The organism is Enterobacter sp. WI-ESBL-E8, assembly GCF_053364895.1.
In genome coordinates this window covers 4,447,747-4,505,049 of the sequence record NZ_JBRWXJ010000001.1, presented here as the reverse complement: position 1 = coordinate 4,505,049, position 57,303 = coordinate 4,447,747, and the positions used below count along the sequence as shown (strand labels likewise).

55 protein-coding genes (1 of these 55 only partly in view) are annotated in these 57,303 nt (G+C 55.0%); 29 read left to right on the top strand and 26 right to left on the bottom strand.

Annotated features, from left to right (window positions below; all coding sequences use genetic code 11):
* From aaeX to ACWHWP_RS21420, 5 genes are all read left to right on the top strand, one after another.
* Positions 1-135, top strand: partial view of a p-hydroxybenzoic acid efflux pump operon protein AaeX gene (gene aaeX, locus ACWHWP_RS21440; protein ID WP_003860416.1) — the 3' portion only. The gene continues 69 nt to the left of window position 1, outside the view; 135 of the gene's 204 nt are visible here — the last part of the coding sequence; the start codon falls outside the window, past its left edge; the stop codon is at positions 133-135.
* Positions 136-142: 7 nt separating this feature from the next.
* Positions 143-1,075: a p-hydroxybenzoic acid efflux pump subunit AaeA gene (aaeA, locus tag ACWHWP_RS21435; RefSeq protein ID WP_059312144.1), complete on the top strand. Its 933-nt coding sequence runs from the start codon at positions 143-145 to the stop codon at positions 1,073-1,075.
* Between the two features lie 5 nt (positions 1,076-1,080).
* Positions 1,081-3,048 (top strand): p-hydroxybenzoic acid efflux pump subunit AaeB, encoded by a 1,968-nt coding sequence (aaeB, locus tag ACWHWP_RS21430; RefSeq protein ID WP_063957243.1) that lies wholly within the window; start codon positions 1,081-1,083, stop codon positions 3,046-3,048.
* A gap of 91 nt (positions 3,049-3,139) precedes the next feature.
* Positions 3,140-4,594, top strand: coding sequence for an NAD-dependent succinate-semialdehyde dehydrogenase (locus tag ACWHWP_RS21425; protein WP_063431361.1), 1,455 nt, complete (start codon positions 3,140-3,142; stop codon positions 4,592-4,594).
* Between the two features lie 45 nt (positions 4,595-4,639).
* A complete protein-coding gene (locus ACWHWP_RS21420) occupies positions 4,640-4,912 on the top strand; it encodes a barstar family protein (RefSeq protein WP_063431363.1) in 273 nt (90 codons plus the stop codon).
* A 68-nt stretch (positions 4,913-4,980) separates the two neighbouring features.
* Here the strand turns inward: ACWHWP_RS21420 and yhcN (ACWHWP_RS21415) are convergent, their stop codons facing one another.
* The 3 genes from yhcN (ACWHWP_RS21415) to argR all read right to left on the bottom strand — a co-directional run bounded on the left by yhcN (ACWHWP_RS21415) (position 4,981) and on the right by argR (position 6,467).
* On the bottom strand, positions 4,981-5,247 hold the full coding sequence (yhcN, locus tag ACWHWP_RS21415; protein ID WP_032659672.1) for a peroxide/acid stress response protein YhcN: 267 nt from the start codon (positions 5,245-5,247) through the stop codon (positions 4,981-4,983).
* A 110-nt stretch (positions 5,248-5,357) separates the two neighbouring features.
* On the bottom strand, positions 5,358-5,621 hold the full coding sequence (gene yhcN, locus ACWHWP_RS21410) for a peroxide/acid stress response protein YhcN (RefSeq protein WP_063957241.1): 264 nt from the start codon (positions 5,619-5,621) through the stop codon (positions 5,358-5,360).
* Between the two features lie 375 nt (positions 5,622-5,996).
* Positions 5,997-6,467, bottom strand: coding sequence for a transcriptional regulator ArgR (gene argR / locus ACWHWP_RS21405; RefSeq protein WP_059312147.1), 471 nt, complete (start codon positions 6,465-6,467; stop codon positions 5,997-5,999).
* A gap of 397 nt (positions 6,468-6,864) precedes the next feature.
* Here argR and mdh point away from each other — a divergent pair, with 397 nt between their 5' ends.
* Positions 6,865-7,803, top strand: coding sequence for a malate dehydrogenase (gene mdh, locus ACWHWP_RS21400; RefSeq protein WP_023309387.1), 939 nt, complete (start codon positions 6,865-6,867; stop codon positions 7,801-7,803).
* A 56-nt stretch (positions 7,804-7,859) separates the two neighbouring features.
* Here the strand turns inward: mdh and degS are convergent, their stop codons facing one another.
* The 3 genes from degS to zapG all read right to left on the bottom strand — a co-directional run bounded on the left by degS (position 7,860) and on the right by zapG (position 10,957).
* Complete coding sequence (gene degS / locus ACWHWP_RS21395) at positions 7,860-8,927, bottom strand: outer membrane-stress sensor serine endopeptidase DegS (protein ID WP_059312148.1); 1,068 nt, start codon at positions 8,925-8,927, stop codon at positions 7,860-7,862.
* A 92-nt stretch (positions 8,928-9,019) separates the two neighbouring features.
* On the bottom strand, positions 9,020-10,387 hold the full coding sequence (degQ, locus tag ACWHWP_RS21390) for a serine endoprotease DegQ (protein ID WP_059312149.1): 1,368 nt from the start codon (positions 10,385-10,387) through the stop codon (positions 9,020-9,022).
* Positions 10,388-10,558: 171 nt separating this feature from the next.
* Positions 10,559-10,957, bottom strand: coding sequence for a Z-ring associated protein ZapG (zapG, locus tag ACWHWP_RS21385; RefSeq protein ID WP_008502832.1), 399 nt, complete (start codon positions 10,955-10,957; stop codon positions 10,559-10,561).
* A gap of 189 nt (positions 10,958-11,146) precedes the next feature.
* Here zapG and zapE point away from each other — a divergent pair, with 189 nt between their 5' ends.
* From zapE to ACWHWP_RS21340, 9 genes are all read left to right on the top strand, one after another.
* Positions 11,147-12,271, top strand: coding sequence for a cell division protein ZapE (gene zapE, locus ACWHWP_RS21380; protein ID WP_063957238.1), 1,125 nt, complete (start codon positions 11,147-11,149; stop codon positions 12,269-12,271).
* Between the two features lie 288 nt (positions 12,272-12,559).
* On the top strand, positions 12,560-12,988 hold the full coding sequence (gene rplM / locus ACWHWP_RS21375) for a 50S ribosomal protein L13 (protein WP_006178824.1): 429 nt from the start codon (positions 12,560-12,562) through the stop codon (positions 12,986-12,988).
* 15 nt (positions 12,989-13,003) lie between these two features.
* Entirely contained in the window at positions 13,004-13,396 is a 393-nt protein-coding gene (gene rpsI / locus ACWHWP_RS21370) for a 30S ribosomal protein S9 (RefSeq protein ID WP_003860436.1), read from the top strand.
* Positions 13,397-13,705: 309 nt separating this feature from the next.
* Positions 13,706-14,344, top strand: a complete 639-nt coding sequence (gene sspA, locus ACWHWP_RS21365; protein ID WP_014071978.1) for a stringent starvation protein SspA — start codon at positions 13,706-13,708, stop codon at positions 14,342-14,344.
* A 5-nt stretch (positions 14,345-14,349) separates the two neighbouring features.
* Complete coding sequence (gene sspB, locus ACWHWP_RS21360) at positions 14,350-14,847, top strand: ClpXP protease specificity-enhancing factor (RefSeq protein WP_059312151.1); 498 nt, start codon at positions 14,350-14,352, stop codon at positions 14,845-14,847.
* A gap of 428 nt (positions 14,848-15,275) precedes the next feature.
* Positions 15,276-15,947, top strand: coding sequence for a DUF1120 domain-containing protein (locus ACWHWP_RS21355; RefSeq protein WP_447856340.1), 672 nt, complete (start codon positions 15,276-15,278; stop codon positions 15,945-15,947).
* Positions 15,948-16,057: 110 nt separating this feature from the next.
* Positions 16,058-16,765 (top strand): fimbria/pilus chaperone family protein, encoded by a 708-nt coding sequence (locus ACWHWP_RS21350; RefSeq protein WP_063431365.1) that lies wholly within the window; start codon positions 16,058-16,060, stop codon positions 16,763-16,765.
* A gap of 6 nt (positions 16,766-16,771) precedes the next feature.
* On the top strand, positions 16,772-19,198 hold the full coding sequence (locus ACWHWP_RS21345; RefSeq protein WP_447856339.1) for a fimbrial biogenesis outer membrane usher protein: 2,427 nt from the start codon (positions 16,772-16,774) through the stop codon (positions 19,196-19,198).
* Positions 19,195-19,746, top strand: coding sequence for a hypothetical protein (locus ACWHWP_RS21340; RefSeq protein WP_059312155.1), 552 nt, complete (start codon positions 19,195-19,197; stop codon positions 19,744-19,746). Before ACWHWP_RS21345 ends, ACWHWP_RS21340 begins: the two co-directional genes overlap by 4 nt.
* Before the next feature lie 33 nt (positions 19,747-19,779).
* Here the strand turns inward: ACWHWP_RS21340 and gltD are convergent, their stop codons facing one another.
* Positions 19,780-21,198 carry a glutamate synthase subunit GltD gene (gene gltD, locus ACWHWP_RS21335; protein WP_059312156.1) on the bottom strand — a complete coding sequence of 473 codons (1,419 nt, stop codon included), beginning with the start codon at positions 21,196-21,198 and terminating at the stop codon, positions 19,780-19,782.
* A gap of 9 nt (positions 21,199-21,207) precedes the next feature.
* Positions 21,208-25,668 carry a glutamate synthase large subunit gene (gltB, locus tag ACWHWP_RS21330; RefSeq protein WP_059312157.1) on the bottom strand — a complete coding sequence of 1,487 codons (4,461 nt, stop codon included), beginning with the start codon at positions 25,666-25,668 and terminating at the stop codon, positions 21,208-21,210.
* A 687-nt stretch (positions 25,669-26,355) separates the two neighbouring features.
* Here gltB and ACWHWP_RS21325 point away from each other — a divergent pair.
* A complete protein-coding gene (locus ACWHWP_RS21325; protein WP_123138612.1) occupies positions 26,356-27,297 on the top strand; it encodes a TIGR01212 family radical SAM protein in 942 nt (313 codons plus the stop codon).
* On the opposite strand, the gene ACWHWP_RS21320 is transcribed toward ACWHWP_RS21325, so the two are convergent.
* The gene (locus ACWHWP_RS21320) at positions 27,277-28,779 is read right to left on the bottom strand and encodes a helicase HerA-like C-terminal domain-containing protein (protein WP_447856337.1); all 1,503 of its coding nucleotides are present in this window, start codon (positions 28,777-28,779) and stop codon (positions 27,277-27,279) included. The genes ACWHWP_RS21325 and ACWHWP_RS21320 overlap by 21 nt on opposite strands.
* Positions 28,780-28,916: 137 nt before the next feature.
* Here ACWHWP_RS21320 and ACWHWP_RS21315 point away from each other — a divergent pair, with 137 nt between their 5' ends.
* A complete protein-coding gene (locus ACWHWP_RS21315) occupies positions 28,917-30,563 on the top strand; it encodes a glycerone kinase (protein WP_447856336.1) in 1,647 nt (548 codons plus the stop codon).
* A 92-nt stretch (positions 30,564-30,655) separates the two neighbouring features.
* On the opposite strand, the gene ahr is transcribed toward ACWHWP_RS21315, so the two are convergent.
* The 5 genes from ahr to pepA form a co-directional block, all read right to left on the bottom strand.
* A complete protein-coding gene (gene ahr, locus ACWHWP_RS21310; RefSeq protein ID WP_032650403.1) occupies positions 30,656-31,675 on the bottom strand; it encodes an NADPH-dependent aldehyde reductase Ahr in 1,020 nt (339 codons plus the stop codon).
* An 83-nt stretch (positions 31,676-31,758) separates the two neighbouring features.
* Positions 31,759-32,262 (bottom strand): GNAT family N-acetyltransferase, encoded by a 504-nt coding sequence (locus tag ACWHWP_RS21305; protein WP_059312161.1) that lies wholly within the window; start codon positions 32,260-32,262, stop codon positions 31,759-31,761.
* 123 nt (positions 32,263-32,385) lie between these two features.
* A complete protein-coding gene (locus tag ACWHWP_RS21300; RefSeq protein ID WP_063957227.1) occupies positions 32,386-35,241 on the bottom strand; it encodes a valine--tRNA ligase in 2,856 nt (951 codons plus the stop codon).
* A complete protein-coding gene (holC, locus tag ACWHWP_RS21295) occupies positions 35,241-35,684 on the bottom strand; it encodes a DNA polymerase III subunit chi (protein ID WP_008502815.1) in 444 nt (147 codons plus the stop codon). The genes ACWHWP_RS21300 and holC overlap by 1 nt, the downstream gene beginning before the upstream one ends.
* Positions 35,685-35,801: 117 nt before the next feature.
* A complete protein-coding gene (gene pepA, locus ACWHWP_RS21290) occupies positions 35,802-37,313 on the bottom strand; it encodes a leucyl aminopeptidase (protein ID WP_023309366.1) in 1,512 nt (503 codons plus the stop codon).
* Between the two features lie 266 nt (positions 37,314-37,579).
* Between pepA and lptF the strand changes: the two genes are divergently transcribed.
* The 5 genes from lptF (at position 37,580) to mtgA (ending at position 43,839) form a co-directional block, all read left to right on the top strand.
* A complete protein-coding gene (gene lptF / locus ACWHWP_RS21285) occupies positions 37,580-38,680 on the top strand; it encodes an LPS export ABC transporter permease LptF (protein ID WP_047347688.1) in 1,101 nt (366 codons plus the stop codon).
* Positions 38,680-39,762, top strand: coding sequence for an LPS export ABC transporter permease LptG (lptG, locus tag ACWHWP_RS21280; protein ID WP_059312163.1), 1,083 nt, complete (start codon positions 38,680-38,682; stop codon positions 39,760-39,762). The genes lptF and lptG overlap by 1 nt, the downstream gene beginning before the upstream one ends.
* Positions 39,763-39,897: 135 nt before the next feature.
* Positions 39,898-42,231, top strand: coding sequence for an aerobic respiration two-component sensor histidine kinase ArcB (gene arcB / locus ACWHWP_RS21275; protein ID WP_047347690.1), 2,334 nt, complete (start codon positions 39,898-39,900; stop codon positions 42,229-42,231).
* A 232-nt stretch (positions 42,232-42,463) separates the two neighbouring features.
* Positions 42,464-43,117 (top strand): isoprenoid biosynthesis glyoxalase ElbB, encoded by a 654-nt coding sequence (gene elbB / locus ACWHWP_RS21270; RefSeq protein WP_059312213.1) that lies wholly within the window; start codon positions 42,464-42,466, stop codon positions 43,115-43,117.
* Entirely contained in the window at positions 43,114-43,839 is a 726-nt protein-coding gene (gene mtgA / locus ACWHWP_RS21265) for a monofunctional biosynthetic peptidoglycan transglycosylase (RefSeq protein ID WP_059312164.1), read from the top strand. The genes elbB and mtgA overlap by 4 nt, the downstream gene beginning before the upstream one ends.
* Before the next feature lie 39 nt (positions 43,840-43,878).
* Here mtgA and npr read toward each other — a convergent pair whose 3' ends face one another.
* The 11 genes from npr to ACWHWP_RS21210 form a co-directional block, all read right to left on the bottom strand.
* Positions 43,879-44,151: a PTS phosphocarrier protein NPr gene (gene npr / locus ACWHWP_RS21260; protein ID WP_003861872.1), complete on the bottom strand. Its 273-nt coding sequence runs from the start codon at positions 44,149-44,151 to the stop codon at positions 43,879-43,881.
* Positions 44,148-45,002 (bottom strand): RNase adapter RapZ, encoded by an 855-nt coding sequence (gene rapZ / locus ACWHWP_RS21255; protein WP_047347692.1) that lies wholly within the window; start codon positions 45,000-45,002, stop codon positions 44,148-44,150. The genes npr and rapZ overlap by 4 nt, the downstream gene beginning before the upstream one ends.
* Positions 45,003-45,047: 45 nt before the next feature.
* Positions 45,048-45,539: a PTS IIA-like nitrogen regulatory protein PtsN gene (gene ptsN, locus ACWHWP_RS21250; RefSeq protein ID WP_008501443.1), complete on the bottom strand. Its 492-nt coding sequence runs from the start codon at positions 45,537-45,539 to the stop codon at positions 45,048-45,050.
* A gap of 82 nt (positions 45,540-45,621) precedes the next feature.
* A complete protein-coding gene (gene hpf / locus ACWHWP_RS21245) occupies positions 45,622-45,909 on the bottom strand; it encodes a ribosome hibernation promoting factor (RefSeq protein WP_013098943.1) in 288 nt (95 codons plus the stop codon).
* A 22-nt stretch (positions 45,910-45,931) separates the two neighbouring features.
* On the bottom strand, positions 45,932-47,365 hold the full coding sequence (gene rpoN / locus ACWHWP_RS21240; RefSeq protein ID WP_059312165.1) for an RNA polymerase factor sigma-54: 1,434 nt from the start codon (positions 47,363-47,365) through the stop codon (positions 45,932-45,934).
* A 47-nt stretch (positions 47,366-47,412) separates the two neighbouring features.
* A complete protein-coding gene (gene lptB / locus ACWHWP_RS21235) occupies positions 47,413-48,138 on the bottom strand; it encodes an LPS export ABC transporter ATP-binding protein (protein WP_025756692.1) in 726 nt (241 codons plus the stop codon).
* 6 nt (positions 48,139-48,144) lie between these two features.
* Positions 48,145-48,699: a lipopolysaccharide ABC transporter substrate-binding protein LptA gene (lptA, locus tag ACWHWP_RS21230; RefSeq protein ID WP_024906352.1), complete on the bottom strand. Its 555-nt coding sequence runs from the start codon at positions 48,697-48,699 to the stop codon at positions 48,145-48,147.
* Complete coding sequence (gene lptC / locus ACWHWP_RS21225; RefSeq protein ID WP_047347694.1) at positions 48,668-49,243, bottom strand: LPS export ABC transporter periplasmic protein LptC; 576 nt, start codon at positions 49,241-49,243, stop codon at positions 48,668-48,670. Before lptC ends, lptA begins: the two co-directional genes overlap by 32 nt.
* Positions 49,240-49,806 carry a 3-deoxy-manno-octulosonate-8-phosphatase KdsC gene (kdsC, locus tag ACWHWP_RS21220; protein ID WP_059312166.1) on the bottom strand — a complete coding sequence of 189 codons (567 nt, stop codon included), beginning with the start codon at positions 49,804-49,806 and terminating at the stop codon, positions 49,240-49,242. The genes lptC and kdsC overlap by 4 nt, the downstream gene beginning before the upstream one ends.
* Positions 49,807-49,820: 14 nt before the next feature.
* Positions 49,821-50,807, bottom strand: a complete 987-nt coding sequence (kdsD, locus tag ACWHWP_RS21215) for an arabinose-5-phosphate isomerase KdsD (protein WP_059312167.1) — start codon at positions 50,805-50,807, stop codon at positions 49,821-49,823.
* Between the two features lie 13 nt (positions 50,808-50,820).
* Entirely contained in the window at positions 50,821-51,798 is a 978-nt protein-coding gene (locus tag ACWHWP_RS21210; protein ID WP_447856331.1) for a calcium/sodium antiporter, read from the bottom strand.
* A gap of 227 nt (positions 51,799-52,025) precedes the next feature.
* Between ACWHWP_RS21210 and mlaF the strand changes: the two genes are divergently transcribed.
* The 7 genes from mlaF to murA all read left to right on the top strand — a co-directional run bounded on the left by mlaF (position 52,026) and on the right by murA (position 56,819).
* Positions 52,026-52,838 (top strand): phospholipid ABC transporter ATP-binding protein MlaF, encoded by an 813-nt coding sequence (gene mlaF / locus ACWHWP_RS21205; RefSeq protein WP_047347697.1) that lies wholly within the window; start codon positions 52,026-52,028, stop codon positions 52,836-52,838.
* Between the two features lie 7 nt (positions 52,839-52,845).
* Positions 52,846-53,628, top strand: a complete 783-nt coding sequence (gene mlaE / locus ACWHWP_RS21200) for a lipid asymmetry maintenance ABC transporter permease subunit MlaE (RefSeq protein ID WP_047347698.1) — start codon at positions 52,846-52,848, stop codon at positions 53,626-53,628.
* A 4-nt stretch (positions 53,629-53,632) separates the two neighbouring features.
* Positions 53,633-54,181 carry an outer membrane lipid asymmetry maintenance protein MlaD gene (mlaD, locus tag ACWHWP_RS21195; RefSeq protein WP_047347699.1) on the top strand — a complete coding sequence of 183 codons (549 nt, stop codon included), beginning with the start codon at positions 53,633-53,635 and terminating at the stop codon, positions 54,179-54,181.
* Between the two features lie 18 nt (positions 54,182-54,199).
* Positions 54,200-54,835 (top strand): phospholipid-binding protein MlaC, encoded by a 636-nt coding sequence (gene mlaC / locus ACWHWP_RS21190; protein WP_047347700.1) that lies wholly within the window; start codon positions 54,200-54,202, stop codon positions 54,833-54,835.
* Positions 54,835-55,128, top strand: a complete 294-nt coding sequence (gene mlaB / locus ACWHWP_RS21185) for a lipid asymmetry maintenance protein MlaB (RefSeq protein ID WP_447856328.1) — start codon at positions 54,835-54,837, stop codon at positions 55,126-55,128. Before mlaC ends, mlaB begins: the two co-directional genes overlap by 1 nt.
* A gap of 126 nt (positions 55,129-55,254) precedes the next feature.
* A complete protein-coding gene (ibaG, locus tag ACWHWP_RS21180; protein WP_008501458.1) occupies positions 55,255-55,509 on the top strand; it encodes a BolA family iron metabolism protein IbaG in 255 nt (84 codons plus the stop codon).
* Between the two features lie 50 nt (positions 55,510-55,559).
* Positions 55,560-56,819 carry a UDP-N-acetylglucosamine 1-carboxyvinyltransferase gene (murA, locus tag ACWHWP_RS21175; RefSeq protein ID WP_025756701.1) on the top strand — a complete coding sequence of 420 codons (1,260 nt, stop codon included), beginning with the start codon at positions 55,560-55,562 and terminating at the stop codon, positions 56,817-56,819.
* 61 nt (positions 56,820-56,880) lie between these two features.
* Here the strand turns inward: murA and sfsB are convergent, their stop codons facing one another.
* Positions 56,881-57,168, bottom strand: coding sequence for a DNA-binding transcriptional regulator SfsB (sfsB, locus tag ACWHWP_RS21170; RefSeq protein WP_447856326.1), 288 nt, complete (start codon positions 57,166-57,168; stop codon positions 56,881-56,883).
* Between the last annotated feature and the right edge of the window lie 135 nt (positions 57,169-57,303).

Sequence of the window (57,303 nt, the reverse complement as noted above, 5' to 3'; positions counted from 1 at the left end):
TCACTGGCGATCTTCTGGCTGGTGCGCAAGGTGCTGGTCCCTACCGGGATCTACGATTTCGTCTGGCATCCTGCATTGTTCAATACCGCGCTGTATTGCTGCCTGTTTTACCTGATATCGCGCATGTTTGTCTGAGGTTGATGTGAAAACGCTAACAAGAAAAATCTCCCGCACTGCCATTACGATGGCGCTGGTAATCCTCGCCTTCATCGCTATTTTCCGCGCCTGGGTCTATTACACAGAATCGCCGTGGACGCGTGATGCGCGCTTCAGCGCCGACGTCGTGGCGATAGCGCCCGACGTAGCCGGCCTTATCACGGCGGTTAACGTTCACGATAACCAACTGGTGAAAAAAGATCAGGTCCTGTTCACCATTGACCAGCCTCGTTACCAGAAAGCGCTGGAAGAGGCGGAAGCGGATGTCGCCTATTACCAGGCGCTGGCAGCTGAGAAGCGCCGTGAGGCAGGCCGCCGTAACCAGCTGGGCGTGCAGGCAATGTCCCGTGAAGAGATTGACCAGTCCAACAACGTGCTGCAAACCGTGCTACACCAGCTGGCGAAAGCGCAAGCGACGCGCGACCTGGCGAAGCTCGATCTCGAGCGCACGGTGATCCGCGCGCCGTCCGATGGCTGGGTCACCAACCTTAACGTCTATGCCGGGGAATTTATCACCCGCGGCTCAACCGCCGTGGCGCTGGTTAAGCAGAACTCCTTCTACGTGCTCGCCTATATGGAAGAGACCAAGCTGGAAGGCGTGCGCCCAGGTTACCGGGCGGAAATCACGCCGCTTGGCAGCAACCGCGTCTTTAAAGGCACCGTCGACAGCGTCGCCGCGGGGGTGACCAACTCCAGCAGCTCTAACGATGCTAAAGGGATGGCAACGGTGGATTCCAACCTGGAGTGGGTGCGTCTGGCCCAGCGCGTGCCGGTGCGTATCCACCTGGACGAGCAGCAGGGAAATCTGTGGCCTGCGGGGACCACCGCCACGGTGGTGATTACCGGTGAAAAAGACAGGGATGCCAGCCAGGACTCGATCTTCCGTAAAATCGCCCATCGCCTGCGCGAGTTTGGTTAATCGCTATGGGGATCTTTTCCATCGCCAGCCAGCACATTCGCTTCGCCGTGAAGCTGGCCTGTGCCATCGTGCTGGCGCTGTTTGTCGGTTTTCATTTCCAGCTTGAAACCCCTCGCTGGGCGGTGCTGACGGCTGCGATTGTCGCGGCGGGTCCAGCTTTTGCCGCGGGTGGGGAGCCCTATTCGGGCGCCATCCGCTATCGCGGGATGCTGCGTATCATCGGGACGTTCATCGGCTGTTTCGCGGCGCTCACCATTATTATTCTGATGATCCGCACGCCGCTGCTGATGCTGATGGTCTGCTGTATCTGGGCGGGTTTCTGCACCTGGATTTCGTCTCTGGTGAAAGTGGAGAACTCCTACGCCTGGGGCCTGGCGGGCTATACCGCGCTGATTATTGTTATCACTATTCAGTCCGAACCGCTGCTCGCTCCGCAGTTTGCGGTTGAACGCTGCAGTGAGATTGTCATTGGTATTGTCTGCGCCATTGTCGCTGACCTGCTTTTCTCCCCGCGCTCCATCAAGCAGGAAGTAGACCGTGAACTCGACGCGCTGATCGTTGCCCAGTACCAGCTGATGCAGCTGTGTATTAAGCATGGCGACAGCGAAGAGGTGGATAAAGCCTGGAGCGGGCTGGTACGCCGCACGCAGGCGCTTGAAGGGATGCGCAGCAATCTCAATATGGAGTCTTCGCGCTGGGCCCGCGCTAACCGTCGTCTTAAAGCGCTCAATACCGTCTCTCTGACGCTGATTACCCAGGCATGCGAAACCTACCTTATTCAGAACACGCGCCCTGAAGCGGTGACCGATACGTTCCGCGAGCTGTTTGCCGAGCCGGTGGAAACGGTGCAGGACGTGCACAAGCAGCTTAAGCGCATGCGCCGGGTCATCGCCTGGACCGGGGAGCGCGACACGCCCGTGACGATCTACACCTGGGTCGGCGCCGCGACGCGCTACCTGTTGCTGAAACGCGGCGTGATCGGTAACACCAAAATCAGCGCGGCGGAAGAAGAGGTCCTTCAGGGAGAAGTGGTGATCAAGGCGGAATCTGCCGAGCGTCATCATGCGATGGTCAACTTCTGGCGTACAACGCTTGCCTGCATGCTCGGCACGCTGTTCTGGCTCTGGACGGGCTGGACGTCCGGCAGCGGCGCAATGGTGATGATTGCCGTTGTGACCGCACTGGCGATGCGTCTGCCTAACCCGCGTATGGTCGCTATTGATTTCCTGTACGGCACGATTGCCGCGTTGCCGATAGGCGCACTCTATTTCCTGGTGATCATTCCCTCTACGCAACAGAGCATGTTGCTGCTCTGTATTAGCCTGGCGGTGATGGCGTTCTTTATCGGCATTGAAGTGCAAAAGCGGCGTCTGGGATCGCTGGGGGCGCTGGCGAGTACGATAAACATTATTGTGCTGGATAACCCGATGACCTTCCACTTCAGCCAGTTTCTCGACAGCGCGTTAGGTCAGCTGGTGGGCTGTTTCCTAGCGATGATGGTCATTCTGCTGGTAAGGGATAACTCGCAGGCGAGAACGGGCCGCGTATTGCTGAACCAGTTTGTGTCGGCTGCCGTATCGTCTATGACCACCAACACCGCGCGCCGTAAAGAGAACCACCTGCCCGCGCTCTATCAGCAGCTGTTTTTATTGCTGAACAAATTCCCGGGCGATATCGCGAAGTTCCGGCTGGCGTTAACCATGATCATTGCGCACCAGCGTCTGCGTAACGCGCCTGTGCCGATCAACGACGATCTGTCGGCCTACCACCGTCAGCTGCGTCGTACCGCCGACCACGTGCTTTCCGCGAGCAGCGATGACAAACGACGCCGTTACTTCACGCAACTGCTTGAAGAGCTGGATATCTACCAGGAGAAGCTTAAGATCTGGGAAGCTCCGCCTCAGGTGACCGAGCCGGTAGGGCGGCTGGTGTCAATGCTGCATCGCTACCAGAGTGCCCTCACGGATAACTGACTGAAGTAAAAAAACCGACGCCAAAAGCGTCGGTTTTTTTGTGGCTATACTTAATTCCAGCACGTTCTTACATTTCAGAAAGGGAGGGCATATGACGACCCAGGCGCTACAGGACCACATCCTTTTTCAGACCGGTTATCTGGTCAATGGAATCTGGAAAACGCTGGACACGACGTTTGATGTGCTTAACCCCGCGACCGGTGAGGTCATCGCCAGAGTGGCAAAAGCGGGTAAAGCAGAAACCGAAGACGCTATCGCAGCGGCCACCAAAGCCTTCCCGGCATGGCGCGCCAAAACCGCGAAAGAGCGCTCGACTATCCTCTATCGCTGGTACGAGCTGATTATTGAGAATAAAAGCTGGCTCGGGCGGTTAATGACCACCGAGCAGGGCAAGCCCCTCAAAGAAGCGGAGGGGGAGGTGGAGTACGCTGCCAGCTTTATCCAGTGGTTTGCCGAAGAGGCCAAACGCGCTAACGGTGAAATTATTCCCCCTGTTAAACCCGGATCGCGCATTCTGGCCACCCGAGAACCGGTTGGCGTGGTCGCGGCGATTACGCCATGGAACTTCCCGATGGCGATGCTCACCCGTAAGTTAGGCCCGGCGCTGGCTGCTGGGTGTACCGGGGTAATCAAACCGGCAAATAACACGCCGCTCAGCGCCTTTGCGCTGCTTACGCTGGCAAAACAGGCCGGTGTGCCCGACGGCGTGCTCAACGCCGTGGCCGGGAATACGCATGAGATCAGCGACGCGATCATGGCGAGCCACGAGGTGCGGAAAATCTCGTTTACCGGCTCCACTTCCGTCGGCAAAACGCTGGTGCGTAATGCTGCGGAAACCATGAAGAAAGTCTCCATGGAGCTGGGGGGAAATGCCCCGTATATCGTTTTTGAAGATGCGGATATCGACGCTGCAGTTCAGGGGGCAATCGCCAACAAATTCCGCAATGCCGGGCAGGTCTGCGTCAGCGTTAACCGCTTCTATATTCAGGAAACCGTCTACGACAAGTTTGTGAACAAACTGGCCGATGCGGTGAACGCGCTGAAGGTGGGAAATGGTCTGGACGACGGTGTGGTCGTAGGTCCGCTGATTGAACCCTCAGCGGTGAACAAAGTGCGCGAGCATGTGGAAGACGCTGTTGCCCGGGGCGCGACCGTACTGGCGGGCGGTAAGCCTCATCCGCTTGGCGGGAATTTCTGGATGCCAACCGTGCTGGGCGACTGCCATGAAGGCATGAAGCTGGCAGAAGAAGAGACGTTTGGCCCGGTTGCGGCGTGCTTCCGTTTCACCTCGGAAGATGAAGTTATCCAGCGCGCCAACAACACGCCCTACGGGCTGGCGGCTTACTTCTACACTCAGAATCTCTCGCGGGTTTTCCGCGTTTCACAGGCCATTGAGAGCGGGATGATTGGCATTAACGAGTGCGCCGTGTCCACGGAGCTGGGGCCATTTGGCGGCGTTAAAGAGTCAGGTCTTGGACGTGAGGGCTCCGTGCTGGGTCTGGAAGAGTATCTGGAAGTTAAAACCCTGCATATCGGGGGATTATAATAGACGGGGCGGCATCTGCCGCTCGCATGGACTGGGTGGCTGGCAATGAAAACCTATACCTTTGATTTTGACGAGATCGATGGCCAGGAAGACTTTTATCGTGAATTTATCCGGGTGTTTGATCTTGAACGGGGAAGCGTGACGAATCTGGACACGCTGTGGGACGTGGTGACCGGGAGTCTGTTGCCGCTACCGCTGGAGATCGAGTTCATCCATTTGCCCGATAAGCTGCGCAGACGTTTTGGTGCGCTGATCTTGCTGTTCGATGAAGCAGAAGAAGAGCTGGAAGGGCAGCTGCGCTTTAACGCGCGCCAATGAATGAAAATGAAAAAAAGCCCCTGACCACGAGGCCAGGGGCAAGTCGTATGATGAGATACGACGAGGGTTTATTTATACAGTTCTGCCGTAGCATGCCAGTGGTCACCCTGATTCAGTTCGGTGACGCGATAGCTGCTGGCGCCTGCTTTTTCAGCTTTGGCGGCAAGTTCGTGACGAATATCCATCGGTGAGCCGGTGACTGACGTGACAGATACGCTGCCCATACGCTGCAGATTTTGAGCCTGGTCGGCATTCACTTGCTGTACGGCTGCACTCGCGCCGAAAGAGAGAACGGAAGCCAGACCGAGGGTTGCGATGATCAATTTAGTTTTCATAGTCTTTACTCCTGAATAGGGTTTTTGCTCAACGGCAGGAAGGGTTGAACCGCTATTTTTATGCCTGGTGCCGTTGAGTGGAGATTTACGTTTTCAGTTATTACTAAAACTTATTTGTACAGCTCAGCGGTAGCGTGCCAGTGGTCACCTGAACGCGCTTCGATGATGCGATAGGATGACGCACCCTGTTCTTCCGCTTTTTTGTTCAGCATTTCATGCATGTCCATTGGAGACGTGCCGATCGCGCCGACAGAAACCGTACCGATTGCCTGACGGGATTGCGCCTGGTCAGCGTTGATAGAGTCAGCAGCGAAAGCACCGAATGACAGAACAGACAGAACGCTCAGCGCCACTACAGTAGTTTTGATTTTCATGATTCTTACCTCGTCGAATTTTTTAGTGGGGTCTTGTTTCGTGACCCTCATCACAAAATCAAGTATACACTAATAACGCTAAAAATTAATACCAGACTAATGGTTTCTATTGTTATTACGTGTTAACCAGTCTTTTTTTTATAACGAAATTGCATAATGTTGGCCGTTTTTTGGCCATTTTGTGGGGTTATATCTAATTAAATCATATGGATATCTGCTTTTGATTTTTTGTGCGATTTTTTGATTTACCATTCACTGGATGAATGTTAATGGGTGGTAAAAAGCACTATTTGTCAAAGCCAGAGGCAGTAGAAGACAGGGGGAAATGATGCGGGAGCAGAATGATCCCCGCAGCGGCGCTACGGGGAGAGAGGATTACAGTTCCTGTTCGAACAGAGCCAGAATCGCTTCGTGGAGATCTTTAACGGAGAAACCGCTGGCCGGGATGGTAAAGATGGTGTCATCACCGGCGATAGTCCCGAGGATACCCTCCGTTTTACCTACTGAGTCCAGCATGCGGGCAATCAGCTGCGCGGCACCAGGGCTTGTGCGGATCACCACAACGGAGTCGTTGTAATCGATATCCAGAACCAGATTCTTGAGCGGGCTGGTGGTGGTCGGCACGCCAAGTTCTGCAGGCAGGCAATAAACCATCTCCATTTTGGCGTTACGGGTACGTACCGCGCCAAATTTGGTTAACATGCGGGAGACTTTCGACTGATTGATGTTATCGAAGCCTTGTTCCTGCAGCGCCTGAACAATTTCTCCCTGAGAACTGAATTTCTCTTCTTTAAGTAGCGCTTTAAACGCCTTAACTAATTCTTCTTGCTTAGACGAGCTTCGCATAAGTCACCCGGAATATGACGATAGAAACAACATTATTATGCATGTGGATGAATTTTTATGCAAATTATCTACTCAGCGCCAGGCTGAAATAATGTTATGAAAGGGAGTGATTTTATCAGATTTCGTTATCAGAAAACATGCCTGGGTCACGCCGCGCAAATAAGCTTAAAAGTAAATTAAATGTTATCAAAATGATGTTGTTTTGGTGGCGGGGCAGGGTGTATTGTAACCACCTCTTAATTCGTTGCCATCTGTCGTCAGATAGTCTTCTGAAGAGAGATAAAGCCGCGTGACCTCAAATTCTTTAGCTACGAAAATTGTAATTAAACACTTGCTGAATTATGGTCGCCGCAACGGATTTACAGATACTTAAGTTAACCATAATAAGGAGTTTAGGATGAAAGTCGCAGTCCTCGGCGCTGCTGGTGGTATCGGCCAGGCGCTTGCCCTACTACTGAAAACCCAACTGCCTTCAGGCTCAGAACTCTCCCTGTACGATATTGCTCCGGTAACCCCAGGTGTGGCGGTTGACCTGAGCCACATCCCAACTGCTGTAAAAATCAAAGGCTTCTCCGGTGAAGATGCGCGTCCTGCACTGCAGGGTGCCGACGTGGTGCTGATTTCTGCAGGCGTGGCGCGTAAGCCAGGCATGGATCGTTCAGACCTGTTCAACGTCAACGCAGGCATTGTGAAAAACCTGGTGCAGCAGATTGCTGAAATCTGCCCGAAAGCGTGCATCGGCATCATCACTAACCCGGTGAACACCACCGTTGCTATCGCGGCAGAAGTGCTGAAGAAAGCAGGTGTTTACGACAAAAACAAACTGTTCGGCGTGACCACGCTGGATATTATCCGTTCCAATACCTTTGTTGCTGAGCTGAAAGGCAAACAGCCAACAGAAGTGGAAGTTCCGGTCATTGGTGGACACTCTGGCGTCACCATTCTGCCTCTGCTGTCGCAGATCCCAGGCGTTAGCTTTACCGAGCAGGAAGTGGCTGACCTGACCAAACGCATCCAGAACGCGGGCACCGAAGTGGTGGAAGCGAAGGCGGGTGGCGGTTCTGCGACCCTGTCTATGGGCCAGGCGGCTGCGCGTTTCGGTCTGTCACTGGTTCGCGCTCTGCAGGGCGAGAAAGGCGTTGTTGAATGCGCTTACGTTGAAGGCGATGGCGAACACGCTCGCTTCTTCTCTCAGCCGCTGCTGCTGGGTAAAAACGGTATCGAAGAGCGTAAATCCATTGGTACGCTGAGCGCGTTTGAACAACACGCGATGGAAGGCATGCTGGACACGCTGAAGAAAGATATCACCCTGGGCGAAGAGTTCGTTAACAAGTAAAACGCACCCCACCCGGTAAAAAAAACGGAGCTTATCGCTCCGTTTTTTTATGCCTGTCAGTTGGTGGCCGGGTATTCCTGAATGGTGACGTGCAGCGTCAGTTTCTTATCGTTGCGCATGACTTCAACAGGGATGATAGAACCTGGGCGAATTTCTGCCACCTGGTCCATCGTCTCCAGCGCAGAGACCGCCGGCGTGCCGTTGACCGACACAATGACATCATTTACCTGAATCCCCGCATTCGCCGCCGGACCGCCTGGCGACACCTCGTTCACCACGATGCCCTGAATCTGATCGATACCGCCGCCCTGGGTATGCATAGGTGCAATTTCACGACCACCAATACCGATATAGCCGCGGATCACACGCCCATCGCGGATCAGCTTATCCATAATTTTGGTCGCCAGCTGGAACGGAATGGCAAAGCCGATTCCTTCAGGCGTCTCACCGTCGTTACTCTTATCGAACGAGAGGGTGTTGATGCCCATCAGTTCGCCCAGCGAGTTGACCAGCGCACCGCCGGAGTTACCGTGGTTGATTGAGGCATCGGTTTGCAGGAAGTTCTGCCGTCCCGATGGGTTGAGACCAATGCGGCCGGTCGCGCTGATAATCCCCTGGGTGATGGTCTGGCCCAGGTTGTAAGGGTTGCCGATAGCCAGTACGACGTCACCAATGTGCGGGGTACGTTTACGGTTGATCGGGATGACCGGCAAACCGCCCGTGGCGTTAATTTTCAGGACGGCCAGGTCGGTCAGGCTATCAGATCCAACAAGTAATGCCTCAAACACGCGACCATCCTGCAGGGCGACGATGATCTGGTCGGCATCGTTAATCACGTGCTTGTTGGTAATAATGTAGCCACGCTCGTCCATAATTACCCCGGAGCCGAGGGTGCGGATCTCCAGCTGGTTATGGGCTGAGGTATTCAGGCCACGGTTATAGACGTTAACCACGGCAGGTGCGGCACGGCGAACGGCCTGGTTATAGGTAGCCGGCGTTTCATCCGTGCTATCGAACTGGGGAGCCGACAGTTTGTTGAACTGACGTAAAGACGGCAGCGCCAGCAGCAGCAGGCCTGCGACAATCAAACCGATGACAGTAGAACGTAAGAGCTTTAAAAGCATGATGCGCGTGTCGTTAAAAAAGGAACGATTTGCAGCATAACATGAGTTATCCGGACATCACACGCAGCGGTGATGTCCGGGGTCGCAAATGCTTAGCGCAACAGAATATAGATGGACTCATTGCCACGCATGACCTGCAGGGCAATGACCGCCGGTTTACTTTCCAGCACCTTGCGCATTTCGGCAATGGACTGCACGCGATTGCGGTTTACGCCAATGATAACGTCATCCTGATGCAATCCGGCCTGCGCGGCAGGGCTACCCTTCTCGACGGTGTCGATGCTGATGCCTTTCGTACCGTCTTTCAGCTGCCCGTCGCTCAACGTAGCGCCTTGCAGCGCCGGCGCGATAAGCTCTGCGCTGGCTGAGGAAGAGGTGCTCTTATCGAGCGTCACTTCAACGTTCAGCGGCTTACCGTCACGAATCAGACCCAGCTTCACTTTGGCACCTGGTTCGGTTGTGGCAATCCGCGAACGCAGTTCTGCAAAGCTGCTCAGCGGTTTGTCGTTCAGGCTGACGATCACATCACCCGATTTTACCCCTGCTTTTGCCGAGCCGGAGTTTGGCAGCACTTCGCTGACAAACGCCCCGCGCTGTACGTTAATGTTGAACGCCTTTGCGATATCCGCGCTCATCTCCATACCTTTAATACCCAGCAGCCCGCGTTTGATTTCGCCGAACTGGATGAGCTGCTGCGCCAGCGTTTTGGCCATATTACTGGGGATAGCAAAACCGATCCCAATGCTGCCGCCGCCCGGAGCCAGGATTGCCGTGTTGATCCCAATCAGCTCGCCGTTCAGGTTGAGCAATGCCCCGCCGGAGTTCCCACGGTTGATAGAGGCGTCGGTCTGGATAAAGTTTTCCAGCCCTTCCAGATTCAGGCCGCTGCGCCCGAGCGCCGAGACGATCCCGGAAGTTGCGGTCTGCCCTAAACCAAAGGGGTTGCCCACGGCGACGGCAAAATCGCCGACGCGCAGTTTGTCGGAATCCGCAATGGCAATCTGGGTCAGGTTGCTTGGGTTTTGCACCTGCAACAGCGCGATGTCGCTCTGGTCATCGCCGCCGATCAGTTTGGCATCAAATTCGCGGCCATCATTAAGCTGGACGCTGATTTTATCGGCCTGGCTGATGACATGATTGTTGGTCAGAATATAGCCTTTTGCCGCATCAATAATGACGCCAGAACCCAGGCCTTCAAAAGGCTGAGCCTGCTGGTCGGGAGACTCATCGCCAAAATATTTTTTCAGTTCTTCAGGGACGCGTTGGCTTTGTACTGCGGTGCCCTCAACCTGAACGCTGACCACCGCAGGCAACACTTTTTCCAGCATTGGCGCGAGGCTTGGGATGGCCGCCTGGCCTGGCACCTGGGAGGGAATGGCGGCGAATACCGGGACGGACGCCGAGAGAGATAACCCGACACTTAACGCGATAGCGCTCAACAGCTGGTTTTTTTTCTTCATCGATGTTGACTCTCGTAACCTGGAATAAAGGAAAAACGGCCCCAAAAACACGTTGATGTTATTGAATTTTAAACCGCTGAACAATGAGGTGTTTAACTAAATGATAGCTGGGGTCATCAAGAAAGGACGGGCGCAATCGCTGCGCCCGTAAAATAAATTCTGGTTGTGCGATTAATCGCGTTTTACGCCACCGCGCAGCAGGCCGGACGCGCCATCAGAGTAGTCGCGTGGCATCTGAACCGGAGCCTGATCGTTACCAGCTTCAGAGTCTGCCAGACGGTTGCGGAACGGGTTGGTTTCCGCCGTCATTTCCGGCAGCAGGCTGCTGGAGCTTTTCGCCATGTGTTGATACAGCTGGCGATAGTCGGTCGCCATGTTGTCCAGCAGCTCGGCGCTACGGGCAAAGTGGCTGACCAGTTCTTCACGATACTCTTCCAGTTCGGCTTTGTTCTTTTCCAGTTCGTACTGCAGTGACTGCTGCTGACGCAATTTGCGATTACCGAAACGCATGGCCACAGCACCGATGACGATGCCGACGACTAAACCGATTAGCGCATATTCCCAGGTCATGAACTTCTCCCGTTGTCTTGTTGTTCCGTAGGGTGTTGGCTCGGCTCCTGCCTGTGCCTGATAATGCCACTATAACCGCTATTTCCGCAGAAGTGGAATCCTGACGTATCATCGCGTAGTGTAGAACGGCCTTTTTTTCATCAGTCACGCCTGCTGGTGAGCTTTAATTGAGGGAATAACAATAAGATTATGCAAAACCTGTCCCCTGCATCGCGATATCAACTGGCCCTTAACGAGGGCACCCATCAGCCGGATGACGTTCAGCGTGAGGCGGTAAGCCGTCTGGAGACGATCTATCAGGAACTCACGGCAAAACCCGCGGAAGCTGAACAGAGCAGTGGGCTCAAGGCGGCCTTTGGGCGGCTGCTTGGGAAAAAAGCGCCGCAGGAGCACGCGCCGGTGCGCGGTCTCTATATGTGGGGCGGGGTCGGACGTGGAAAAACCTGGCTGATGGACATGTTCTACCAGAGCCTGCCGGGCGCACGTAAGCAGCGTCTGCATTTCCATCGTTTTATGCTGCGGGTGCATGAGGAGCTGACGGCGCTGCAGGGCAAAAGCGATCCCCTGGAGATTGTGGCCGACAGATTCAAGGCGGAAACGGACGTGCTCTGCTTCGACGAGTTTTTTGTGTCTGACATCACCGATGCCATGCTGTTAGGTGGCCTGATGAAAGCGCTATTTGCCCGGGGGATTACGCTGGTTGCCACGTCGAACATCCCGCCTGATGAGCTGTACCGCAATGGCCTGCAGCGGGCGCGCTTCCTGCCTGCCATCGACGCCATCAAACAGCATTGTGACATTATGAACGTTGATGCGGGGGTGGATTACCGGCTACGCACGCTGACCCAGGCACATCTCTGGCTCTCACCATTAAATGCAGAGACCACCCAACAGATGGATAAACTGTGGCTGGCGCTAGCGGGGGCAAAACGCGAGCACGCTCCGGAACTCGAGATTAACCATCGCCCGTTGGCAACGCTCGGTGTTGAAAACCAAACGCTGGCGGTCTCCTTTACGACGCTGTGTGTTGATGCCCGCAGCCAGCACGACTATATTGCGCTTTCGCGTCTGTTCCACACCGTGATGGTGCTGGATGTTCCGGTGATGACGCGGCTGATGGAGAGCGAAGCACGTCGCTTCATTGCGCTGGTGGATGAGTTTTATGAGCGCCACGTCAAGCTGGTGATTAGCGCCGAGGTTCCTTTATATGAGATCTACCAGGGGGAGCGGCTGAAGTTTGAGTTCCAGCGCTGCCTCTCGCGCCTGCAGGAGATGCAGAGCGAGGAATACCTGAAGCTGGAGCATATGCCATAAATGCCACCCTCTCCCGTGGGAGAGGGGCTGGGGGTGAGGGCACCAGACCGCACAGTGCTCACCCCCGAAAAACCCATTCCAAATCACATTTAAGGGTCGATCTTTGACCTCAACTTCTCTATAATCTTGCGACCCCACGTTACGAGAAGGTTTTTTTCCCGAAACTTTCTATGTGTCGGCATTAGCTATTCGAAGGGGTAGGTTTGCCGGACTTTGTCGTGTGAACCTCAACTGACTAAACGTTTGGGTGTTCACCAACGTGTAACTTATTATTTGGGTAAGCTTTTAATGAAAACTTTTACAGCTAAACCAGAAACCGTACAGCGCGACTGGTATGTTGTTGACGCGACCGGTAAAACTCTGGGCCGTCTGGCTACTGAACTGGCTCGTCGCCTGCGCGGTAAGCATAAAGCGGAATACACTCCGCACGTTGATACCGGTGATTACATCATCGTTCTGAACGCTGATAAAGTTGCTGTAACCGGCAACAAGCGTACTGACAAAGTGTACTATCACCACACCGGCCACATCGGTGGTATCAAAGAAGCGACCTTTGAAGAGATGATTGCTCGCCGTCCTGAGCGTGTGATTGAAATCGCGGTTAAAGGCATGCTGCCAAAAGGCCCACTGGGTCGTGCTATGTTCCGTAAACTGAAAGTTTACGCAGGCAACGAGCACAACCACGCGGCACAGCAACCGCAAGTTCTTGACATCTAATCGGGATTATAGGCAATGGCTGAAAATCAATACTACGGCACTGGTCGCCGCAAAAGTTCCGCAGCTCGCGTTTTCATCAAACCGGGCAGTGGTAAAATCGTAATCAACCAGCGTTCTCTGGAACAATACTTCGGTCGCGAAACTGCCCGCATGGTAGTTCGCCAGCCGCTGGAACTGGTTGACATGGTAGAAAAACTGGATCTGTACATCACCGTTAAAGGTGGTGGTATCTCCGGTCAGGCAGGTGCGATCCGTCACGGTATCACCCGCGCTCTGATGGAGTACGACGAATCCCTGCGTTCTGAACTGCGTAAAGCTGGCTTCGTTACTCGTGACGCGCGTCAGGTTGAACGTAAGAAAGTGGGTCTGCGTAAAGCACGTCGTCGTCCACAGTTCTCCAAACGTTAATCCATTCTGCTTACGCAGAACGATTGGCGAAAAACCCGCTTCGGCGGGTTTTTTTTATGGATAATGCGTAGGTTATCCACAGTATCAATGCATATATCTTCTCTTTTTCCACATTTCCAGAATCCCCTCACCACAAAGCCATCAAAATCTGGTAAACTATCATCCAATTTTCTGCCCAAATATCGGTGAATACTCGATTTTTGTTCGATTCTTGAACAATGTGTTTTCTCTGGGATGGGCGATACAACATCTGGCTGGCCCCTGTTGGGCTGGTAGCAGTAAAAATTCTGAATATACCTGGAGGTTTTCATGGCTGTCGCTGCCAACAAACGTTCGGTAATGACGCTGTTTTCTGGTCCTACTGACATTTATAGCCATCAGGTTCGTATCGTGCTGGCCGAGAAGGGTGTCAGTTTTGAGATCGAGCATGTGGAAAAGGATAACCCGCCTCAGGATCTGATCGATCTCAACCCGAGCCAAAGCGTACCGACGCTGGTGGATCGCGAGCTGACCCTGTGGGAATCCCGTATCATTATGGAATACCTGGATGAGCGTTTCCCGCATCCACCACTGATGCCTGTTTACCCTGTTGCGCGTGGTGAAAGCCGCCTGTACATGCAGCGTATCGAGAAAGACTGGTATACGCTGATGAACGTCATCGTTAACGGTTCCTCTTCTGAAGCCGATGCTGCGCGTAAGCAGCTGCGTGAAGAGCTGCTGGCCATCGCCCCTGTGTTTGGTCAGAAACCGTTCTTCCTGAGCGATGAGTTCAGCCTGGTGGATTGCTACCTGGCTCCGCTGCTGTGGCGTCTGCCTACCCTGGGCGTAGAGTTCAGCGGTCCTGGTGCGAAAGAGCTGAAGGGCTATATGACTCGCGTATTTGAGCGCGACTCTTTCCTGGCATCTTTAACTGAACCGGAACGTGAAATGCGTCTCGGCCGAGGCTAATCACTGTGGAAATGTCACAACTAACCCCACGCCGTCCGTATCTGCTGCGCGCCTTCTATGAATGGCTGCTGGATAACCAGCTCACGCCGCACCTGGTGGTGGATGTGACGTTGCCGGGCGTGCTGGTTCCCATGGAATACGCACGTGACGGACAGATCGTGCTGAACATTGCGCCGCGTGCGGTGGGTAACCTGGAACTGGCAAACGACGAAGTGCGCTTTAACGCGCGTTTCGGCGGCGTGCCGCGTCAGGTTTCTGTGCCGCTGGCTGCCGTGCTGGCTATCTACGCGCGTGAAAACGGTGCCGGTACCATGTTTGAGCCGGAAGCGGCTTACGACGAAGACGTTGCCAGCCTGAATGATGACGATGCAACTGGCGAGCGCGAAAGCGACGCGGTGATGTCCGTTATCGACGGCGACAAACCCGATCGCCAGGATGATAACGATCCGGATGACGATCCGCCACCACGCGGGGGGCGTCCTGCTCTCAGAGTGGTAAAATAACGTACTCATCCATTACAAAATCCAGCCCTCGTCAGTCGGCTGGATTTTTTTTGTTATCGATGTAAATAGTATGTTGCATGCTGGGAGGATATTTTTTCCCTGTATAGGTTTGTTTAAAATTAAGACAATGCAATGCATTATTCCAAATGAGAGATATTTTGGAATAATGGGGTATTCGTAATAACTTAACGCAAGCAATATTTATTGTGAATATAAATGGTCTGTAAAGGGCTTGAATCGCCTGTTTTATAAAATCCATCTATAATTTGAGTAAATCTAAAAAGAATAATTAATAAACCTAATTTGCATGTATTTAGGACTTCTATATTATCGCCATATGCTTTCTGCATACGGGGATGATAGCGACAAACACGGATTGTTTACGTCGATATTGTATTTGCTATGACTCATAAGTTAAGGATTAACTCATGAATAAAATTCTATTGGCTGCAGCATTATTCCTTTGCGTCAATTCCACGTTTGCATCCGAAACCGCGGTACTTAAAATTAAAGGGACGCTGACGAGCTCAGCCTGTACACCTGAATTTAGCAATGGCGGTGTGGTGGACTACGGCAACATCCGCCTGGATGAATTGTCATCCACCGCTGTGAACCAGCTTGGACAAAGGAATATCGATCTCACGATTACCTGTACGGCAGCCACAAAAGTTGCCTGGAATTTGATAGACGATCGCGCCGATTCTAACGCGGGTTTAACCGTCTCTGCCGGGACGTTTACGGGGGGTGCGCAGAGTGCGACTAACCAGACATACGGGGTCGGAAAAGCAGGCACGGTAAACATAGGCTCTTATGCCATGTTCATGAAAGTAAACAGCATCACGGCTGACGGAAAATCTGTCGATCCTATATATCAGCAGAATGGTTCAACAACCTGGGCGAAGAGTACAGATGGCTCAAGCCAGGGCGAAAATAATCGCAATATTACTGTCGCATTATCAGGAAGTGTCGATCCGCTTGCTTTCCAGACAGCAACATTTCCGCTGGTAACATCTTTGGCTATTCAGAATACCTCCACGCTAGGTATTACCGATGATACCCGGCTGGATGGTCAGTTGACGATCAGCCTTAAATATCTGTAATCGTTTCAAATTTAAAGTGAGTTAAATTTAACCCAGAGATGAAATAACTTCTCTCGACAAGAAGCGCCATAAACATGGAGCGTTAAGTAGTGCTTTCAAGGAATATACATATGACATGCTCTAAAACTGTTTTAATTAAAACGCTCGCTGCAGCTGCCTTGTTCACTGCACAGTTTGCCGTACATGCCGCAGGTATGGTGCCAGAAACCAGTCTGCTAGTTATTGATGAAGCGACCCACAGCGGCACCATCAACGTCAAAAATACCGATAGCCATCCGTCGCTGCTGTATACCGATGTGGTGGATTTGCCAGATGATCAAGGCCTGAAACTGGTGACCACTCAGCCCGTGGTGCGTCTCGAGCCCGGTCAGACCCAGCAATTGCGCTTCATTTTGCAAAACAGCAAGCCACTGGATGTTGAGCATTATAAGCGTGTGACCTTTGAAGGTATCCCACCGAAAAGTGACGACAACAAAGTCAAAATTGGCATCAATATTCGTCAGGATCTGCCTGTACTGATTCGCCCTGCGAAACTGGCCGTGGTGACCGATGCCTGGAAATACCTCGACTGGACCGCTTCAGGCACCTCCGTCACGGTGAAAAACCCGAGCAAATATGTCGTACGCCTGGCGCAAAACGTAGTCCTGCAGCCTTCAGGCATCAGCGGCTCGCTTGCCAAAACCTACATACTACCCGGTGAAACCATGACGGTTTCAATGGGCAAATCCGTCAGCGGCAACAACAAAGTTAAATTCTTCCCCGCCAGCCGCTATGGGGTCGAAGTTCCAAGCTTCATCTCGGATCTCAATAAAAAATAAAGGATTATGGCGGTGCGTAAAAAAAGCCAACTTGCACTTTTTGTGCGCGCTGTGATTTATAGCGCAATACCACTGTTGTTGCTTGATGCCCCATCTGTCCACGCGAGGGAGGTGACGTTTGATACGGATATCCTCAAATCCCGGGGGCTGGGGGTCGATCTGAACCGCTACTTTGCCGAAGCCCCGCGCTTTTTACCGGGGACGCATTCCGTTTCGGTCAAAGTGAACGGCAACGATCGCGGAACGGCAGCCGTACGCTTCAGTGAAGACGGTACGATGTGCGTTGATAACGACTTCCTGGAATTCGCAGGACTCATGCCGGTGCCCATAAAGGCGAATGAAACCTGTCATGATATTCGCAGCGACTATGCTCAGGCTGTGATTAACCCGTTGCCAAACCAGGAGGCAGTCGAGCTTTATCTGCCACCGGAAGCGCTTAACAGCCTGAGCGCAGACGTTAAAAACTTCCAGCATGGCGGCACGGCAGGCATGCTTAACTACTCGTTATTCAGTACCAAAAGTGACTACAGCGGAAGTGACAGCAGCAGTAACCGTTACTCCCAGGCAAGCCTGGAGGCGGGGTTCAATACGATGGACTGGTCTCTGCGCAGCCGTTATATCCTGACGGATGATAACGGTAACCGAAACGCAGAGAGCATTTATACCTACGCAGAACATGTGTTTGTGCCCCAGCGCCTGACCATGCAGGTGGGTGAAGTCAACGCCATGTCCGATGTGCTAAGCGGCGTGCCGATCACCGGTGTACAGCTGATGCCAACGAGCGGTTTGCAGAAAGACAGCTCGGGCGTGAGCGTGTCCGGTATCGCCCGTACGTCACAGGCGCGCGTTGAAGTTCGTCAGAACGGGCGACTTATCTTTAACACCCTGGTTCCGGCGGGGCCGTTTACGCTGGATGATGTGCCGATGGTACGCAACAACGTCGATCTGGACGTCACCGTTGTTGAATCTGACGGCTCAACGAACCACTACATTGTTCCCGCCTCTTCCGTAAAATCGCGGAACCTTTCAAGACCAAACGGCCTGACCGTTTCGGCAGGCCAGGTGCGCGGCATAGACAGTGACTACAGCGACCCGCTGGTGTTCAACGTATCCGACGGCTGGCGAATTTTCCCCTGGATGAACCTGCTTGCCTCCGCCGTGGTGGCTGAAGATTACCAGGCAGCAGGCGCGCGCACTGAGTTTATGGTCACCGATGACTGGAATATCTCCACCAGCATGGCCGCCAGCAAGGCGCAATTTGGCGACAGCGATAACGGTATCAAAAACGAATTACAGAGCGATTATTCATTTACCGAGAACGTCGGCCTGTCTGCCAGCGTAGCGCACTACAGCGGTGATTACCGCGAGCTGGCGGATGCCATGGACGACGATTACCAGGGCTATGACAACAGCTATTCCGCCAACATTCGCTGGTCAACTCCGCTAGCCGGAGCATTTAGTGCAGGCCTTAGCTACAACCAGGCAGCAGGAGACGGAGAGGATTCACGTTATTTACTGCTGTCATGGGGTAAGACCTTCAAATATGCCTCGGTCAACGTTAACTGGCAAAGCGCAGTTGGTAACTCTGATGATGACCAGAATGACGATCTTTTATACATCAACCTCAGCATCCCGCTAGGCGGTTCGCAGAGCCTGAGCTCTTATATGCGCAAGCAGGGCGATAGCACCAGCTACGGCCTGGCAAACAGCGGCTCGCTGGGTAATGACACTAACTACTATATTTCTGCCGATCGTGACCAGGAATCAAAGGAAAACAGCTTTAACGGCAACATTAACACCAACCTGCACTACACCCAGCTTAGCGTAGGCGGGGGGACCAGCGGTGATAACCAGCGTAACTATAATGCGACGCTGTCTGGCGGTATTGCCATGCATAAAGAGGGCGTGACCTTCTCGCCGTATTCCATTAAAGACACCTTCGCAATTGCCAAACTGAGCGAACCGAAAGCGGGTGTGGAGATCACCACGCCGCAGGGTACCGTCTGGACCGATCGCTGGGGGCAGGCTGTCATTCCAGGCCTGACCGAGTGGCGTAACTCGCGCATCGAAGTTGATGCGAACAAACTGCCGCAGAGTATGACGCTGGCAAACGGCACCAAGTACATTGCGGCTGCCCATGGTTCGGTCAGTGAGGTGAGCTTTAAGGTGCTGAACAGCCGTCGCGTGATGTTACGCATCAAGCAGGCCGACGGTAAGCCGCTAACGAAAGGCCTGTCCGTGGTGGATGACAAAGATAATTACGTGGTGACGGTGGTCGATGATGGACATGTTTTCCTGAACGATGCCGATCAGGTCGCCGCACTGTATGCCATCAATGATGACAATCAACGTCTGTGCAAGCTTGATTTCACCCTTCCTGAAAAGCATGACGAAGACGCGTTTTATGAGGAAGTTAACGGAGTATGTCGATGAACCTTCAACGTCTGGCTACGCTATTGCTGCTTGCCTTACCGTGCTTTTCTTATGCTGAAGAGTGCCAGTTAACGCTCTCCCAGCAGGTCGTGGATTATCATCAGATGCGGCGTGACAACATTATTTCCAGTCAGCAAAGCTGGAACAAAATGCCGGAAAAAGAGATTAACGTCAGCGTCTATTGCCCTGAAAAACAGCAGATGGCGACGTTAATACAGGGCGCTTCCGGACAGAAAGGGCGTTTTCAGTTTGGCCAGAACGGCGGTGTGGCGATTAAAGTCAGCAACCTGACGCTTGACGGTAAAAGCTACAGCGTGGGAAAAACAACCGATCAGGTGAACTTTACGCCTGAAAGTGATAGCGGCGCATCACTCTATGTTCGCAATAACGAAGCGGTAATCGCGGTTGAAAACGGTAAGGTACCCAGCGGCCAGCAGCTAAATTTTACCGTGACGATTTTCCCGGTACTGAATGACAGCGCGTTTAACCATATTTCTGATCAAACTGCTCTGGAGAGCGATTTGTCCTGGCAACTTCTCAAGAAATAAAAAAATGGCCCGGTGTATGCCGGGCCATTCTCGTTACACTTCCAGGTAATTCATAATCCCGTCGGCCGCTTTACGCCCTTCGGCAATCGCGGTGACCACGAGGTCGGAACCGCGAACGATATCGCCACCTGCAAAGATTTTCGGGTTGCTGGTCTGGAACGCATTGTCGCTGCCTTCTGGCGCAATAATACGGCCCTGCGAATCCAGCTCAACGCTGTGCTTCGCCAGCCACGCCATGCTGTGAGGACGGAAACCAAACGCCATGACCACGGCATCGGCCGGGATCACATACTCGGAACCGGCTACGATTTCTGCACGACGACGGCCTTTCGCATCCGGCGCGCCCATCTCGGTGCGCGCCATCTTCACGCCGCTCACTTTGCCATTGGCATTCACTTCAATACCCAGAGGCTGGATGTTGAACTGGAATTCCACGCCCTCTTCACGCGCGTTTTTCACTTCGCGTTTAGAGCCCGGCATGTTCTCTTCGTCACGACGATAGGCGCAGATCACGTGTGCCGCGTTCTGACGAATAGACGTACGCACGCAGTCCATCGCGGTATCACCGCCGCCCAGCACCACCACGCGTTTGCCTTCCATGCTGACGAAAGGTTCTTCGGCCGTTTCGCCATAACCCATAATCTGCTTGGTGTTGGCAATCAGGAACGGCAGCGCATCGTACACGCCCGGCGCGTCTTCGTTCTCCAGACCACCGCGCATGGACTGATAGGTGCCCACGCCCAGGAACACGGCGTCGTAATCCTTCAGCAGATCGTCGAGCTGCACGTCGCGGCCCACTTCTGTGTTCAGCTTGAACTCGATACCCATGCCGGTGAAGATTTCACGACGGCGGGTCATGACCTCTTTCTCCAGCTTGAAGGCCGGGATGCCGAAGGTCAGCAGACCGCCGATTTCCGGATGACGGTCAAAGACCACCGCCTTCACGCCGTTACGGGTCAGGACGTCCGCACAGGCCAGGCCCGCCGGGCCCGCGCCGATAATCGCCACGCGCTTGTCGGTTTGCTTCACGCCGGTCATGTCCGGGCGCCAGCCCATCTCGAACGCTTTATCGTTGATATAGCGTTCGATGTTACCGATGGTCACCGCGCCAAACTCGTCGTTCAGCGTACAGGAACCCTCACACAGACGGTCCTGAGGACACACGCGGCCGCACACTTCCGGCAGGGTGTTGGTCTGGTGAGACAGCTCGGCGGCTTCAAAAATACGTCCTTCGTTGGCCAGCTTCAACCAGTTCGGGATGTAGTTGTGTACCGGGCATTTCCATTCGCAGTAAGGGTTACCGCAGGACAGGCAGCGGTCTGCCTGTGCTTTGGCCTGACCTTCTGAAAACGGCTCGTAGATTTCTACAAATTCAATTTTACGGATCTTCAGCGGTTTCTTTGGCGGATCAACACGCTGCAGGTCGATAAACTGGTATACGTTCTGGCTCATCTGAATTCCTTACTGCGCCTGCACGCGCAGCTCTGCTGCGCTACGACTACGGTGACCCAACAGGGCTTTAACATCGCTGGACTTCGGTTTAACCAGCGCGAATTTCGCAGAGAACGCCGGCCAGTTCGCCAGGATCTCTTCGCCGCGCGAAGAACCGGTATGCTGCACGTGCTCGGTAATCAAACCGCGCAGGTGTTCTTCGTGGATGGCCAGCGTATCAACGTCCAGCACTTCCACCAGTTCAGGGTTCACGCGTTTGCGGAACTCACCGTCTTCATCCAGGACGTATGCAAAACCGCCCGTCATGCCTGCGCCAAAGTTCACGCCGGTTTTACCCAGGACGCAAACAATCCCGCCCGTCATATATTCACAACCGTTATCGCCAATGCCTTCCACCACGGTGATAGCACCGGAGTTACGCACCGCAAAACGTTCACCTGCACGGCCCGCTGCAAACAGACGACCGCCGGTCGCGCCGTACAGACAGGTGTTACCGATGATGCTTGCCTCATGGCTGCGGAAGGCTGAACCTACCGGAGGACGCACCGCCAGCAGACCGCCCGCCATGCCTTTACCGACGTAGTCGTTGGCATCACCAGTCAGGTACAGCTCAACGCCGCCTGCGTTCCACACGCCGAAGCTCTGACCCGCGGTACCGCTGAAGTGCGCGGTGATCGGATCCGCTGCCAGCCCCTGGTCACCGTGCGTTTGCGCGATGTAACCGGAGAGCGACGCGCCTACGGAACGGTCAGTGTTGCGGATATCAAACCAGAACGTTTTGCTCTGCTTGTCGTCCACGTACGGCTTCGCCTGCTGCAGCAGCTGTGCGTTCAGCACGCCGTTATCGAACGGCGGGTTGTTCTCTGTGCAGTAGACCGCTTTGCCCGGGTGCGGCTGCGCGGTTTCCAGCAGCTTGCTCAGCTCCAGTTTCTGCTGCTTCGCGGTGAAGCCTTCCAGCTCTTTCAGCAGGTCGGTACGGCCAATCAGGTCCACCAGGCGTTTAACGCCCAGCTGGGCCATCAGCTCGCGGGTTTCGCGGGCGATAAAGTCAAAGTAGTTGGTCACTTTGAACGGCAGGCCGTGGTAGTGGTTCTTACGCAGCTTCTCATCCTGGGTCGCAACACCGGTTGCGCAGTTGTTCAGGTGGCAAATACGCAGGTATTTACAGCCGAGCGCAACCATCGGGCCGGTGCCGAAGCCGAAGCTTTCAGCGCCCAGAATCGCCGCTTTGATGATGTCGAGGCCGGTTTTCAGGCCACCGTCCACCTGCAGGCGGATCTTGTGACGCAGACCGTTAGCCACCAGCGCCTGCTGGGTTTCCACCAGACCGAGTTCCCACGGGCAGCCCGCATATTTCACGGAGGAGAGCGGGCTTGCACCGGTACCGCCGTCGTAACCGGCGATGGTGATAAGGTCCGCATAGGCTTTCGCCACACCGGTAGCGATGGTACCGACGCCCGGTTCGGAAACCAGCTTCACGGAGATCATTGCTTTCGGGTTGACCTGTTTCAGGTCGAAAATCAGCTGCGCCAGATCCTCGATAGAGTAGATATCGTGGTGCGGTGGCGGAGAGATCAGCGTCACGCCCGGCACGGAGTAGCGCAGTTTGGCGATATACGGGGTGACTTTATCACCCGGCAGCTGACCGCCTTCGCCCGGTTTTGCACCCTGAGCGACTTTAATCTGAATCACGTCGGCGTTGACCAGGTACGCTGGCGTGACGCCAAAGCGACCGGATGCCACCTGCTTGATACGGGAGACTTTGTTGGTACCGTAACGTGCAGGATCCTCACCGCCTTCACCGGAGTTGGAGTTGCCGCCGATGCTGTTCATGGCTTCCGCCAGCGCTTCGTGGGCTTCCGGGCTCAGCGCGCCGATGGACATCGCCGCGGTGTCGAAGCGTTTGAACAGTTCGGATGCTGGCTCAACCTCGTCAATGCTGACCGCTTCATCACCCGGATTGAGGGCAATGAGGTCGCGCAGCGTCGCCGCCGGACGGTTATTTACCAGCTCAGCATACTGCTGATAATCGCTGTATTCGCCGCTCTGAACCGCCTGCTGCAGCGTGCGCACCACGTCCGGGTTATAGGCATGATACTCGCCGCCGTGAACGTATTTCAGCAGACCGCCCTGATCCAGCGGCTTACGTGCCAGCCAGGCGCGTTTAGACAGGTTCACCAGATCCTGCTGGAAGTCAGCAAAACCAGCGCCGCCGATGCGGCTGACCACGCCCTGGAAGCAGAGGTTAGCGACCTCGTCATGCAGGCCGACCGCTTCAAACAGCTTCGAACAGCGGTAGGAGGCAATGGTCGAGATGCCCATTTTGGACATGATCTTGTACAGACCTTTGTTGATGCCGTTACGGTAGTTAAGCATCACAGCACGGTAGTCTTTGTCGATCGCGCGGGTATCCACCAGACGGGCCAGCGTTTCGTAGGCAAGATACGGGTAGATCGCCGTCGCACCAAAGCCTAACAGCACGGCAAAGTGGTGCGGGTCGCGGGCGCTGGCGGTTTCAACAATGATGTTGGCGTCGCAGCGCAGGCTCTTATCGACCAGACGCGTCTGGATAGCACCTACCGCCATTGGCGCGGGTACCGGCAGTCGATTTTTCGCGATATTACGGTCAGACAGCACCAGCAGAACGGTACCGTTACGTACCATCTGTTCGGCTTTGTCACACAGCGCATTCACCGTCTCTTCGAGGCTCGATTCGTTCACGTCAAACGTAATGTCGAGCGTGTCGGCGCGGTAGTGCTCCTCTTTCATGGTGGTGAGCTGTTTGAAATCAGAGTACAGCAGGATCGGCGATTTAAAGGTCAAACGGTGCGCCTGGCCTTCGGCCTCGCAGAAGACATTCATCTCGCGACCAATGCTGGTGGCCAGCGACATGACGTGCGCTTCACGCAGCGGGTCGATTGGCGGGTTGGTGACCTGCGCGAACTGCTGACGGAAATAGTCATAAATGATGCGCGGCTGGCTGGAGAGCACGGCAAACGGGGTATCGTCACCCATGGAGCCGACCGCTTCCTGGCCGTTTTCACCGAGCACGCGGATAACCGAATCCAGCTCTTCCGCGCTGTAGTTAAACTGCTTCTGGTAGCTGGCGAGGGTATCGTCGTCCAGCTCACGGCTGCCCACTTCTTCGTCCGACAGGTCTTCAAACGGCACCAGGCGACGCACGTTTTTCTCCATCCACTCTTTGTACGGGTGGCGGCTCTTCAGATCATTGTCGGTTTCGGCGGAATGCAGAATGCGCCCGCCGCGGGTGTCGATAACCATCAACTCGCCCGGACCGACGCGGCCTTTCTCAACCACTTCGTCAGGCTGGTAATCCCAGATCCCGACTTCAGAGGCGCAGGTGATGAGCTTATCTTTGGTGATGACGTAGCGCGCCGGACGCAGACCGTTACGGTCCAGGTTACAGGCGGCAAAACGACCGTCGGACATCACGATGCCCGCCGGGCCGTCCCACGGCTCCATGTGCATGGAGTTAAAGTCGAAGAACGCGCGCAGTTCCGGGTCCATATCCGGGTTGTTCTGCCAGGCAGGTGGCACGAGCAGGCGCATGGCGCGAACGATGTCCATCCCGCCCGCCAGCAGCAGTTCCAGCATGTTATCCATTGAGCTGGAGTCCGAGCCGGTTTCGTTCACGAACGGTGCGGCATCGTGCAGGTCAGGGATCAGTGGTGTCTGGAACTTATAGGTACGGGCGCGGGCCCACTGGCGGTTACCGGTAATGGTGTTGATCTCGCCGTTGTGCGCCAGATAGCGGAACGGCTGAGCCAGCGGCCAGCGAGGTACGGTGTTTGTGGAGAAGCGCTGGTGGAACAGGCAAATGGCCGATTCCAGACGCAGGTCCGCCAGGTCCAGGTAGAAGCGCGGCAGGTCAGCCGGCATACACAGACCTTTATAGATGTTGACCAGGTTTGAGAGGCTACAGACGTAGAACTCTTTATCGTCCTGGAGACGTTTTTCAATGCGGCGGCGGGCGATAAACAGACGGCGTTCCATATCACGTGGACGCCAGCCCGCAGGCGCATTGACGAAAATCTGTTCAATGCGAGGCAGCGAGGAGAGGGCGATTTCACCGAGCACCCCTTCATTGGTTGGCACATTACGCCAGCCGACAATAGACAGGGTTTCACGCTGAAGTTCTTCTTCGACGATGCGGCGTGAGGCAGCAGCCTTTTCAGGATCCTGGTTCAGGAACAGCATACCGACAGCGTAGTTTTTGGCTAAACGCCAGCCGCGCTCTTCCGCCACGATGCGGAAGAAACGATCGGGTTTTTGCAGCAGCAGGCCGCAACCGTCGCCGGTTTTACCATCGGCAAGGATGGCGCCACGGTGCTGCATTCGGGCCAGTGCGTGAATAGCAGTACGCACTACCTTGTGGCTAGGTTCGCCTTCTATGTGGGCGATCAGGCCGAAACCACAGTTATCCTTCTCAAGGGATTTATCGTACAACATATCAGTGAACCTCCCCAGGCTCGTCGGGCTTCTCTCTGAACTTTACCGTGGCGCACAGGCGCAGAAAGAGCATGGCGACGGGGTTTGCGTTTCATACGCGGACCTCGCATTCGCCCTCTTTTTCATCCTTTCGCGCAGGTAAACAAGTTTGAGGACTTGCTTCAGAGGGAATCTCAATTACTGCATAAATATGATGAGCAGGCCGCTCATCCAGAAAGCTTCCAGCGGATTTCCAACTTATCGGGAATTGGTACACAGGTCAAATGGCAATCTTATTTATACAAAAATGTGCTAAAGAGGCGCTATATCTTTGTATGTAAAAAGAATTTAACTATTTTTACATTGATTGTATGCCCAGACAGGACGCAGCGGAGTGTGATCTGACTCACTATATGAAAGCGGTATTATCAATGTAGCGTGCTGAATAGCGGTTTCATACCAGAATAATAATCTGGTATTGGCTGCAAACCCGCATAAAGCCACTGTTTTACCGTGGTGGCGCTATAAATGAAAAAAACAATCAGAACATAAGGAAAAGTAATTACGACCGGGGTGAATGAAATTGCAGTAATCCTGAGTATTTATTCATATAGATAAAGGCCGTCCAGGGCGATTGATCCAGGTCATCGCCGACAGAGGCTAAAAATGGCAGGCTTGTCCCCTTTCTCCGGGACGGTCTATCAGATTATGCAGTTACAGAAATTAGTCAATATGTTTGGTGGGGATCTTTTGCAGCGTTATGGTCAAAAGGTTCACAAGCTGACGCTGCATGGCGGGTTTAGCTGTCCAAACCGGGATGGCACGATTGGGCGCGGCGGCTGCACCTTCTGTAACGTTGCCTCGTTTGCTGATGAGACCCAGCAGCACCGCTCCATCGTCGAGCAGCTTTCACATCAGGCGAGTCTGGTAAACCGTGCGAAGCAGTATCTGGCCTATTTTCAGGCCTACACCAGCACGTGGGCGGAGGTGCAGGTGCTGCGCGACATGTATCAGCAGGCCGTCAGCCAGGCCAATATTGTCGGGCTGTGCGTGGGTACGCGCCCGGACTGCGTGCCGGACGCGGTGCTGGACCTGCTCAGCGAGTATAAAGAGCAAGGCTATGAGATCTGGCTGGAGCTGGGTCTACAGACCGCGCATGACAAAACGCTGCACCGGATCAACCGTGGCCATGATTTTGCCTGCTACCAGCGCACCACGCGCCTTGCTCGCGAGCGCGGGCTGAAGGTCTGCTCGCATCTGATTGTCGGCTTGCCCGGAGAAGGTCAACAGCATGGCCTTGAAACGCTGGAAAGGGTAGTTGAAACCGGTGTGGACGGCATCAAGCTGCACCCGCTGCATATCGTTAAGGGCAGCATTATGGCGAAAGCCTGGGAAGCCGGACGGTTGAACGGCATTGAACTCGACGAGTATACGGTGACGGCAGGGGAGATGATTCGCCACACGCCGCCGGAGATTGTTTACCACCGCATTTCCGCCAGCGCCCGCCGCCCAACGCTTCTGGCACCGCTGTGGTGTGAGAACCGCTGGACGGGGATGGTGGAAATCGACCGCTATCTGCATGAGCACGGCGTACAGGGTTCGGCGCTTGGCCACCCGTGGGTTCCCCGTCTACCGACGACGGCCGCCTAGTAAACTCCCCAGCATGCCGCGCACTATCTGATTCGTGACCTGCCGCGCGGCGCTTTTCGCCATGGTCTGCACCACGCCATCACGCTTGCCGCCGCGCGGCCCGGTGCTGCCGAACAGAATGTCTTTGAGTCCACCGAGAATACCGTCATCCACCGCGACAGACTGCCCTTTGGCAGCTGGCGCATCCTGCGATTCGGTGGTCGCCTGTACCCCTTTTTGCAGCATTTCGAACGCAGATTCGCGATCTACCTCGTCTTCGTACTTTCCGTACACCGGGGAGTGGTTAATCAGGCCGTTGCGCTCATCGTCCGTCACCGGCCCCATGCGCGAGCAGGGGGCGATCACCATTGCGCGTTCCACCACGGACGGGCTGCCCTTCGCATCAAGGAACGAGATCAGCGCTTCACCGGTGCCTAACGCCTGAATCGCCGCTTCGGTATCAAAGGCCGGATTAGCGCGCATGGTTTGCGCCGCGGCTTTCACCGCTTTTTGATCTTTCGGCGTAAAGGCGCGCAGGGCGTGCTGCACGCGGTTACCGAGCTGGCCCAGTACGTTGTCCGGGACATCCGACGGGTTTTGCGACACAAACCAGACGCCGACGCCTTTGGAGCGGATAAGGCGAATCACCTGTTCAATCTTGTCCAGCAATACCTGCGGCGCGTCGTTGAACAGCAGGTGCGCTTCGTCGAAGAAGAAGACCAGCTTCGGTTTATCCAGATCGCCAGCTTCGGGTAACTGCTCGTAAAGCTCAGAGAGCATCCACAGCAGGCTGGCGGCGTAGAGCTTCGGCATCTGGTAGAGCTTCTCTGAACTCAGGATATTAATAATGCCTTTGCCGCTGCTGTCGGTGCGCATCCAGTCTTTGATATCCAGCATCGGCTCGCCGAAGAAGTGCTCGGCGCCCTGTTGCTCAAGCGTCAGTAGCCCGCGCTGAATAGCGCCCACCGACGCGCTGCTGATATTGCCATACTGGTTCTGGAAGGATTTCGCGTTATCGCCGATGTACTGGGTAATGGCCCGCAGATCTTTGAAATCGAGCAGCAGCAGACCCTGGTCATCGGCAATGCGGAAGATAATGTTCAGCACTCCGGACTGCACGTCATTGAGGTTAAGCAGGCGAGCCAGCAGCAGCGGGCCGAGATCGGAGATGGTAGCGCGTACCGGGTGGCCTTTCTCGCCAAAGATGTCCCAGACGACTACCGGATTACCGTGCGGGGTCCAGTCCGTGATGCCAATATTCTTCAGCCGTTCGAGCAGTTTTTCAGAGGCGGTACCCTCCTGAGCCACACCGGTTAAATCGCCTTTCACGTCAGCCATAAAGACCGGTACGCCAATCTCTGAAAGCGACTCCGCTAGCTTTTGCAGGGTGACGGTTTTCCCCGTCCCGGTCGCACCGGTGATCAGACCGTGGCGGTTTGCCATCGCGGGCAGTAAATACAGCTCTTTTTCCAGCGTCCGGGCAATTAACAATGGTGTACTCATGATGCGCTTCCTCTCTTAGTCCTGGGTGCAGTATAGGCAACCTGACGGCAATTTGGCTGAGTAAATTGCTGACTTTGCGGCGCATTATCCAGTGCGGACTATGCTTTTGCATACGGTTCACAAAATAGTGGGAAACTATGTCCAGATTCTTCTTTAACGACCGCAAACAGCTGGTCAACGATGCCATAGAAGGCATACTCCTCTCTGCGCCGCGCGCAAACCTTGTCAAACTCGATATCGATCCGGCTATCAGGATTGTCGCGCGCGGCGACTGGGACAAAAGTCGCGTGGCGGTGATCTCCGGCGGCGGCTCAGGTCACGAACCCGCGCACGCCGGGTTTGTCGGTAAAGGCATGCTGACGGCGGCAGTGTGTGGCGATCTGTTTGCCTCGCCGAGCGTGGATGCGGTGCTCAATGCCATCGTTGCGGTCACGGGCGATCGCGGCTGTCTGCTGATCGTCAAAAACTATACCGGTGACCGCCTGAACTTCGGCCTGGCCGCTGAAAAGGCCAAACGCTATGGACTGAAGGTCGAGATGGTAATTGTGGCGGACGACATTGCGCTGCCGGATAACAAGCAGCCGCGCGGTATTGCCGGTACGGCACTGGTGCACAAGATTGCAGGCTATGCGGCGGAGCACGGAAAATCGCTGAGCGAAGTGCGGGAGATTGCGCAGCAGGCCTGCGACAACCTCTGGAGCCTGGGTGTGGCGATGCAAACCTGTAACCTGCCGGGCAGCGACGATGATGAGGGGCGCATTAGGCAAGGCCACGTCGAGCTGGGTCTGGGCATTCACGGCGAACCCGGAGCTTCCGTGGTGGATACGCAAAACAGCAAAGCGATTATCGACACGCTGGTGGCACCGTTGAGGGCGCAGGCGGGTACGGGGCGCTTTGCGGTATTGATTAACAATCTTGGCGGCGTATCGGCGCTGGAGATGGCGCTGCTGACGAAAGAGCTGGCGCACTCGGCGCTGAAAGAGGAGATCGCGTACCTGATTGGCCCTGCGCCGCTGGTGAGCGCCCTGGATATGAAGGGTTTTTCGCTGACGTTGCTGAAGCTCAACGATTTCTTCGAAAAGGCGATTCATGCCGATGTCGAGACGCTGGGCTGGCAGAAGCCGGTGGCGTTTGCACCGATGCGTACCGTGGCACATAGCGCCATTCACGATCGTGTGGAATTCACCCCATCGGACAATACGCGGGTGAGAGAATGTGTCTCCTCAGTGACGAACACGCTGATCCAGCTGGAAAACCGCCTGAACGCGCTGGATGCGAAAGTGGGGGATGGGGATACCGGCTCTACCTTTGCGCAAGGCGCGCGGGATATTGCGCAGCGTCTGGAGGAAAACACACTCCCGCTTAACGATGTGTCTAAGCTGCTGTTGCTGGTGGGCGAGCGGCTGGCCACGGTGATGGGCGGATCGAGCGGGGTATTAATGTCGATCTTCTTTACCGCGGCCGGGCAAAAGCTTCACGATGGACAGTCGCTACCGGAAGCGTTGCTGAGCGGGCTGGCGCAGATGAAGCAGTACGGCGGGGCGGATCTCGGCGATCGCACGCTGATCGACGCGCTGCAGCCGGCGCTGGAAGCCTTGCAGAACGGCGATCTTCAGGCGGCAGTGCAGGCGGCACAGCAGGGGGCAGAGGCAACGGCGAAAATGGAGAAAGCCGGTGCGGGGCGCTCATCGTATGTGAACAAAGAGAATCTGGACGGGGTGATGGATCCGGGAGCGGTCGCGGTGGCAGAGGTGTTTAAGGCCATGGTAGATGCAAAACGGTAACAACCGTTACCGTTTTTAGTGTTTGCGCCCTCTCCCCGTGGGAGAGGGTTGGGGTGAGGGCACCATGCCGCACATTCCCCGGCAATCTCACATCAAAAATCCGCTTTCAACACCACGCGATAACGGGCTTTGCCGTCGCGCACGTGCTGGATGGCTTCGTTGATTTTCGACATCGGGTACAGTTCGGTGGTCGGTGCCACTTTCGTGCGTCCAGCAAACTTCATCAGTTTGCGCAACTCGAACGGCGTGCCGGTCGCAGAGCCGGATACGCTGCGATCCCCGCCGATCAGGGTAAACGCCGGAACCGGCAGCGGCTTCATCACGGCACCCACGGTGTGGAAGTTACCGCCGTAGGCCAGCGCTTCAAAGTACGGCTGCCAGTTGAGATCGACGTTGACGGTGTTAATGATCAGGTCAAACTGACCCGCCAGCGCGTTCAGGGCTTCCGGATCGCGGCTGTTCACGACTTTATCCGCGCCCATCGCCAGAACTTCTTTCTCTTTCGCCGGGTTCGAGCTGAACGCCGTCACTTCACAGCCCATCGCGTGCAGCAGTTTGATGGCAATATGCCCCAGGCCGCCAATACCGATGACGCCCACGCGGCTGGTGGCGGTAATATGGTGCATCAGCAGCGGTTTGAAGACGGTAATACCGCCGCACAGCAGCGGACCGGCAGACTCAATATCAATGCTGTCCGGCAGAGGAATGACCCATTGCCAGTCGGCGCGCAGCTTATCGGCAAAACCGCCTTTGTTCAGAATAGTGGGAACGGCGCCTTCGAGGCAGTTGATCTGGTTGCCGCTGATACAGGCGTCGCAGTGGCCGCAGCTGCGTGCCGTCCAGCCAATGCCCACGCGCTGGCCCACTTTCAGCCCTTTGTCCTGCGCGGCGCTACCGAGCGCAACGACGCGGCCAATGACCTCGTGCCCGGCAATCAGTGGATAGCTTGAAAAGCCCCATTCGTTGTCGATCATCGAGAGATCCGAGTGGCAGATCCCGCAGTAATCAACCTGTACTTCGACGTCTTCTGCTTTTAGTTCGCCCGCATCGTATTCGTACAGCTCAAGTTCTGCACCCGCCTGCGGTGCGGCGTAGCTTTTTATCTTCGACATCGTGTTTCCCCCGTTGTGGTGTGAACTGAGAGTGTAGAGCATTCAGTTCAGCGCCGCTTAACAGAAGGGGGCAGCAAAGATAGTTACAGAATTTTCAGCATCCTGACTTCGCAATCAACGTGGCCGGTACAGCCCAGCGGTGCATCAATATGCTCAAAGCCCAGATGTTCATACAGGCCGATGGCCTCTTTGAGGAAAGCGGTAGTTTCGAGGTAACAGCGTTTAAAACCCTGAGTGCGCGCGTGGTCCAGAGCCACCAGTGCCAGCTTTTTCGCCAGACCTTGCCCGCGCGCCGCTGGCAGGAAATACATTTTCTGCAGTTCACAGATATCCGGCTCGCTGCAGCTGAGTGGCGCTACGCCGCCGCCGCCTACAACCTGGCCGTTCTGTTCAATTATCCAGTAGGCATGGCCCGGCTGGCTGTACAGCTGGAACAGCTCGTCGAGATTTGGGTCGGCAACCGTATAGCCTTTGTCAGCCGTCAGGCCATATTCGGCAGAAACCGTACGGATAACGGCGGCGATAGCCGGGTTGTCCTGCACAGCGATCCGACGCATCGTCGTAGCGACGGGGGTAATCACGCTCATAGCATTACTCATTACAAAAATTGACACACAACTGCTGTTAATAGCACCGCAGAAAAAGGAGTGCAAGCGAGGAGTTTTCAGGAAGGGTACCCCTTACGCCCTGAAGCGTAAGGGGTAATAGCATTACAGGGCTGCAATAACCGCCTGCTGCTCAATCAGCTTGGTCTTCGCATCGGCGAAGGCAACCAGACGCTCACGTTCTTTCGCGATGACCGCTTCCGGCGCACGGGCGACAAAGCCTTCGTTCGCCAGTTTGCTTTCGATTTTGCCGATTTCCACGTCGACTTTCGCCACTTCTTTCGCCAGACGAGCCAGCTCGGCATCTTTGTCGATGAGACCCGCCATCGGGATCAGCAGTTCGGCGCCGTCGATGATTTTGGTCACGGAAACCGGACCTTTGTCATCAGCAGGCAGCACGGTGATGCTTTCCAGACGCGCCATGGTTTTCAGGAAGGTGTTGTTCTCGGTGACGCGACGAACAGCCGCTTCGCTGCAGCCGCGCAGCAGCAGCTCCAGTGGTTTGCCCGGGGCGATATTCATTTCAGCACGGATGTTACGTACCGCAACGATCGCCTGTTTCAGCCACTCGGTATCCGCTGATGCGGCTTCATCAACCTTAGCAGCATCGAATTCCGGGAACGGCTGCAGCATGATGGTGTCTGCGTTGATGCCCGCAATCACCTTCACGCGCTGCCAGATGGTTTCGGTGATGAATGGAATGACCGGATGCGCCAGGCGCAGCAGACCTTCCAGAACGGTAATCAGCGTGTTGCGCGTGCCGCGCAGCTCTGCTTCAGAACCGCCGTTCATCACCGGCTTCGCCAGCTCCAGATACCAGTCGCAGAACTGGTTCCAGGTAAATTCGTACAGGATGCCCGCGGCGATATCAAAGCGGTAGCTGTCCAGCGCGTCGCGGAAGGCCTTCACCGTCTGGTTGAATTCCGCCAGGATCCAGCGGTCCGCCAGTGAGAGAGTCATCTCGCCGCCGTTGAAGCCGCAGTCCTGATCTTCCGTGTTCATCAGCACAAAGCGGCTGGCGTTCCACAGCTTGTTACAGAAGTTGCGGTAACCTTCCAGACGCTTCATATCCCAGTTAATGTCGCGGCCGGTAGAGGCCAGCGCCGCCAGGGTGAAACGCAGGGCGTCGGTACCGTGAGACTCAATCCCGTTCGGGAACTGCTTCTCGGTGCGCTTGCGGATTTTCTCAGCCAGCTGCGGCTGCATCATGTTGCCGGTACGTTTTTCCAGCAGGTCTTCCAGAGAGATACCGTCAACCATATCCAGCGGGTCAATCACGTTGCCCTTGGACTTGGACATCTTCTGGCCTTCATCGTCGCGGATCAGACCGGTCATGTAGACGGTATGGAACGGAACCTGCGGCTTGCCGTCTTCGTCTTTGATGAAGTGCATGGTCATCATGATCATACGGGCAATCCAGAAGAAGATAATGTCGAAGCCGGACACCATCACGCTGGTTGGGTGGAACTGACGCAGCGCGTCGGTGTTTTCTGGCCAGCCGAGGGTGGAGAAGGTCCACAGCGCGGAGGAGAACCAGGTATCCAGCACGTCTTCATCCTGACGCAGGGCAACATCCGCGCCCAGGTTGTTTTCCTGACGGACTTCGTCTTCGGTGCGACCAACGTAGACATTGCCTTCGTTGTCATACCATGCCGGGATGCGGTGACCCCACCACAGCTGACGGGAGATACACCAGTCCTGAATATCGCGCATCCAGGAGAAGTACATGTTTTCGTACTGCTTCGGCACGAACTGGATGCTGCCGTTCTCAACCGCTTCAACAGCCGGTTTCGCCAGCACGTCGGCACGCACGTACCACTGGTCGGTCAGCATTGGCTCGATAACCACGCCGCCACGGTCGCCGTACGGCACGGTCAGATCGTGAGGTTTGATCTCTTCCAGGAGGCCGAGTGCGTCAACGGCAGCCACGATGGCTTTACGCGCAGCAAAACGTTCCAGCTTCTGGAACTCAGCCGGGATGTCGCTTGAGTAAACGTCGGATTCGTTGCCTTTGGTGTCATACACTTCTGCGCTTTCGCGGATATCGCCGTCGAAGGTCAGAATGTTGATCATCGGCAGGGCGTGACGACGACCGACTTCGTAGTCGTTGAAGTCGTGAGCCGGGGTGATTTTTACGCAGCCGGTGCCTTTTTCCATGTCGGCGTGTTCGTCGCCCACAATCGGAATACGGCGGTTCACCAGCGGCAGCACCACGAATTTGCCGATTAGATCTTTATAACGCGGATCTTCCGGGTTAACGGCCACGCCGGTATCGCCCAGCAGGGTTTCCGGACGGGTGGTCGCGACCACCAGGTAATCTTTACCGTCGGCGGTTTTTGCGCCGTCGGCCAGCGGATAGCGGATGTGCCACATGGAGCCTTTAGACTCGCGGTTTTCCACTTCCAGATCGGAGATTGCGGTACGCAGTTTCGGGTCCCAGTTTACCAGGCGCTTGCCGCGGTAAATCAGGTCTTCTTTGTAGAGGCGGACGAAGACTTCTTTAACGGCGTTGGACAGGCCTTCATCCATGGTGAAGCGCTCGCGCTCCCAGTCAACGGAGTTGCCGAGACGGCGCATCTGACGGGTAATGGTGCCGCCTGATTCCGCTTTCCACTGCCAGATTTTGTCGATGAACGCGTCGCGACCGTAGTCGTGGCGGGTTTTTCCTTCTTCAGCGGCAATTTTACGCTCAACTACCATCTGGGTCGCGATACCCGCGTGGTCAGTCCCCGCCTGCCACAGGGTGTTTTTACCCTGCATGCGCTGGTAGCGGATCATGGTGTCCATGATGGTCTGCTGGAAAGCATGACCCATATGCAAACTGCCGGTGACGTTCGGCGGCGGGATCATGATGCAGAAGGACTCTTTGCTTTCGTCGCCGTTAGGCTTGAAATAGCCCTGCTGTTCCCAGTGCTCGTAAAGCGGCTGTTCGATATCGCGTGGGTTATATGTCTTTTCCATTATTTCCAGGTTGCCGTATTCAGGTTAAAACCAGCCAGGCGGTACGCTTTATAGCGTTCGCGCGCCAGTTGTTTCAAAGATTCTTCGTAAGGGACAAAGTCTACCACTTCTGTGAAAGCGGTGGCAAAATCTGCAAAATCTATCCGCAGGCTAATCAGAATATCGCGCGCGCTGCTGTTGCGCTTTTGCGGCCAGGCAATTTCAACCGGTGCGCCGCCGCGTGGACCTTCGCCTGACAGGTTATGCGGCACAAAACTCTCCGGCGGGCGCGCCCACAGCGCTTCGTCAAGACGAATCGCCTGCTGTTCATCTTCACAGGCAATCAGAACGCGTTTACCTGCGCGCCAACGTTCTGCGGCAATTTCACACACCAGCTGTTCTACGGCGCTGAGGCCATCCTGATGGGTGTCGTTGTCCAGAAGGTAGAACGTTGCATTCTTCATATATGGGGCTTCTTAGTTTGGATTCAAATGCAAAGCCGGGTGGCGATACGCTTACCCGGCCTACGGTTGAATGACGTTGTAGGCCGGGTAAGGCGAAGCGCCACCCGGCATTTTATATCATTCGTCGCCGTTAAAACCCGCGCGGTTCAGCAGGAACTGCGACAGCAGCGCGACCGGACGACCGGTTGCGCCTTTGGCCTTACCGGAGCGCCATGCGGTGCCCGCGATATCCAGGTGCGCCCAGTTGTACTTGCGGGTGAAGCGCGCCAGGAAGCAGCCCGCGGTAATCGCACCACCGGGACGTCCGCCGATGTTCGCCATATCCGCAAAGTTAGATTCCAGCTGATCCTGATACTCATCACCCAGCGGCAGACGCCATGCGCGGTCGCCGGCCTGCTCCGAGGCGCCGATAAGCTCGTGCGCCAGCGGATTGTGGTTCGACATCAGGCCGGTGATGTGGTGGCCCAGCGCAATCACGCAGGCGCCGGTGAGCGTGGCGACGTCAATCACCGCTTCCGGCTCGAAGCGTTCCACGTAGGTCAGTACGTCACAGAGTACCAGACGGCCTTCGGCGTCGGTGTTCAACACTTCAACCGTCTGCCCGGACATGGTGGTCAGGACGTCACCCGGACGATAGGCGCGACCGCCAGGCATGTTTTCGCAGCCTGCCAGCACGCCAATCACGTTAATCGGCAGCTGAAGCTCCGCCACCATGCGCATCACGCCATAAACTGCCGCTGCGCCGCACATGTCGTACTTCATCTCGTCCATGCCTTCGGCAGGCTTGATGGAGATACCGCCGGAGTCGAAGGTCAGGCCTTTACCGACGAGCACGATAGGGCGCGCGTCTTCGGACGGATTGCCTTTGTACTCAATGACGGACATCAGGGATTCGTTCTGAGAGCCGTTACCGACCGCCAGATAAGAGTGCATCCCCAGCTCTTTCATCTGCTGTTCGCCGATGACGCGGGTAATTACATTCTTGCTGTAGGCATCGGCCAGCTGACGCGCTTGCGAGGCCAGGTACGCGGCGTTACAGATGTTAGGCGGCATGTTGCCGAGATCTTTGGCGGCTTTAATGCCGGCAGCAATTGCCAGACCGTGCTGGATGGCGCGCTCGCCGCTGGTCAGTTCGCGACGGGTTGGCACGTTAAAGACCATTTTACGCAGTGGACGACGCGGCTCGCTTTTATTGGTCTTCAACTGATCGAAGCTGTACAGGCTCTCTTTTGCCGTTTCGACCGCCTGGCGCACTTTCCAGTAGGTGTTACGCCCCTTAACGTGCAGCTCTGTCAGGAAGCAGACGGCCTCCATTGAACCGGTGTCATTCAGCGTATTAATCGTTTTCTGAATCACCTGCTTATACTGACGTTCATCCAGCTCGCGTTCTTTGCCGCAGCCAATCAGCAGAATACGTTCTGACAGTACGTTCGGAACATGGTGCAGTAACAGCGTCTGCCCAGGTTTGCCTTCCAGTTCGCCACGGCGCAGCAGGGCGCTAATATAGCCGTCACTGATTTTATCGAGTTGCTCGGCGATCGGGGAGAGTCGGCGTGGTTCAAAGACGCCCACAACGATGCAGGCACTCCGCTGTTTCTCCGGGCTACCGCTTTTTACACTGAACTCCATGCACTACGCTCCTGAATCTTAAAGACAACGGCGGCTGCTACGGATAGAATTGAAACCTTTCGTAACTCATGTCCGCTGTTGTGGTGACTTCGTGTTAATCTTACGTTACTACGGTTTCGACACGTCAGAAAAAGTCCTGAAGCGTGAATCCGCCGGATGTTTTAATCTTAGCGATGATTTCGACGACTCAAGAGAATAAATGACGTTTAAGCCATGAAACAAGCGATTTTCCAGCAAAGAGACGGGTTTTTACGGGCGTATTTAAAGTGATAATCATAAGATATCTGGTGCGGGAGACGCTCAAAAGCCAACTGGCGATCCTCTTCATCCTGCTGCTGATTTTTTTCTGTCAGAAGCTGGTTAAGATCCTCGGTGCGGCCGTTGACGGCGAAATTCCAACGAATCTGGTGCTTTCCCTGCTTGGGTTAGGGATCCCGGAAATGGCGCAGCTTATCCTGCCGCTAAGTCTTTTCCTTGGCCTGCTCATGACGCTTGGGAAGCTCTACACCGAGAGTGAAATCACGGTGATGCATGCCTGTGGCCTGAGCAAAGCCGTACTGGTGAAAGCCGCCATGATACTGGCGCTGTTCACGGGTATTGTTGCGGCGGTGAATGTGATGTGGGCAGGCCCCATGTCTTCTCGTCACCAGGACGAAGTGCTGGCCGAAGCGAAAGCAAACCCCGGCATGGCGGCGTTAGCCCAGGGGCAGTTCCAGCAGGCGACCGACGGAAACTCCGTGCTGTTTATTGAGAGCGTTGACGGCAGTAAATTTAACGACGTATTCCTGGCGCAGCTGCGGACTAAAGGTAACGCGCGTCCATCAGTGGTCATTGCTGACTCTGGTCAACTTGCGCAGCGCAAAGACGGTTCGCAGATCGTGACGCTGAATAAAGGCACCCGTTTCGAAGGGACCGCGATGCTGCGTGACTTCCGCATTACGGACTTCCAGAACTACCAGGCCATTATTGGCCATCAGGCTGTGGCGCTCGATCCAACGGATACCGAGCAAATGGACATGCGTACCCTGTGGAATACCGATACCGACAGAGCGCGCGCTGAGTTCCACTGGCGTATTACTCTCGTCTTCACCGTGTTTATGATGGCGCTGATTGTTGTTCCGCTGAGCGTGGTGAACCCGCGTCAGGGACGCGTGCTCTCTATGCTGCCGGCGATGCTGCTTTACCTGATCTACTTCCTGCTGCAAACCTCGATTCGCTCGAACGGCGCGAAGGGCAAGCTGGATCCTATGGTCTGGACATGGTTCGTCAACAGCCTGTACATCCTGCTGGCGCTGGGATTAAACCTGTGGGATACGGTGCCTGTGCGCCGCATACGTGCCCGATTCTCGCGTAAAGGAGCCATCTAATGCAGGCGTTTGGCGTTCTCGATCGCTATATCGGTAAAACCATTTTTACCACCATCATGATGACGTTGTTCATGCTGGTGTCGCTCTCCGGCATTATCAAATTTGTCGATCAGCTGAAAAAAGCCGGGCAGGGGAGCTACGACGCGCTGGGCGCGGGGATGTATACCCTGCTCAGCGTGCCGAAAGACGTGCAGATCTTCTTCCCGATGGCGGCCCTGCTGGGTGCGCTGCTGGGGCTGGGTATGCTGGCGCAGCGCAGCGAGCTGGTCGTTATGCAGGCATCGGGCTTTACCCGAATGCAGGTCGCGCTGTCGGTCATGAAAACCGCAATCCCGCTGGTGCTGTTGACCATGGCGATTGGCGAGTGGGTCGCGCCGCAGGGCGAACAGACGGCGCGTAACTACCGCGCTCAGGCGATGTACGGCGGTTCTCTGCTGTCCACTCAGCAAGGGTTATGGGCGAAAGATGGCAAAAGCTTCGTCTACATCGAACGTGTAAAAGGCAACGATGAGCTAGGCGGCGTCAGTATCTACTCTTTCAACGATCAGCGCCGCTTACAGTCCGTCAGACACGCCTCTTCGGCGAAGTTTGACCCTGAACATAAGCAGTGGCGTTTGTCACAGGTTGATGAGTCTGACCTGACAGATCCAAAACAGATCACCGGTTCTCAGACGGTGACCGGTACGTGGAAGACCAACCTCACGCCCGATAAGCTCGGGGTCGTGGCGCTGGATCCTGACGCGCTCTCAATCAGTGGTTTACACAACTATGTGAAATACCTGAAGTCGAGCGGGCAGGATGCCGGGCGTTATCAGCTCAACATGTGGAGCAAAATCTTCCAGCCGATGTCCGTGGCGGTGATGATGCTGATGGCGCTGTCGTTTATCTTCGGCCCGTTGCGCAGTGTGCCGATGGGGGTACGCGTCGTGACCGGTATCAGCTTCGGTTTTGTCTTCTACGTGCTCGATCAGATCTTTGGTCCACTGACGCTGGTGTATGGCATTCCGCCGATTATTGGTGCGCTGTTGCCAAGCGCCAGCTTCCTCCTGATCAGCCTCTGGCTGCTGCTGAAGCGCTCCTGATTGACCTCTCCTCGCTTCCGGTTCGCCGGGAGCGAGGCTAATCTCCTGTTTCACCCCGCACTTTTTCTCAGAACCTTCAACGTCCCGCCGCGAATTTGAGTATTATTGAGCGATAAAGTCGTGAAGGGATCCTCTATGAAGCAAATTCGAATGCTTGCCCAGTATTACGTCGACCTGATGATGAAGCTTGGGCTGGTGCGTTTCTCCATGCTGCTTGCGCTGGCGCTGGTCGTTCTGGCCATTGTCGTGCAAATGGCCGTCACCATGGTGCTGCACGGTCAGGTCGAGAGTATCGACGTCATCCGATCTATCTTCTTTGGCTTACTCATAACCCCCTGGGCGGTCTATTTCCTTTCCGTGGTGGTTGAACAGCTGGAGGAATCCCGTCAGCGTCTTTCAAAACTGGTTGATAAGCTGGAGGAGATGCGCGAGCGCGACCTGAAGCTCAACGTCCAGCTCAAAGACAACATTGCGCAGCTTAATCAGGAGATTTCAGATCGCGAGAAGGCGGAGGCCGAACGTCAGGCCACGCTGGAGCAGCTGAAAATCGAAATGAAAGAGCGCGAGGTCACGCAGATCCAGCTTGAGCAGCAATCCTCTTTCCTGCGTTCGTTCCTTGATGCTTCGCCGGATCTGGTGTTCTACCGCAATGAAGATAAAGAGTTTTCCGGCTGTAACCGGGCGATGGAGCTGCTCACCGGGAAAAGCGAGAAGCAGCTGATTCACCTGAAGCCGCAGGACGTTTACTCCGAAGAAGCGGCCGCCAAGGTCATGGAGACGGACGAAAAAGTATTCCGCCATAACGTCTCGCTGACCTACGAACAGTGGCTGGATTACCCGGACGGACGCAAAGCCTGCTTCGAGATCCGTAAGGTGCCCTACTATGACCGCGTAGGGAAACGCCACGGGCTGATGGGCTTTGGGCGCGATATCACCGAGCGTAAGCGCTATCAGGATGCCCTGGAGCGCGCCAGCCGCGACAAGACCACCTTCATCTCCACCATCAGCCACGAACTGCGTACGCCGCTTAATGGCATTGTCGGGCTGAGCCGTATTCTGCTGGACACCGACCTGACCGCCGAGCAGGAAAAATACCTCAAAACGATCCATGTCTCGGCGGTTACGCTGGGCAATATCTTCAACGATATTATTGATATGGATAAGATGGAACGCCGGAAGGTTCAGCTTGATAACCAGCCGGTTGATTTCACCAGCTTCCTTGCCGATCTGGAAAACCTGTCCGGCCTGCAGGCACAGCAGAAGGGGCTGAGCTTTGTAATGGATCCCACCCTGCCGCTGCCGCATAAAGTGGTGACTGACGGTACGCGGCTGCGTCAGATCCTGTGGAACCTGATCAGCAACGCGGTGAAATTTACCCAGAAGGGGCAGGTGACGGTGCGTATCCGCTTTGACGAAGGGGATATGCTGCACTTCGAGGTGGAAGACTCCGGGATGGGTATTCCGCAGGAGGAGCAGGACAAGATTTTCGCGATGTACTACCAGGTGAAGGACAGCAACGGCGGTAAACCCGCCACCGGTACAGGCATTGGCCTGGCGGTGTCTAAGCGGCTGGCGAAGAGCATGGGTGGCGATATCACCGTTGTCAGCCAGCCGGGCAAAGGATCGACCTTCACGCTGACGGTCCATGCGCCGGCGGTGGCTGAAGAGGTTGAAGACACCTTTGATAACGACGACATGCCGCTGCCAGCGCTGCACGTCCTGCTGGTGGAAGATATTGAGCTTAACGTGATTGTGGCGCGCTCTGTGCTGGAAAAATTGGGCAACAGCGTCGATGTCGCGATGACGGGTAAAGCCGCTCTGGAGATGTTTAAACCGGACGAATACGACCTCGTTCTGCTGGATATTCAATTACCGGATATGACCGGGCTGGATATCTCCCGTGAACTGACGCGTCAGTACGCGGCCGATGAACTGCCGCCGCTGGTTGCGCTGACGGCGAACGTACTGAAAGATAAAAAAGAGTATCTCGATGCCGGTATGGACGATGTACTCAGCAAGCCGCTGGCGGTGCCTGCTCTGACCGCCATGATTAAGAAGTTCTGGGATACCCATGATGAAGAGGAGAGCACCATGACGTCTGTTGATAGCGCGAAAGCCCAAACGATACTCGATACGGGAATGCTTGAGCAGTACATCGATCTGGTTGGTCCAAAACTGATTACCGACGGTCTGGCGGTGTTCGAAAAAATGATGCCTGGCTATCTGAGCGTGCTGGAATCAAACCTGACCGCCCGCGACCAGAAGGGCATCGTCGAAGAAGGACATAAAATCAAAGGCGCAGCCGGCTCGGTCGGCTTACGCCACCTGCAGCAGCTGGGTCAACAGATTCAGTCGCCTGATTTACCTGCATGGGAAGATAACGTGGGTGATTGGGTGGAAGAGATGAAACAAGAGTGGCAAAACGATGTTGCGGTGCTTAAAGCCTGGGTCGAAGCCAGAAAAAAATGACCCCGGCTTAACCGGGGTGCGCGAATACTGCGCCAACACCAGGGAAATCGTGGCTGCGCCTGTTTTTTAAAGTTATTTTCGAATCGGCGCCGCCTGAAAAATTTAGGCCGCACGCAGATAAGATAGCAAATCTTAAATGGTTTGTTACATGAATCAGTGAAATGTGTGAAGCATAGCGTTTTAATCAAAATTATTAATGTGCTTCAGCCAGTTGCAGAAAAGGATCGTCATGATGAAAAAGATTGGTGTCGTGCTGAGCGGATGCGGTGTTTACGATGGTTCTGAGATACATGAAGCCGTCATTACGCTGCTGGCTTTGGCAAAACAGGGAGCAGAGGTGATTTGCTTTGCGCCAGACAAAAATCAGGCTGATGTGATTAACCATCTGACCGGTGAGCCAATGGCGGAAACCCGTAACGTGCTGATTGAAGCCGCGCGTATCGCGCGCGGTGACATCCATCCTCTTATTCAGGCAGATGCCGCAGAGCTTGATGCGCTAATTGTTCCGGGCGGGTTTGGCGCGGCCAAAAATCTCAGCACCTTTGCCGCGCAGGGTGCGGAGTGTCAGGTCGATCCTCATCTAAAAATGCTGTCGCAGGCGATGCACGCGGCGGGTAAACCGCTGGGCTTTATCTGTATCGCGCCAGCCATGCTGCCTAAAATTTTTGATTTCCCGCTGCGGCTGACGATTGGCACCGATATTGATACCGCAGAGATCGTGGAGGAAATGGGGGGCGAACACGTTCCGTGTCCGGTTGATGACATTGTGGTTGATGAAGATAACAAGATTGTCACCACGCCGGCGTATATGCTGGCGAATAATATCGCTGAGGCCGCCTCCGGTATTGAAAAGCTGGTGGCTCGTGTGCTGGTGCTCACTGAATGAGACGTCAATCTGGCGCAGGCGCATGGGTGAAACGTATTCTCTTGCGCATCGTTCTTGTGCTGGCGGTATTCTGGGGAGGCGGGCTGGCATTATTCAGCATTATGCCGGTTCCGTTCTCTGCCGTTATGGTTGAGCGTCAGCTCGGCGCGTGGCTCACCGGCGATTTCAGCTATGTGGCCCACTCAGATTGGGTGAGTATGGACGCTATCTCACCGTTTATGGGGCTGGCGGTCATCGCGGCGGAGGATCAGAAATTCCCGGAGCACTGGGGGTTCGACGTCGCGGCCATTGAGAAGGCGCTTGCTCATAACGAACGCCACGAAAACCGCGTGCGAGGCGCGTCAACGCTGTCGCAACAGACGGCCAAAAACCTGTTTCTATGGGATGGGCGAAGCTGGGTGCGAAAAGGGCTGGAAGCGGGGCTGACCCTGGGGATGGAATCGGTCTGGAGCAAAAAGCGCATCCTGACTGTGTATCTCAACGTCGCCGAGTTTGGTGATGGCATATTCGGGGTGGAGGCTGCCGCACAGCGTTATTTCAATAAACCGGCCAGCCGTCTGAGTATGTCAGAAGCGGCACTCCTGGCTGCTGTCTTACCTAATCCCATCCGCTTTAAAGCCAGTGCCCCATCAGGGTACGTGCGAAGCCGACAGGCGTGGATTATGCGCCAGATGCGTCAGTTGGGCGGGGAAGGGTTTATGGAGCGCAATAAGTTAATGTAGGGCGGGTAAGCGCAGCGCCACCTGCCTGAATAGCCGACCTTAATCTTCGTCGAACCCTGCGTTAAACAGGGCAATGACCGCCGCCAGCGCTTCCTCTTCCTGAGGGCCGGTGGCTTCTACTTCAATCTGGCGCCCCTTGGCGGAGTCCAGCATCAGCAGCGCGATCACGCTGTTTGCTTCCGCTTCGGTACCTTCGTCATTCCGCAGCAGAACTTCCGCATCGAAACCCTGCATCAGTTCAAACAGTTTCATCGCCGGGCGTGCATGCATGCCCAGCTTATTGGTGATCTCAACGGTTTGTTTTACGGTCATGTTTTACGTTTTTCCAGCGTGCGATGACGGGACTGGACGTTCTTCCCGCGCGAGCGGAAATAGTCGGCCAGCTGTTCGGCGATGTAAACCGAACGATGCTTACCGCCGGTACAGCCAATCGCCACCGTCAGGTAGCTACGATTGTTTGTCTCCAGCATAGGTAACCATAGCTCAAGGTAGCTTCGCGTCTGGTAGATAAAATTGTGAACTTCTGTGTGCCTGTCGAGGAAGGCCGCGACGGGTTTATCCAGACCGGTCATTGGACGCAGTTTCGGATCCCAGTGCGGGTTCGGCAGGAAGCGCACGTCGAAAACATAATCCGCATCAATCGGAATACCGTGCTTGAAGCCAAAGGACTCGAACACCATCGTCAGTTCGCGCTCGCGCTTGCCCAACAGCCGGGTACGCAGCATTTCCGCCAGCTCGTGAACGGACATCTCAGAGGTGTCGACAATCAGGTCGGCACGAGAGCGCAGCGGCTCCAGCAGGTCGCTCTCTTCATCGATCGCGCTCTCCAGAGAGAGGTTCTTACTGGAAAGCGGATGCAAACGACGGGTATCGCTATAGCGGCGGATCAGAGTATTGCGGTCTGCATCGAGGAACAGCAGCTGAGGCGAAAACGCCTCAGGCAGGTTACTCATTGCCTGCTCAAAAATTTCTGGTGATTCAGGCATGTTACGAACGTCGATACTGACGGCGGCAGAGGTTTGTCTTTCCGCAAGCGTCCGAGCCAGGTCGGGCAACAACACGACCGGCAGGTTATCTACGCAGTAAAAACCCATGTCTTCCAGCGCGCGCAGAGCAACGGATTTCCCCGACCCTGAACGGCCACTGACAATCATCAGCACCATGTTCCGTTTCTCCTCAGGACAACAGATGTGAAGGCCATCTCCTGGTTATGCATCATCCTGATTGCCTTCTGCTTCAGTGATAATTTGATAGAGCTCTTCATCACTTTGGGCCGAGCGCAGTCGGCGGCAAATGGTTTTATCGGCCAGGCGTTTTGCGACCAGCGACAGCGTATGCAGATGGGTTTTCGTCTGGTCGGCAGGAACCAGCAGCGCGAAGAGGAGATCGACGGGCTGGTTATCAATGGCATCGAAGGCGATAGGTGTTTCAAGCTGCACAAACACACCGACGGCGCGCAGGGTATCCTCTTCCAGTTTGCCGTGCGGGATCGCGATGCCGTTGCCGATACCGGTACTGCCCATTTTTTCACGGGTCAGGATCGCTTCGAACACCACCTGCGGCGGCAGGCCCAGCTGTTTTGCGGCCAGTTCACTGATGATCTCCAGCGCACGTTTTTTGCTCTGGCAGTGAACAGCACTGCGGGTACATTCCTGGTTAAGGACATTGCTCAGTTGAAGAGCGGAATCGTTGTTCATCATAATTTCACCTAAGCGCTAACTGTACAAATGGCCTGTTGTGTTTCACAACAGGCCGTCCTGCACCCGTTAACTGCCCGGACAATTAGTGTTGTTTCAGTTTATCTTTATGTTTATTGAGCTGTCGCGCAAGCTTATCAATCAAGCCGTCGATAGCCGCGTACATGTCTTGCCCTTCCGCACTGGCATGGAGTTCACCCCCGTTAACATGCAGGGTGGCATCCGAGATATGAGTCACTTTCTCCACTTTCAACACAATATAGACCTGGTTGATCCTTTCGAAATACTGCTCGAGTTTGGCAAACTTCGTGTTCACAAAGTCGCGTAAAGCCTCAGTAATTTCGACGTTTTGTCCAGTGATGTTGAGCTGCATAGTGTCTTCCTTATCGGTTGTGTCAGACCAGCTGTTTACGCTGGTTGGACGGCGGAATGGATAAAGACTCTCGATACTTCGCAACAGTACGACGTGCCACCATAATACCCTGATCGGACAGCATGGTGGTTAACTTACTGTCACTTAGTGGCTTCGCGGGGTTCTCCGCGGCGATCAACTTCTTCACCAGGGCACGAATCGCCGTTGACGACGCTTCGCCGCCGCCCTCGGTATTCACGTGGCTGGAGAAGAAATACTTAAGCTCAAAAATACCGCGCGGACTGTGCAGATACTTCTGCGTGGTTACACGGGAAATGGTTGATTCATGCATCTCGACGGCCTGAGCGATATCCGCCAGCACCATCGGTTTCATATACTCTTCGCCCTGCTCAAAGAAAGCCTGCTGCTGTTCGACAATGCAGCGGCTAACGCGTAGCAGCGTATCATTTCGGCTCTCCAGACTTTTGATCAACCATCGCGCTTCCTGCAAATTGCTACGAATATATTGATTGTCGGAATCGTTACGCACGCTGGTGCACATGGAGGCATACTGCTGGTTGATTTGCAGGCGAGGGATGCTGTCAGAGTTCAGTTCAACGACCCAGCGGTCATTGTGTTTTCTGACCAGCACATCCGGGATCACGTACTCGGGTTCGCTGGTCTGGATCGACTGACCGGGGCGCGGATCGAGCGACTGGATCAGATTCACCGCTTCTTTCAGCACGTCTTCTTTCAGGCGCGTGACCCGCATCAGGCTGCGGAAATCGTGGTTAGCCAACAGATCCAGATGATCGCTGATGATGACGCGCGCCTCATCGAGCCATGGCGTCTCTTTGCTGAACTGAGAAAGCTGGATCAGCAGGCAGTCGCGCAGATCTTTTGCAGCCACACCTACCGGGTCGAAACGCTGGATGCGCTTGAGTACGGCTTCTACTTCCTCAAGCTCAATCTCATCGTCGCCCATGCTTTCGAGGATATCGTCCAGCGTGACGGTTAAATAGCCCGTATCATCAACGGCATCAACAATGGACGTGGCAATTGCACGATCGGTGTCGGAGAAGGGGGTCAGCTCGACCTGCCACATCAGGTAGTCCTGAAGCGACTGGGTGGTTTCTCCCTGATAGACCGGTAGCTCATCGTCCTGGTAGTCTGCACGCGTACCCGAAGGGGTTCCGGCGGTGTAGATTTCATCCCAGCTGGCATCCAGCGGAAGCTCGTCCGGCATCTCTTTTTGTTCGAGTGCATCTGCGGTGTCGAGCGTTTCTGTATCCTGCGACTGCTGGGTTTCTACCTCGTCATGAAGATCGGTTTGTTCCAGCAGGGGATTACTGTCCAGCGCCTGCTGGAGCTCCTGCTGAAGTTCTAACGTGGACAGTTGCAACAGGCGAATTGCCTGCTGTAGCTGCGGCGTCATCGCCAGTTGTTGGCTGAGCCTTAATTGCAAACCTTGCTTCATGTTCAGAGCATTTTTCTCCGGTTCGGCGTTACATTACCTCTACCCTATCAGAGTCTGAAGTCTTCCCCAAGATAGACGCGCTTAACATGATCGTCTTCGAGGATCTGTTGCGGCGTACCGTGGGCGATCAGATTGCCCTGGCTCACAATATACGCGCGTTCACACACGGCCAGCGTTTCGCGCACGTTGTGGTCGGTGATCAATACGCCAAGCCCGCTGTCACGCAGGTGCTCAATGATACGTTTAATGTCGATAACGGAGATGGGGTCAACGCCCGCAAAGGGTTCATCCAGAAGGATAAATTTCGGGTTTGCGGCCAGCGCACGCGCGATCTCAACGCGGCGACGTTCCCCCCCGGAGAGCGCCTGGCCGAGGCTGTCACGCAGATGCTCAATGTGGAACTCTTCCATCAGCTCGTTGGCACGATCCTGACGCTGCTCGCTGGTCAGATCGTTACGAATCTGCAGGACCGCCATCAGGTTATCGTAAACGCTAAGACGACGGAAAATGGAAGCTTCCTGCGGCAGATAGCCGATCCCGCGGCGCGCGCGCGCGTGCAGCGGCAGAAGGCTGATGTCTTCATCGTCAATGACAATGTTGCCGGCATCGCGCGGCACAATGCCAACGACCATGTAGAAGGTTGTGGTTTTACCCGCACCGTTAGGGCCAAGCAGGCCCACAATTTCGCCGGAGTTGACGGTCAGACTGACATCTTCTACGACACGGCGGCCCTTATAGGCCTTCGCGAGGTTTTTTGCAGTTAATGTTGCCATAACGAATTAGTTACTCTTCTTCTGTGCCGGGGCTTGGCCTTTGCCTTTGTCCTGCAGCTGCGACGGAACCAGTACGGTGGTCACGCGTTTGCCTTTCTCGCTGGAGGCCTGCATTTTTTGCTCTTTAACCAGATAGGTGATCTGGTCGCCGGTAATGTTGCTGTCCAGCTGTTCCAGATACGCATTCCCGGTCAGGATGACCAGGTCTTTCGCCAGCTCATAGTGCATATGCGTGGCGTGACCCTTCACCGGCTTGCCGTTGTCCTGCATCTGGTAGAAAGTTGCCGGATTACCATAGCCATCGATAATCTCTTTGCCCTGCTCGCCACCCGGACGGGTAACGACCACTTTGTCAGCGTTAATTTTAATGGTGCCCTGGGTCATGACGACGTTACCTGTAAAGGTGACGACGTTGCCCTGCATATCGAGAGACTGGGTGTCGGACTCGATATGAATCGGCTGGTCGGTATCGCCCGTTACAGCAAGCGCGGGGAGACTGGTTGCCAGCATCGCGCTGGCGATAATTACTTTAAGGCTGAGTTTGTTTGTTTTGAATTTCATAGGAGGTTCTAACCTTTTCAATCAGCTCGGCGTTTTTGCTGCGTAAGTTCCCGCGCATTCTTAAACCGCTGGAATTAAATGTTGTGCCATACAGTGTGACCAGATCCTGCGACGTCACGTCCTGGGTCACCAGGTTGATCTGGGCATTATCCGTCGTAATTTTTCGCAGTTGCGAGTCAGCGGTCAGGGCGTTGACTTCAACGTGGCCATACAGATAAAGCATACGGTCATTTGTTAGTTTTGCCCGATCTGACTTAATTGACCACGTCGGCACTTTGTCTTTATCAAACGTGGTCATGACAGGCTGGGTAAACCACGAAATACCGTCATCTGAAAAATATTCAACATGCTGGGCAATCAGGCGATAGTTCAGCGCGCCTTCCGGGCTATAGACCACGGTGTCGCTGTGATCGCTTTTATAAGTTGGATCGTTAGTGTTGATCGCTTCCGTTTGCGTATCGTCGCGATCGGCAAGGTTCACGCCAATCAATACCAGTGCGACAAGCGAAAGCAAAATGATAATCCAACGTCTGGTTTTACTCATATCGATTGCCCTTTGGCCTCATCAAGCTTGCCCTGCGCCAGCAGGAGCAGATCGCAGACTTCACGGACGGCACCACGGCCACCGTTGATGTGGGTAACGTAGTCCGCGCGCGGGATCAGCAGCGGATGCGCATCGGCAACGGCAATACTCAGCCCGACCTCAGCCATCACTGGCCAGTCAATCAGATCGTCCCCGACATAGGCCACGTTTTCCGGGGCGATGGCCAGTTTACCCACTAAATCATTGAATGCCGCCATCTTATCGGATTGACCCTGATACAAATGGGTAATGCCTAAGGTTTCACAGCGGTCTTCTACCAGTTTAGCTTTCCGCCCGGTGATGATAGCAACCTCGATACCCGAGGTCAGCGCACAGCGGATACCGTAGCCGTCGCGAACGTTAAACGCTTTTAGCTCTTCACCGTTATTGCCCATATAAATCAGGCCATCGGAGAGAACCCCATCCACATCCAGAATCAGCAGGCGAATATTCTCCGCCTTTGCCATCATCTGGGTGCTGACCGGACCATAACAGGTTGCAAGGGATGCACCCGCATTACTCATTGTCTTATCCTTCATTACACTACGCCTGCGCGCAGCAGATCATGCATATGTACCACACCCAGCAACTGGTCGCCATCGGCAACCATAACGGAGGTGATATGACGGGACTGCATCAGGTTCAGCACATCCACTGCCAGCGTACCCGGACGCACGCGAATGCCGCCGGGCGTCATCACATCGGCAATGCCCAGCGTGCGGACATCGACGCCCATGTCGAACACACGGCGCAGATCGCCATCGGTGAAGATCCCCTGAATTTTCATCAGATCGTCGCACACGACTGTCATACCCAAATTCTTACGGGTGATTTCCAGCAGCGCATCGCGCAGGGAGGCCGCTTTACTGACGTGGGGGATTTCATCGCCGGTGTGCATAATATCGTTAACCCGAAGCAGCAGCTTGCGCCCCAGCGCGCCACCCGGGTGGGAAAGCGCGAAATCTTCCGGCGTAAAACCGCGGGCTTCCAGCAGCGCGACGGCGAGCGCATCGCCCATGACCAGCGCAGCGGTGGTGCTGGAGGTCGGCGCCAGACCCAGCGGGCAGGCCTCTTTGGGAACTTTAACGCACAGGTGAATATCGGCCGCACGCGCCATGCTACTTTCCGGACGGCTGGTCATGCAAATAAGCGGTACCTGCAAACGTTTCAGTACCGGGATCAGCGCCAGGATTTCATTTGACTCACCGGAGTTAGACAGCGCGATGACGATATCCTGCGGCGTGACCATACCCAGGTCCCCGTGCGCGGCTTCCCCTGGATGGACAAAAAAGGATGAGGTTCCGGTGCTGGCAAACGTCGCCGCCATTTTGCGTCCAATGTGGCCGGACTTACCCATCCCCATCACCACGACTTTGCCGGCACAGTAGAATATCTTCTCACATGCCTGACTAAAATCCTGATTAATGTACTGATCTAACTGCGCCAGACCTTCACGTTCAATCTCCAGAACGTCTTTGCCTGCTTTCTGAAAGTCAAAACCCGGCTGCAATTCTATTTGCGACATAATGCGTTTCCGTTTACCCAGAGAGAAGAGGCGAGAGCCAGTACAGCATCGCCATCCATACGATAAATCCACCCGTTAACAGCGCGCCTGCGCCTTTGCCAATCTGTCGTTGCCGCCGCCAGCAGAGCAGGGCAAATATCACGCTGACCAGCAGCATCACGCCGTAATCACGCGAGAACGCCAGGGGGTTAAAGGGCCCTGGCGTAATCAGGGCCGGCAGGCCCATCACAATGGCGATATTAAAAATATTGGAACCGATGATATTACCTATGGCAATGTCATCCTCACCTTTCCGTGCCCCCGCAATGGCCGTGGCCAGCTCCGGCAGGCTGGTGCCGATGGCAATAACCGTCAGGCCAATGGTCAGTTCACTCATAGCGAAATAGTTCGCCAGCACCGTCGCGTTATCCACGACCATGCGCGTTGCCATCGGCATGATGATCAGCGCAACGCCAAGCCAGAGCAGGGCAACAGGCAGCGTGCCTTCTCGCGGAAGCTCGGCGACCTGTTCACGCGTGAGGCTATCCTGACCCTGCTTCTCCGCCAGACGGGCGATTTTAACACTATACAGCAACCAAATGACGGCCAGCGCCAGCAGGAATATCCCGTCGCTGACGCTCAGTTCGCCATCATAAAATACGCATCCTGCCAGCAGGCTTACGATTAACATTAGCGGCAATTCACGGCGCAGAACATCAGAATGCACGCGAAATGGATGCAGCAGTGCCGCCAGGCCTAAAATCAATAATATGTTGACGATATTGGAGCCAATCGCGGTGCCTACCGCCAGGTCTAACTGGCCGTGCAGTGATGCCGAGACAGAGACGATGATTTCAGGGAGTGACGTTCCCACACTGACAACGGTCATCCCGATGACGACAGGCGGTACGCCAGTCAGGCGACACAGGATAGATGCAGCAAACACTAAACGGTCAGCACTGTAGACCACCAAAAGTAAACCAATTATTAACAGTGCTGTTGCTAAAAGCATCAAAAGTCCTTTCTTCAGGTATACTCGTCGGTCCATCGCACGGGAATGGCTGGACTGTATACAGTCTGAGGCGTAACGAATTCCTAATTTTGACTTTATGCGCCGGAAAAGTAAAACAAATGCCAGCTTTCGCTAACCTCTCCAGCCAATATTCTGTAAAAATGTGGGGTTTAGGGCTGATTTAAGCTTCACGCTTCGCATGAAGCAGGGCAAGAAAGGAACCGTAAATGAGCCAAACGCTGGCGAATATAGTCGATGTCCGTGGAGTAAGCTTTTCTCGCTCCAACAGATTGATATTTGATGATATTTCGTTGACCGTGCCGCGTGGCAAGATCACTGCCATCATGGGGCCGTCCGGGATCGGTAAAACGACCCTGCTGCGCCTTATTGGTGGGCAAATCCCACCTGATAGCGGTGAAATCCTCTTTGATGGCGAAAACATCCCGGAGATGTCACGCTCGCGCCTGTATACTGTTCGCAAACGTATGAGCATGCTCTTTCAGTCAGGGGCCTTGTTCACTGATATGAACGTTTTTGATAACGTGGCCTATCCGCTGCGCGAACATACCAGCCTGCCGCCTGCGTTGCTGAAAAGCACGGTGATGATGAAGCTTGAGGCCGTCGGTTTGCGGGGGGCGGCGAAACTGATGCCTTCGGAACTCTCCGGCGGTATGGCGCGCCGCGCCGCGCTGGCGCGAGCCATTGCATTAGAACCCGATTTAATCATGTTCGACGAACCGTTCGTTGGGCAGGATCCCATCACGATGGGCGTGCTGGTGAAGCTCATCTCTGAACTGAACAGCGCGCTTGGCGTAACCTGCATTGTGGTATCTCACGATGTACCGGAAGTGTTGAGCATTGCCGATTACGCCTATATCGTGGCGGACAAAAAGATCGTCGCACACGGTAGCGCTCAGGCGCTGCAGGAAAATTGCGACCCGCGCGTGCGGCAGTTCCTTGACGGTATTGCCGATGGCCCGGTGCCGTTCCGCTACCCGGCGGGCGACTATCGTGACGATTTACTGGGAATAGGGAGTTAAGCCACTCATGCTGTTAAATGCGTTGGCCGCTCTCGGACACCGTGGCATAAAAACCATCAGGACGTTCGGGCGTGCCGGATTGATGTTATTCAACGCGCTGTTCGGCAAGCCGGAATTCCGTAAGCACGCCCCTCTGCTGGTGCGGCAGCTTTATAATGTCGGCGTGCTGTCGATGCTCATCATCATCGTTTCCGGCCTGTTTATCGGTATGGTGCTTGGGCTACAGGGCTACCTTGTGCTGACAACCTACAGTGCGGAAACCAGCCTCGGGATGCTGGTGGCGCTCTCGCTGCTGCGTGAACTGGGGCCGGTTGTGGCGGCGCTGTTGTTCGCCGGGCGCGCGGGGTCGGCATTAACGGCTGAAATTGGCCTGATGCGTGCGACAGAGCAGCTCTCCAGCATGGAGATGATGGCGGTCGATCCGCTGCGTCGCGTGATCTCTCCGCGTTTCTGGGCTGGCGTAATCTCTTTACCGCTACTGACTATTCTGTTTGTCGCCGTGGGTATCTGGGGCGGTTCGCTGGTTGGCGTCCACTGGAAAGGCATTGATGCCGGTTTCTTCTGGTCCGCCATGCAGGACGCCATTGACCTGCGAATGGATCTGGTTAACTGTCTGATTAAAAGCGTGGTATTTGCCATTACGGTCACCTGGATTGCCTTGTTCAATGGTTACGATGCCATCCCGACGTCGGCAGGCATTAGCCGTGCAACTACACGTACCGTCGTACATTCGTCGCTGGCCGTACTGGGTCTGGATTTTGTGCTCACTGCACTGATGTTTGGGAATTGAATTCATGCAAACGAAAAAAAATGAAATTTGGGTCGGCATATTCCTGCTACTGGCGCTGCTGGCCGCGCTGTTTATCTGCCTGAGAGCGGCGGATATCACGTCTGTGCGTACCGAGCCAACGTATCGCATCTATGCCACCTTCGATAATATCGGCGGGCTGAAGGCCCGTTCACCGGTCCGTATTGGCGGCGTGGTGATCGGACGCGTATCTGACATTACGCTTGATGAGAAAACCTACCTGCCACGCGTCGCGATGGATATCGAAGAGCGTTACAACCATATTCCGGACACCAGTTCCCTTTCGATCCGGACTTCGGGCCTGCTGGGCGAACAATATCTGGCGCTTAACGTCGGTTTTGAAGACCCTGAGCTGGGAACGACTATCCTTAAAGACGGTAGCGTCATCCAGGATACGAAGTCCGCGATGGTGCTGGAGGATATGATTGGTCAGTTCCTTTACAACAGTAAAGGGGATGAGAAAAAATCCGACGCTGCCCCTGCGCAGAGCGAAGATCATACCAACGTCGCACCGACACCTGGCACGACGAATTAATTTCAGGAGAAGTCATTCATGTTTAAACGACTGTTAATGGTTGCCATGCTGGTCATTGCCCCTCTCACCGCGGTGCATGCTGCGGATCAGAGTAACCCGTACAAACTGATGGACGAAGCGGCGAAGAAAACCTTCGACCGTCTTAAGAACGAACAGCCTAAAATTCGTGCTAATCCTGATTACCTGCGTGACGTCGTTGATCAGGAACTGCTGCCGTATGTGCAGATCAAATACGCGGGTGCGCTGGTGCTGGGCCGCTATTACAAAGACGCGACCCCTGCGCAGCGTGACGCCTACTTTGCCGCGTTCCGTGAATACCTGAAACAGGCTTACGGTCAGGCGCTGGCGATGTACCACGGCCAGACCTACCAGATTGCGCCTGAGCAGCCGCTGGGCGATGCGACCATTGTGCCTATCCGCGTGACGATCAACGATCCTAACGGTCGCCCGCCGGTTCGCCTGGATTTCCAGTGGCGTAAAAACAGCCAGACCGGTAACTGGCAGGCGTATGACATGATTGCCGAAGGGGTAAGCATGATCACCACCAAACAGAACGAGTGGAGCGACCTGCTGCGTACCAAAGGCATTGATGGCCTGACCGCACAGCTGCAGTCCATTTCTCGTCAGAAAATTAGCCTGGACGAGAAGAAGTAATGTCACAGCAACTCAGCTGGTCGCGTGAAGGCGAGACATTAAAGCTGTCCGGTGAGCTGGATCAGGATCTGCTGAACCCCTTGTGGGACAAACGCCATGAAGCCATGCAGGGCGTGACGCTTATCGACTTAAGCGACGTCACGCGGGTCGATACGGCAGGTGTTGCGCTGCTTGCCCATCTGATTGCCGAGGGGAAAAAGCAGGGGGCTAGCGTCATGCTTCACGGCGCGAGCGATAATGTGGTTACCCTTGCGCAGCTCTACAATCTCCCTCAGGACGTACTGCCTCGTTAATATTTTCAGTGCGTTACTTCTGAAAGCCCTGACTGTTTCATCGTCAGGGCTTTTTGCTTGTTTAAGACGACGCCACTTTGCTCTAAGATGTTGGGCTTGTTTTCACTATCAGATGATTAAGAACCCATGGAAAATCATGAAATCCAGACAGTGCTGATGAATGCACTCTCCCTTCAGGAAGCCCACGTCACTGGCGATGGCAGTCACTTCCAGGTTATTGCTGTGGGTGAGATGTTCGACGGTATGAGCCGTGTGAAGAAGCAGCAGGCTGTGTACGCGCCGCTGATGGAATATATTGCGGATAACCGCATCCACGCCCTGTCGATTAAAGCGTTCACCCCGCAAGAGTGGGCACGCGATCGCAAACTAAACGGTTTTTGAGCTGAGGGCGACAGGCCCGCAGCACGGTTGAATTTATAAGAGAGCACACAATGGATAAATTTCGTGTACAGGGGCCAACGCGTCTCCAGGGCGAAGTCACAATTTCTGGCGCGAAAAACGCCGCGCTGCCAATCCTTTTTGCTGCGCTGCTCGCGGAAGAGCCGGTAGAAATTCAAAACGTACCGAAGCTGAAAGATATCGACACCACCATGAAGTTGCTCACCCAGTTGGGCACTAAAGTCGAGCGTAATGGTTCCGTCTGGATCGACGCCAGTAACGTAAACAACTTCTCTGCCCCTTACGATCTGGTGAAAACCATGCGTGCTTCCATCTGGGCGCTTGGTCCGCTGGTGGCGCGTTTTGGCCAGGGGCAGGTTTCACTGCCGGGCGGTTGCGCTATCGGTGCGCGTCCGGTTGACCTGCATATCTTTGGTCTGGAAAAACTGGGCGCAGAGATCAAGCTGGAAGAAGGTTACGTCAAAGCGTCCGTCAACGGGCGTCTGAAAGGCGCGCACATTGTCATGGACAAAGTGAGCGTGGGCGCAACGGTCACCATTATGTCTGCGGCGACGCTGGCAGAAGGCACCACGATCATCGAAAACGCCGCGCGTGAGCCGGAAATTGTGGATACCGCCAACTTCCTCGTGGCGCTGGGTGCGAAGATTTCCGGTCAGGGTACTGACCGCATCACCATCGAAGGCGTTGAGCGTCTGGGCGGCGGTGTTTATCGCGTACTGCCGGACCGTATCGAAACCGGTACTTTCCTGGTGGCTGCGGCGATCTCTGGCGGTAAAATTGTCTGCCGTAATGCACAGCCTGACACCCTGGACGCGGTGCTAGCGAAGCTGCGTGATGCGGGTGCGGATATCGAAATCGGTGAAGACTGGATCAGCCTGGATATGCATGGCCAGCGTCCAAAAGCGGTCAATGTACGTACGGCGCCGCATCCGGCGTTCCCGACCGACATGCAGGCGCAGTTCACCCTGCTGAACCTGGTCGCCGAAGGTACCGGCTTCATCACTGAAACCATTTTCGAGAACCGCTTCATGCACGTACCGGAGCTGATCCGTATGGGCGCACATGCAGAGATCGAGAGTAATACCGTGATTTGCCACGGCGTTGAGAAACTGTCTGGCGCTCAGGTGATGGCCACCGATCTGCGTGCGTCTGCAAGCCTGGTGCTGGCGGGTTGTATCGCGGAAGGCACAACGATTGTGGATCGTATTTATCACATCGATCGTGGTTACGAACGTATCGAAGATAAACTGCGCGCGCTGGGTGCGAATATCGAGCGTGTGAAGGGCGAGTAATCTTTCCGGCAGCCCCCTGCCAGAAATGACCGGGGGGTTGCTGTTCCTGTCAAAAAACGCATTATTCCTGCGTTTCTTTCTTTGCCTTTCTCTGGCGAATCATCCGCGATCTGTCGATAAATTCATGGGTTACTGGATCGTGGTAGCGCGAAGGCCAGATGATCCACGGATGCGTATCCAGTGCCGTTGCGATAATTAACTCTCCTTTAGGCCAGGGGCGGGTCAGGGCGTTTGCGAGGGTTGAAGAACTCAGTCCATGGCGGCGGGACTCTGCAGCCAGTGAAGTGCCTCTTTTGCGCAGTGCCGCAATGATATCAGCCGTGTGCCAGTCGATAAATTTCGTATCCATAACGCTGTCCTTAAGTTCGGATTCACCTACGCCGTTTCTTCTGAAACGACGGGCTTACTATACCCATTTCAAACTGTTGTTCTAAAAAGTTCGCGTTACTTGAAGGGATATTCAGAATAAGGAATGGCTTTATTC

Bases quoted from the DNA above. Each gene is read 5' to 3' on its own strand.
- zapE (WP_063957238.1), top strand. From the start codon at position 11,147: ATGCAAAACCTGTCCCCTGCATCGCGATATCAACTGGCCCTTAACGAG.
- ACWHWP_RS21210 (WP_447856331.1), bottom strand. From the start codon at position 51,798: ATGCTTTTAGCAACAGCACTGTTAATAATTGGTTTACTTTTGGTGGTC.
- ahr (WP_032650403.1), bottom strand. From the start codon at position 31,675: ATGTCGAAGATAAAAAGCTACGCCGCACCGCAGGCGGGTGCAGAACTT.
- ACWHWP_RS21305 (WP_059312161.1), bottom strand. From the start codon at position 32,262: ATGAGCGTGATTACCCCCGTCGCTACGACGATGCGTCGGATCGCTGTG.
- npr (WP_003861872.1), bottom strand. From the start codon at position 44,151: ATGACCGTAAAACAAACCGTTGAGATCACCAATAAGCTGGGCATGCAT.
- ACWHWP_RS21325 (WP_123138612.1), top strand. From the start codon at position 26,356: ATGCAGTTACAGAAATTAGTCAATATGTTTGGTGGGGATCTTTTGCAG.
- mlaB (WP_447856328.1), top strand. From the start codon at position 54,835: ATGTCACAGCAACTCAGCTGGTCGCGTGAAGGCGAGACATTAAAGCTG.
- ACWHWP_RS21345 (WP_447856339.1), top strand. From the start codon at position 16,772: ATGGCGGTGCGTAAAAAAAGCCAACTTGCACTTTTTGTGCGCGCTGTG.
- kdsC (WP_059312166.1), bottom strand. From the start codon at position 49,806: ATGAGTAATGCGGGTGCATCCCTTGCAACCTGTTATGGTCCGGTCAGC.
- rplM (WP_006178824.1), top strand. From the start codon at position 12,560: ATGAAAACTTTTACAGCTAAACCAGAAACCGTACAGCGCGACTGGTAT.
- sspA (WP_014071978.1), top strand. From the start codon at position 13,706: ATGGCTGTCGCTGCCAACAAACGTTCGGTAATGACGCTGTTTTCTGGT.
- yhcN (WP_063957241.1), bottom strand. From the start codon at position 5,621: ATGAAAATCAAAACTACTGTAGTGGCGCTGAGCGTTCTGTCTGTTCTG.
- rpoN (WP_059312165.1), bottom strand. From the start codon at position 47,365: ATGAAGCAAGGTTTGCAATTAAGGCTCAGCCAACAACTGGCGATGACG.
- kdsD (WP_059312167.1), bottom strand. From the start codon at position 50,807: ATGTCGCAAATAGAATTGCAGCCGGGTTTTGACTTTCAGAAAGCAGGC.
- degQ (WP_059312149.1), bottom strand. From the start codon at position 10,387: ATGAAGAAAAAAAACCAGCTGTTGAGCGCTATCGCGTTAAGTGTCGGG.
- zapG (WP_008502832.1), bottom strand. From the start codon at position 10,957: ATGACCTGGGAATATGCGCTAATCGGTTTAGTCGTCGGCATCGTCATC.
- lptC (WP_047347694.1), bottom strand. From the start codon at position 49,243: ATGAGTAAAACCAGACGTTGGATTATCATTTTGCTTTCGCTTGTCGCA.
- lptA (WP_024906352.1), bottom strand. From the start codon at position 48,699: ATGAAATTCAAAACAAACAAACTCAGCCTTAAAGTAATTATCGCCAGC.
- ACWHWP_RS21340 (WP_059312155.1), top strand. From the start codon at position 19,195: ATGAACCTTCAACGTCTGGCTACGCTATTGCTGCTTGCCTTACCGTGC.
- mlaF (WP_047347697.1), top strand. From the start codon at position 52,026: ATGAGCCAAACGCTGGCGAATATAGTCGATGTCCGTGGAGTAAGCTTT.
- rpsI (WP_003860436.1), top strand. From the start codon at position 13,004: ATGGCTGAAAATCAATACTACGGCACTGGTCGCCGCAAAAGTTCCGCA.
- mlaE (WP_047347698.1), top strand. From the start codon at position 52,846: ATGCTGTTAAATGCGTTGGCCGCTCTCGGACACCGTGGCATAAAAACC.
- argR (WP_059312147.1), bottom strand. From the start codon at position 6,467: ATGCGAAGCTCGTCTAAGCAAGAAGAATTAGTTAAGGCGTTTAAAGCG.
- mlaC (WP_047347700.1), top strand. From the start codon at position 54,200: ATGTTTAAACGACTGTTAATGGTTGCCATGCTGGTCATTGCCCCTCTC.
- ACWHWP_RS21350 (WP_063431365.1), top strand. From the start codon at position 16,058: ATGACATGCTCTAAAACTGTTTTAATTAAAACGCTCGCTGCAGCTGCC.
- holC (WP_008502815.1), bottom strand. From the start codon at position 35,684: ATGAAGAATGCAACGTTCTACCTTCTGGACAACGACACCCATCAGGAT.
- lptB (WP_025756692.1), bottom strand. From the start codon at position 48,138: ATGGCAACATTAACTGCAAAAAACCTCGCGAAGGCCTATAAGGGCCGC.
- ACWHWP_RS21320 (WP_447856337.1), bottom strand. From the start codon at position 28,779: ATGAGTACACCATTGTTAATTGCCCGGACGCTGGAAAAAGAGCTGTAT.
- ACWHWP_RS21420 (WP_063431363.1), top strand. From the start codon at position 4,640: ATGAAAACCTATACCTTTGATTTTGACGAGATCGATGGCCAGGAAGAC.
- elbB (WP_059312213.1), top strand. From the start codon at position 42,464: ATGAAAAAGATTGGTGTCGTGCTGAGCGGATGCGGTGTTTACGATGGT.
- ptsN (WP_008501443.1), bottom strand. From the start codon at position 45,539: ATGATGAACAACGATTCCGCTCTTCAACTGAGCAATGTCCTTAACCAG.
- sfsB (WP_447856326.1), bottom strand. From the start codon at position 57,168: ATGGATACGAAATTTATCGACTGGCACACGGCTGATATCATTGCGGCA.
- lptG (WP_059312163.1), top strand. From the start codon at position 38,680: ATGCAGGCGTTTGGCGTTCTCGATCGCTATATCGGTAAAACCATTTTT.
- hpf (WP_013098943.1), bottom strand. From the start codon at position 45,909: ATGCAGCTCAACATCACTGGACAAAACGTCGAAATTACTGAGGCTTTA.
- ACWHWP_RS21355 (WP_447856340.1), top strand. From the start codon at position 15,276: ATGAATAAAATTCTATTGGCTGCAGCATTATTCCTTTGCGTCAATTCC.
- degS (WP_059312148.1), bottom strand. From the start codon at position 8,927: ATGCTTTTAAAGCTCTTACGTTCTACTGTCATCGGTTTGATTGTCGCA.
- mtgA (WP_059312164.1), top strand. From the start codon at position 43,114: ATGAGACGTCAATCTGGCGCAGGCGCATGGGTGAAACGTATTCTCTTG.
- gltB (WP_059312157.1), bottom strand. From the start codon at position 25,668: ATGTTGTACGATAAATCCCTTGAGAAGGATAACTGTGGTTTCGGCCTG.
- ACWHWP_RS21425 (WP_063431361.1), top strand. From the start codon at position 3,140: ATGACGACCCAGGCGCTACAGGACCACATCCTTTTTCAGACCGGTTAT.
- ACWHWP_RS21300 (WP_063957227.1), bottom strand. From the start codon at position 35,241: ATGGAAAAGACATATAACCCACGCGATATCGAACAGCCGCTTTACGAG.
- gltD (WP_059312156.1), bottom strand. From the start codon at position 21,198: ATGAGCCAGAACGTATACCAGTTTATCGACCTGCAGCGTGTTGATCCG.
- mdh (WP_023309387.1), top strand. From the start codon at position 6,865: ATGAAAGTCGCAGTCCTCGGCGCTGCTGGTGGTATCGGCCAGGCGCTT.
- ACWHWP_RS21315 (WP_447856336.1), top strand. From the start codon at position 28,917: ATGTCCAGATTCTTCTTTAACGACCGCAAACAGCTGGTCAACGATGCC.
- mlaD (WP_047347699.1), top strand. From the start codon at position 53,633: ATGCAAACGAAAAAAAATGAAATTTGGGTCGGCATATTCCTGCTACTG.
- murA (WP_025756701.1), top strand. From the start codon at position 55,560: ATGGATAAATTTCGTGTACAGGGGCCAACGCGTCTCCAGGGCGAAGTC.
- arcB (WP_047347690.1), top strand. From the start codon at position 39,898: ATGAAGCAAATTCGAATGCTTGCCCAGTATTACGTCGACCTGATGATG.
- rapZ (WP_047347692.1), bottom strand. From the start codon at position 45,002: ATGGTGCTGATGATTGTCAGTGGCCGTTCAGGGTCGGGGAAATCCGTT.
- ibaG (WP_008501458.1), top strand. From the start codon at position 55,255: ATGGAAAATCATGAAATCCAGACAGTGCTGATGAATGCACTCTCCCTT.
- yhcN (WP_032659672.1), bottom strand. From the start codon at position 5,247: ATGAAAACTAAATTGATCATCGCAACCCTCGGTCTGGCTTCCGTTCTC.
- pepA (WP_023309366.1), bottom strand. From the start codon at position 37,313: ATGGAGTTCAGTGTAAAAAGCGGTAGCCCGGAGAAACAGCGGAGTGCC.
- aaeB (WP_063957243.1), top strand. From the start codon at position 1,081: ATGGGGATCTTTTCCATCGCCAGCCAGCACATTCGCTTCGCCGTGAAG.